This is a genomic window from Streptomyces sp. NPDC050997 (assembly GCF_040660135.1).
In the GTDB taxonomy this organism is placed as follows: Bacteria; Actinomycetota; Actinomycetes; order Streptomycetales; family Streptomycetaceae; genus Streptomyces.
This window is the reverse complement of sequence record NZ_JBFAGK010000027.1, coordinates 1-54,957: the sequence shown is the minus strand read 5'-3', so window position 1 is coordinate 54,957 and position 54,957 is coordinate 1. Positions and strand designations below refer to the sequence as shown.

The following is a 54,957-nucleotide window of genomic DNA, read 5'->3' as shown; positions in this document are numbered from 1 at the left end:
CAGGTCAGCAGGTTCCAGAGGATCGCGCCGACCAGGGCGGCGAAGATGACCTCGGGACGTATGCCGCTCTCGTCGACGAGACCCTTGGAGATCGTGTTGGCGACCTCCACGGAGAGGAAGGCACCCACAAGGTTCAGCACGGCGGACATGGCCACCGCGACCTTGGGCTTGAGCGCGCCGGTCGAGATGGTCGTGGCCATCGCGTTGGCTGTGTCGTGGAAACCGTTCGTGAAATCGAACGCGAGCGCGGTTACGACCACAATCGCGAGGATCAGCGAGAAGTTTTCCATTTACCCAGGCAATCGTTCGAAGTCATTGGCCGGACGAACGTAGGTAACCTGGATGAACGGAAGATGAACTGAAGCAGGCCGCACGGTGTCCGGGAGCGATGGTTATCGCACCGCCCGGCCCGGCCGGGCCCCACCGGACCCACGCGGCCCAAGTGCCCCTTGGCTACGTGCCCTTGGCGAACTCTCTCAGCTGGTTCAGGGATCCGTTGAAGAGATTCTGGTCGCCCGGCAGGCTACCGCTGTTGTCGTACTGCCAGAGGGTCCAGAACGACCATCCCGCGGGCAGCGTTCCCGCGTCCGCCGAGTTGTAGCGGGCCACCCACAGCGAGTGGTTCGAGGCGAAGGCGCGGCTGCCGCCGGTGCAGGTGTTCCACCAGTGGGTGGTGGTGTAGATCACCGGACGGCGGCCTGTGAGCCGCTTCACCTCGTCGCTGAACGACTTGATCCAGCTGACCATCGCGGGCTTGCTCAGGCCGTAGCACTTGTGCCGCTTGTCGTACGGGTTGTACTCGATGTCGAGCGCGGGCGGCAGCGTCCAGCCGTCGGCGCTCCAGGTGCCGCCGTTGCGTACGAAGTACGCCGCCTGTGTCCTGCCCGACGACTTGTCAGGCAGCGCGAAATGGTACGCCCCGCGGATGATGCCGGCGTCACGCGCCCCGTTGTACTGCCGGCCGAAGTGTGGGCTGCGATAGGTGTGGGACTCGGTCGCCTTGACGTAGACGAACCTGGCGCCCTTCGTCCTGGCCTTCGGCCAGTCGATGTCCTTCTGGTGGGAAGAGACGTCGTGTCCCTTCGGTGGGCCCGCCGCCGAGGCCGGTGCCGCGGCGAGTGCGGTACCCCCTACGGTGAGCGCCGCCACGGACGCCGCGAGGGCGCTCCCGCGGCGGCGGAACGGTGTGCGATCACGGGCCATATGTCCCCCCGGAATGGCGACGTGCACGACAAATCACCCAGAGGTTACTGGAAGATCATCGAATCCTCGGCGATCTCCGGCCAAGCGGTTGAAAGGGGCCGTGTACGCCCATATGCGCCCTGTCGGAGTGGCGGATTCCGGCCTAAAGTGCCCTCGCCCGGCGGCGAGTTGACGCCGGGGCTGGCAGGATCGGCTCATGGTCGAGGATCAGCGGGACCCGCGGGGCGTACGAGACGCGCGTGAGGGCGCACGGGATGTGCGGGAGCCACAGGGGAGGAGCGTGCGCCCCGAGGAGGCACACGCCTGGGAGGCGCTCGTCGCGACCGCCCGCCGGACGGTGTCCGACGGACTGGTCGTCGGCACCTCCGGCAACGTCTCCGTGCGCGTCGAGGACACCGTGCTGGTCACGCCCTCGGGCGTGCCCTACGACCGGCTCACGCCGACGGACGTCACCGGCGTCGACCTCGACGGCCGCCAGGAACTCGGCACGCTCGTCCCCACCAGCGAGTTGCCCATGCATCTCGCCGTCTACCGCTCCACCGACGCCCGCGCTGTGGTCCACACCCACGCCGTGCACGCCACGGCCGTCTCGACGCTCGTCCCCGAGCTCCCGGCGGTCCACTACATGACCGTCGCGCTCGGCGGCCCCGTCCGGGTTGCCCCGTATGCCACGTACGGCACCGACGAGTTGGCCGAGAACATGCTCCACGCCCTCGTCGACCGTTCCGGCTGCCTCCTTCAGAACCACGGCACCCTCACCCACGGCGCCACCCTCGACCAGGCCTACGACCGCACGGCCCAGCTGGAGTGGATGTGCAGGCTGTGGCTGACGGCGTCCTCGGTGCCGGGGCTGTCGCCGACGCTGCTGACCGAGGCGCAGGTGACGGAGGCGGGGGAGCGGCTGCGGGGGTACGGGCAGCGGGGCTGAGGTTCGGGGCAGCGGGGCTGAGGTTCGGGGCGCGGGGCTGAGGCTCCGAGCGACGCGGGCGCCCGGACGTCCGGATGTCCGGCGTGAAGCGGGCATTCCGAGCCGTCCTCCCGCTGGCCCGTAACGGGGTCCGCCTGGACACTGGACGGGTGCGTACAGTCAAAGCGACGGCCGCTGCCGTCACCGCAGTCCTCGCCGCCGGCGCGGCGAGCGTCGTCGTCGGCCGACTCGCCGGCGACGCCGCGCTCAAGGCGCCTCCCGGCCGCCCCCTGCCCACGGAACCCCGGCTCACCGTGCACGCGACGGCCGCCGGCCGGATCGTCGTCACCCGCGACCTGGCCGCCCTGCGCCCGGGAACCTACGGCCTCGGCGGCGACGCATCGCACGCGGTCGTCGGCCCCGTCCTCGGCGCCGAGTCCCACTCCGCGGACACCGTCGTACGCCGCCTGGAGCGCGTCACGTACGGCACGCTGAAGCCCGGCGACAAGGTCTGGCTCACCCCGAACCTCCACGTCGGCGACCCGGCCGAAGCCCTCGGCCTGGACCACACCGACGTCGACATCCCCGGCGAACTCGGCACCCTGCCCGCCTGGTTCGTGCCCGGGATCCGGGACACCTGGGTGATCGCCGTGCACGGCCTGGGCACCACCCGCGAACACCCCATGAACATCATGGAGTTCCTGCACCACCACCGCTTCCCGGTGCTCACCCTCGCCTACCGCGGCGACCTCGGCGCCCCCCGCCCGCCGGACGGGCTGAACCACTTCGGCGAGACCGAGTGGCGCGACCTGGACGCGGCCATCCGGTACGCCGTGGCGGGTGGCGCCCGCCGGGTCGTCCTGTACGGCTGGTCCACCGGCGCCACCATGGCGCTGCGTGCCGCCGCGCGTTCGGAACTGAGCGACCGCATCGCGGGGCTCGTCCTGGACTCCCCGGTGCTCAGCTGGGAGACGACGGTGCGCGCCCTCGCCGCCGCCCGCCGCACCCCGGGCGCTCTGTTGCCGCTCGCGGTGCGCGCCGCGCAGGGCCGCACCGGCATGTCCGCCGACCGCCTCGCCGGCCTCGACGTCGCCGCGCCCGGCCGCCCCATGGCACCGACCCTGATCATCCACGGCCCGGACGACCAGGTGGCCCCCTGGGGCCCCTCCCGCCGCCTCGCCGCCGCCCACCCCGACCGCGTCGCCCTCCACACCGTCCGCCAGGCCCCGCACGCGGCCATGTGGAACGCCGACCCGGAGGCCTACGAAGAGGCACTGCGCCGCTTCCTGACCCCGCTGATGTGACACGTCCGCCGCGATCACCGCAACCTCGGCCGCCCCTTCACCGCCGGCTCGCGCTGCCGCCCCCTTGTCGCCCCGCCCCCGCCAACCCCGGTGCCACAGGTTCCGTTTAACGCCGTACCACTGGCCTGATCTCGGCTTCCGTCCGCACACCAGGCCCCTTCATCGGCCCTCCCCGTAGCCCACCGCGGCATTCCGTTTGGGTTTTCGGACCGTCAACCGGAAGACTGCACCCGTGACGTCCCGTATCCCGCGCGACTCCAGGCTTCGACTCGTCCGCCCGCGACCCCTGGCCGCCGCCCCCCGAGCTGTGAACCAGCGGCGCCCGAGCCGCCCCGCACCCCGCCCGCCGGAGGGCACCCCGGCCCCCGCGGAACTGGCCAGAATGGCGCGCTCAGGTCTGGCCGCCGCGGCCCGCGTCGCGCGCTGGGCCGATGCCGCACTCCGCCCAGGCCGCGACGGAGCCAGCCCCGACGGCAAGGGCACCCTCGCCGGCGACACCGCCGAACGGGCGGCGGCCGACCTGGGCCTGACACCGAATCAGATCCGCGCCGACTGGGACACCGCCCGCCTGGCCGGCCTCATCGAGGTGCACGGCGACAGCGCCCGCCCCGGCTGGCGGCTGCGCGCCTGGAACCGCGACGACAGCGCCGTACTGCGCGGCTGGGTCGCCCTCTTCGACGCCTGGTCGCTCGCCTGCCCGGAGCCCTCCGGCCACGAGCCGGCCGCCGTCGCCGAGGTCGTCTCGGCCATGCCTCAGGTGCTCTCCTTCCTCCAGCTGTCCGCCGGCCCCGTCCCCGTGGAACAGCTCCTCGACCTCCTGGAGCAGCGGGTCACCGAGCTGCGCACGGAGCGCTGCGAGATCCCCTTCGGGCCCCAGCCCGAAGCGGCTCGCCCCGAACCGCCCCAGCCGGACCCGGTCGCCGACGCCCCCCTCGCCCCTCTCCTCGAATGGGCGCTGCGAGCCCTGGCCTCCGTCGGCGCGCTCACCTACGGCGACGGACAGGCGACGCTCACCCCGCTCGGCAACTGGGCGGTCTGGGTCAAGCTGGAGCAGATCTGCGTGGCCGCGCAGAGCCCCGCCGGGAACATCGAGCAGGCAGCCGAGGGCATGCTCCGCGGCTGCGCCCAACTGCGCCCCAACGCGGCCCGCGCCGAGTACAGAGCCTGGCTCGCTGCCCGCCCCGTCGGCATCGCTGTCACCGAGCTGCTCGGCGCCGCCCGCGGCGAGGACGCCCTGCTGCGCGGCCTCGCCTTCGAGGCCCTGCGCGTCGTCGGCGCCCCCGCCGAGCCCGACGTCCGCTCCGTGGCCGACGAGCCCACGCTGCGCCCGTACGCCCTGCTGTGGCTCGCCGAGCACGACGGGATCGACCCGGAGGACGCCCACGAGGTCCTCACCCGGGACGAGGCCACCTGGCTGTGGGTCGACACCGCCGCCGCCGTCGCCGACCACGGCGAGGCCCCGATGCTGGTACGGCACCTGGAGTCCGCGCTGCAAGCGACCGTCCCCGCGCTCCTCGACGAGGTGCGTGCCGTCGGTCACCCCCGCACCGTGCAGGTCCTGGTCGCGCTCGCCGCCGCGCACCCCGACCCGGCCCTGGCCAAGGCAGTGCGCCGCGCCGCCTTCCAGGTGCACACCGGAGGCAGCTGAACCGCCGGGCCGTCAGCCCCCTGTCTCGGGGGCGTACGTGCCGAAGCTCCACACATTGCCCTCGATGTCCCGGGCCATGTAGTCCCGTGAGCCGTAGTCCTGGTCCGTCGGAGGCATGAGGATCTCCGCGCCGTGGTCCACGGCTCGCCGGTGGTGTGCGTCGACGTCGTCCACGACGACGTACACCCCTGTGCTGCCCGAGTCCGCCATGGCCGCGTCGAAGAGGCCGCCGCGGCCCTTCGAGCCGACCATGATCGCACCGTTGCCCTGCACCAGCTCGGCGTGCATCACCGAGCCGTCCTCGCCCTCGTACACCGACAGCTCTGTGAAGCCCAGGGCTTCCGTCAGCTGCCGGATCGCCGCTTTCGCGTCCGCGTAGAGCAGGGTCGGGTAGATGCTCGGACGTCCTGAGCTCGTGCCTGCCATCCCGATCACTCCTTTGTGGCCAATTGCCGGAAATCCCATCCGTTGCCCAGTCTGGCAGCGACCACTGACAACGCCTCACCGGAGGCGACGACGTCCCACCGTCCGGGACGCGACGACCCCCGAGCGCGCCACTCGAACACCTGAACGCAGAAAAAGTGGTTGCACGACCCCGTTAGACTGGCCTCATGGCCATTCTCCTCGCGCAATAGACGGCGGGAACGTCCGCAGCCGCCCATCCCGCCCCCATCCGCCCTGGAGCCTGTCCGTGATCTCCGCCTCCGGTATCGAGTTGCGCGCCGGTGCGCGCGTCCTCATCGAGTCCGCCACCTTCCGTGTCGCCAAGGGTGACCGCATCGGCCTTGTCGGCCGCAACGGCGCCGGCAAGACCACCCTCACCAAGTGCCTGGCCGGCGAGGGCACCCCCGCCGGCGGCACCATCACCCGCTCCGGCGAGGTCGGTTACCTCCCCCAGGACCCCCGCACCGGCGACCTCGACATCCTCGCCCGTGACCGCGTCCTGTCCGCGCGCGGCCTCGACGTACTGATCCGCAAGATGCGCGACAACGAACAGCGCATCGCGGTCGGCCAGGGCGCCACCCGGGAGAAGGCGATGCGGCAGTACGAGCGCCAGGAGACGGAGTTCCTCACCAAGGGCGGGTACGCCGCCGAGGCCGAGGCCGCCACCATCGCCGCCGCGCTCAACCTGCCCGACCGGGTGCTCGGCCAGCCGCTGCACACGCTCTCCGGCGGTCAGCGCCGTCGTATCGAACTGGCCCGGATCCTCTTCTCCGACGCGGACACGCTGCTGCTCGACGAGCCGACGAACCACCTGGACGCCGACTCGATCATCTGGCTGCGCGACTACCTCAAGACGTACCGCGGCGGTTTCATCGTGATCTCCCACGACGTGGACCTGGTGGAGACGGTCGTCAACAAGGTCTTCTACCTGGACGCCAACCGCTCCCAGATCGACGTCTACAACATGGGCTGGAAGCTCTACCAGCAGCAGCGCGAGTCCGACGAGAAGCGCCGCAAGCGGGAGCGGCAGAACGCCGAGAAGAAGGCCTCCGCGCTCCATACGCAGGCCGACAAGATGCGCGCCAAGGCCACCAAGACCGTCGCCGCGCAGAACATGGCCCGCCGCGCCGACAAGCTCCTTGCCGGTCTTGAGGCCGAGCGGAAGTCCGACAAGGTCGCCAAGCTGCGCTTCCCGGAGCCTTCCCCGTGCGGCAAGACCCCGCTGATGGCCGAGGGGCTGTCCAAGTCGTACGGCTCCCTGGAGATCTTCACCGATGTCGACCTGGCCATCGACAAGGGCTCCCGCGTCGTCATCCTGGGCCTGAACGGCGCGGGCAAGACAACCCTGCTCCGGCTTCTCGGCGGCGCCGAGAAGCCCGACACCGGCCAGGTCATCGAGGGCCACGGCCTCAAGCTCGGCTACTACGCCCAGGAGCACGAGACCCTGGACCCCGAGCGCACGGTCCTGGAGAACATGCGCTCGGCCGCCCCCGACCTGGACCTCGTCGCGGTCCGCAAGACGCTCGGCTCGTTCCTGTTCTCCGGCGACGACGTCGACAAGCCGGCCGGGGTCCTCTCCGGTGGTGAGAAGACCCGTCTGGCGCTGGCGACCCTCGTGGTGTCGTCGGCGAACGTCCTGCTGCTGGACGAGCCGACGAACAACCTCGACCCGGCCAGCCGCGAGGAGATCCTCGGCGCGCTGCGCACCTACAAGGGCGCGGTCGTGCTGGTCACCCACGACGAGGGCGCCGTCGAGGCGCTCCAGCCGGAGCGGATCATCCTGCTGCCCGACGGTGTCGAGGACCTCTGGGGTGCCGACTACGCGGATCTCGTCGCCCTCGCCTGACGGTCGGCACGCTTGATCGAAGGGGTGATCCACTGCGTATGGATCATTCGGCCGATCCGTGATCCATCATCTGTGTGAGATCTCCTCGTACCGAAGTGTGTCCTACATCAATTTCCCGGCCGAGCCCTTTATCGACAAGGGCTCGGCCGTCGCACGTCTGTGACCTGGCACTTCGCGAAAGAACCCGTTCGGCGGTACGAATGCCAAGTCCTGGAATCACAGGTTCCGTATGTGGGGACGTGCTCCTGTCGTCAAAACCTTGTGGCACGGACCTTGCCGAATGGGTGGCCATGAAGGCCCGGAGGGGTGATCATGAGGAGACCAGAGCGCACTTCCCATGAGGAGGCACGGGTGGCCGAGACTCTGAAGAAGGGCAGCCGGGTAACCGGCGCCGCGCGCGACAAGCTCGCGGCAGACCTGAAGAAGAAGTACGACTCCGGTGCGAGCATTCGGGCACTGGCCGAGGAAACCGGCCGCTCGTATGGCTTCGTACACCGGATGCTCAGCGAATCCGGCGTCACGCTTCGTGGGCGTGGCGGGGCGACGCGGGGCAAGAAGGCCGCGTCGTCCTGAACCCGGGAGGCCCATCGGCTTCGATGGTGACCACCCGGTCGGTCGATTGATCGTCCGGGTGGTTACTGTGCAGTCACTTAGCATCGCTCTGTTGACCGCACTCACCGGAGGCGCCCCATGGCTTCGTCCGACCAGGACGTTGTTCCCGAAGTTCCCGCATTCGACAAGGACGGCGTACGGCTCACCGTCGACGACGCGATCGCGACGGTGTCGCTGACCAACCCGGCCAAGCGCAACGCCCAAAATCCCGCTCTGTGGCGGGCGTTGGCCGAAGCCGGGCGGCTCCTGCCGGGGTCGGTCCGTGTCGTTGTGCTGCGTGCTGAGGGCAAGTCCTTCTCCGCCGGACTGGACCGGCAGGCGTTCACGCCCGAGGGCTTCGACGGCGAACCGTCGTTCGTCGACCTCGCACGGAGCGGTGACGCCGAGCTGGACGCGACCATCGCCGAGTACCAGGAGGGTTTCACCTGGTGGCGACGGAGCGACCTTGTGTCCATCGCCGCGGTGCAGGGGCATGCCATCGGGGCGGGCTTCCAGCTCGCGCTCGCCTGCGACCTGCGCGTCGTCGCCGACGACGTGCAGTTCGCCATGCGCGAGACCAGCCTCGGAATCGTGCCGGACCTGACCGGTACGCATCCGCTGGTGGGACTGGTCGGCTATGCCCGCGCGCTGGAGATCTGCGCGACCGGGCGGTTCGTGCACGCCGAGGAAGCCGTGAGCACGGGCCTGGCGAATGTCGCCGTGCCCGCGGACCAGCTGGACGGAGCGGTAGGGGACCTCGCCTCGGCGATCCTTGCCGCGCCCCGGGACGCGGTGATCGAGACGAAGGCCCTGCTGCGCGGGGCGTCGGGCCGCACCTACGAGGAGCAGCGCACCGCGGAGCGGGCCGCGCAGGCCCGACGGCTGCGGGACCTGGCCGGCGTGGGCGAATAAGACTTCGACAGTAGCCAACGTTCGGCAGCCGCCGATCTCCCACCCGCGTCGCCGAGGACGCCCTCGATCGCCCGGTCCTCATCGGACCGGGAGGACGTCCTCGACCGCCGGTCCTCACCGGACCGTGGTCACCAGCACCGCAACCGTCGGGTGATCCGGCAACGCCTGCTTCACCCTCGCGCGGACCTCCCGGGCCACGACCAGTGCCCGGTGGTGGTCCGCGCGCACCGCCAGTTCCACGCGGACATGGCGGCGAGGCAGAGCGGCGGCCGGTTCCATCCGACGTTCCTCGATGTGCACCGGGCGCCCCAGCGTGCCGGTCAGATGGGCCACGCCCGGAACGGACAGGGCCACGTCGGCCGCGCGGCCCTCGTCGGTGCCCCCGCTCGACAGGGCGGGGGCCGGCTCCGGCGGTCGTACGGGAAGAGGCTCCGGTCCCTCGTCCGCCGCATCGATCAGAGCCGTCACCCGCAGGTCCACCTCCGCCACCGCCAGACCGAGGCCCTCCGCCGCGGCCATCAGCACCGCGCGCAGCCGCGCCCCGGCGGCCGGCAGTGGTTCGTTCGCCGTGGCGGCGAACTCAGCCGTCACCCGCAGCGGGCCCGGCGGCAGGGCACTCGGCGGCGGCGGTACGACGGACTCGTGGCTGTCCTCGGGGTCCGCGAGCCCGATCCGTACCGGGCCCAGCCGCACGTCCCGCATGCTCGCGGCCGCGCGCCGCAGCACCGCGTCGGCCGCCGACTCCGAGATCCACGCGCCGTCCCCCGCGCCCCCCAGGGGCAGCAACCTGCCCAGCCCCAGCTGATGCCGTACGGTCTGCGTCCACCGGTCCACTGTCATTGCCCCAGCCTGCCGCATCCCCGGCGCGCGATCGCGCAACCCCACTTACGGTGGTCAAAGGACGATCGGAAGGGACGTACGGCGATGAGTGACATGACGGAGCAGAACCGGAATCAGAACTCCGAGGGTGACACGCACGTACAGACCCGCAAGACCGTACGGCGGGGCGGCGGGAACCCGGCCGACCGGGGCCGGACGAGCATCGCCGACGGCGTCGTGGAGAAGATCGCCGGACTCGCCGCCCGGGACGTCCTCGGCGTGCACGCGATGGGCAGCGGGCTGAGCCGCACCTTCGGTGCCGTACGGGACCGAGTGCCCGGCGGGTCCAAGGCCGCGACACGCGGGGTGAAGGTCGAGGTCGGCGAGGTGCAGACCGCGCTCGACCTGGAGATCGTCGTCGACTACGGCGTATCGATCGCGGACGTGGCCAAGGCGGTACGGGAGAACGTCATCGCGGCGGTGGAACGGATGACCGGCCTTGAGGTCGTCGAGGTCAATATCGCGGTGAGCGACGTGAAGCTGCCCGAGGAAGAGGACGAGGAGCCGGAAACCCGGATCCAGTGACGCACTGAGGACCGACAACTGACGACCGACAACTGACGACTGACGACTGACAATCGAACGGAGTGGCCATGAGTATGGCCGTGGTCGGCCTGATCGCCGGCATGGCGCTGGGCTTCGCCGGGTACTTCGGCGGGTTCGGTGCCTTCCTGCTGGTCGCCGCCCTGGGCGCCATCGGGTTCGTCGTCGGCCGGTTCCTCGAGGGGGACCTGGACCTCGGCGACCTCTTCCGTACCCGTGACGACCGACGCGACCGGCCGAGATGACCTCCGTGAGCGGTGGGGCCGGTGGGGCCGGTGGGGCCGGTGGGGCCGGTGAGACCGGTGGGGCCGGTGAGCTCCGCAGACCCCTCACCGTCGTTCCGCCGGGCGAGCGGGGTGCGACCAGGATCGCCGACCGGGTTGTCGCGAAGGTAGCCGGACAGGCGGCGCGCGAGGCACTCGGCGAACTGCCCGCCGCCGCCGCGCCCCCGCATGCCTCCGTCGTCGTCCACCACGGAGCCGCCCGTGTCCGCGTGCACCTGGAACTCGACTATCCCTGCGACATCGGCGCCCGATGCGGTGGGGTGCGTCGACATGTCGTCGAGCGGGTAGGCGCGTTGGTGGGCATGGAAGTGCCGGAGGTCGCCGTGCAAGTGGAGCGGCTGCACCCGGCGACGGCGTACGGCACGGCACAGGGGAGGACGCGATGAGCGAGCCCCAGGGCTCCGAGGGCACCACACGACGACTGCCGGTCATCGAGAAGGCGGCGGGCACAGGCGGGGAGTACGAGGCTCCACCGGCGCCGGCCACCGAGACGGACGAGGCGCGGGGCAGCGGCCGCTTCTGGTCGGCGCGCCGCGTCCCCGCGGGGATCGTGGCGCTGCTGCTCCTGGTCGTCTCGGGCGCGTTCCTGTACGACGTCGCCGCCGTACGGGCCAACTGGGACGCCATGGCCTGGCGCCGGGGCCTCGCCAACCAGCTCGCCGAGCGTCCCCTGGACGACATCTGGGTGCTCGTCGGCGCGGGCGTCGCCGCCGCCCTCGGCCTGTGGCTGATCGTGCTGGCGGTCACCCCCGGCCTGCGCGCCGTGCTCCCGATGCGGCGCCCCCACACCGACGTCCGCGCGGGACTGCACCGGACCGCGGCGGCCATGGCGCTGCGGGACCGGGCCATGGAGGTGGCCGGCGTGCAGTCGGCACGGGTGCGGGTGCGCCGCGCCCGGGCCGATGTCCGCGCGGTCTCCCACTTCCGCGAGCTGGACGACGTACGCGCCGACCTGGACGACGCGCTCGCCGAAGCGATCCGCGGACTGGGAGTGGCCCGCCCGCCCAAGCTGTCGGTGCATGTGGCACGACCCGGACGGAAGGGGTGAGGACGGTGCTCAGGACCGTCAACCGCGTACTGCTCGGAGTCGTCGGCCTTGTCCTGGTGCTCCTCGGCGGCTCCGTGCTCGCCGTGGGACTGGGAGCCTCGCCCCCCTCCTGGTGGATCCACGACAGCCGGCATGACGTGCTGCTCAGCGACGCCGAGCGGACGCGCTGGCGGGACTCCGGCTGGTGGTGGCCGACCGTCCTGGCGGTGCTCGCCGTCCTCGTCCTGCTCGCCCTGTGGTGGCTGACGGCGGTACTGCGCCGACGCCGTCTCACCGAGGTACTCGTGGACACCGGCGACGGTGAGGGCGCGCTGCTGCGGGGCCGCGCCCTGGAGGGCGTACTGGCAGGCCAGGCAGGTGAGTTGGAGGGTGTGGCGCGCGCTCAGGCGCACCTCACCGGCCGCTCGACCGCCCCCGAGGCCCGCGTACGTCTCCAGTTGGAACCGCACGTGGATCCCGGGACGGCCCTGCACGACCTCACCGAGGGCGCACTCGAACGCGCCCGGAATTCGGCGGGCCTGGCGTCACTGCCGGCGGAGGTCCGACTGAACGCGGTCAAGCACCGTGCGGAGAGGGTCGGTTGACCCACGTTCTCCGTCGCCCCGCGGCCTCGGCACACAGGTGCGGCACGCGGCCTCAGAACCCGTGCCGCATCCCGCCGTCCACCGGCACCATGATTCCCGTCAGGTAGGAGGCCGCCGGCGACAGCAGGAACGCGGCCGTCCGCCCGAACTCCTCGGGCCTGCCGTACCGCCGCAACGGAATCCGCGACTCGTTGGCCGCCCGAGTGGCCTCCGGATCCGCGGACAACCCGTCCAGCTCACGCACCCGATCCGTGTCGATCCGCGCCGGCAGCACGCCCACCACCCGGATGTCCCGCGGCCCCAGCTCGTCGGCCAGCGACTTCGCGAACCCGGCCAGCCCCGGCCGCAGCCCGTTGGAGATCGTCAGCCCGGGAATCGGCTCGTGCACCGACCCGGACAACACGAACCCGATGACACCACCGGCCTCCAGTTCGGCCGCCGCCGCCCGCGCGAGCCGCACCGCCCCCAGGAACACCGACTCGAACGCCGTCTGCCACTGCTCGTCCGTGGTGTCGGCGACGAACCCCGCCGCCGGGCCTCCGACGCTGATGAGGACACCGTCGAACCCACCGAAGTGCTCCCGCGCCGCCGCTATCAGCCGCTGAGCCGCCTCCGGCTCGGCGTTGTCCGCGACGAGCCCCACCGCGTTCGGCCCGAGCCGGGCGGCCGCCTCGGCGACGCTCTTCTCCTCCCGCCCCGTGACGACCACCTTCGCCCCGTCCGCGACGAGCTCGCGCGCGGCGGCGTTGCCGAGGCCGCGGGTGGCCCCGGTGACGACGTACACCCGGTCCTTCAGTCCAAGATCCATGGCCCCTATCCTGCCTCTTCGCCCCCGAACAGGGCGAGCGCGGTGTTGACCAGGCCGATGTGGCTGAACGCCTGCGGTACGTTGCCGAGCTGGACGCCCGCCACGGGGTCGTACTCCTCGGACAGCAGGCCCACGTCGTTGCCGAGCCCGACCAGTCGTTCGAACAGCTCCCGGGCCTCCTTCGTGCGGCCCGTCATGTGCAGGGCGTCCGCCAGCCAGAACGAGCACGCCAGGAACGTGCCCTCGCCTCCCGGCAGTCCGTCGACATTGCTCTCCTCGACGCCGTAACGGCGCAGGAGGCCGCCGTGGCCCAGTTCCTCGCGGATCGCGTCGATGGTGCCGATCACGCGCGGGTCGTCGGGAGGCAGGAAGCCGACGCGCGGGATCAGCAGCAGCGCCGCGTCGAGTTCGCGTGAGCCGTAGGACTGGGTGAAGGTGTTGCGCTCCGGGTCGTAGCCCTTCTCGCACACCTCCCGGTGCACCTCGTCGCGCATCGCCCGCCAGTCGTCGAGATCGCCGTGCAGCTCCGGGCTCGCCTCCAGGGTGCGCACGGCACGGTCGGCGGCCACCCACACCATCACCTTCGAGTGGACGAAGTGGCGGCGGCCCCCGCGCACCTCCCACAGCCCCTCGTCCGGTTGCCGCCAGGCCGACACCAGGAACGTCATCAGGGCGCGCTGCAGTGCCCACATGTCCCCCGTGGCGGACAGACCACCCGCCCGCGCCAGCGACAGCGAGTCCATGACCTCGCCGTACACGTCCAGCTGGAGCTGGTCGACGGCTCCGTTCCCGATCCGGACGGGCCTGGAGCCGGCGAAGCCGCACAGATACGCCAGCTCGAACTCGGGCAGTCGCCGCTCACCCGCCAGGCCGTACATGATCTGCAGGTCCGCCGGGTCGCCGGCGACCGCGCGCAGCAGCCAGTTCCGCCAGGCCTCGGCCTCCTCGTGGTAGCCGCAGGACAGCAGGGCGCCCAGGGTGAGGGTGGAGTCCCGCAGCCAGCAGTAGCGGTAGTCCCAGTTGCGCACCCCGCCGGCCTCCTCGGGCAGCGAGGTGGTCGCGGCGGCCACGATGCCGCCGGTCGGCGCGTAGGTGAGGGCCTTGAGGGTGATCAGCGAGCGCACCACGGCGTCCCGGTACGGGCCGTCGTAGCGGCAGCGGGACGCCCACGACCTCCAGTCGGCGACGCTGGTCTCCAGGGCCTCGTACGGATCGACCAGCGGCGGGCGCGGCTCGTGCGAGGGATGCCAGGTGAGCACGAACGCGACCTTCTCGCCCTCGGCGACCGTGAACTCCGAGTGCGTGCCGAAGTCCTCGCCCCAGGTGCGCACCGCGGGTTCGCTGCGCAGCCACGCCGAGTCGGGTCCCGCGACGGCCACCCGATGGCCGTCCGACCGGCGCATCCACGGCACGACCGCGCCGTAGTCGAAGCGCAGCCGTAGTGTGCTGCGCACGGTGACCCGGCCGCTGAGGCCCTCCACGACGCGTACGAGGTCGGGGGCGCGCTCACGCTGCGGCATCAGGTCGGTGACCCGCACGCTGCCCTCGTCGGTCTCCCACTCGGTGTCGAGGACAAGGGTGTCGGGGCGGTAGGCGCGCCGGGCGCAGTGGCCTGTGACGCCCTTGGGGGCGATCCGCCAGTGGCCGTTCTCCGCGTCGCCGAGGAGCTTGGCGAAGCAGGCGGCCGAGTCGAAGCGGGGCAGGCAGAGCCAGTCGACAGAGCCGTCCAGGCCGACCAGGGCGGCGGTCTGTTCGTCGCCGATGACGGCGTAGTCCTCGATACGGGGGTGCACGCAGTGCGGGTTCCCGCGCTTCGGGCGCGGCAATCCGGGGCGGGGCCGGGCGAGTGATGCGCCCTGCGAGGCCGTGTGACGGCGGGCTTCGAGAGATGGTGGGGTGGGGCGGGCGGGCGTCTACACCGCCGCCGGTTCCGTCTCCTCGGTGGCCTGCGGTTCGGCCTCCGCCTCGCGCCGGTCGCGCAGCTCGCGCCGGACCAGGACCAGCCAGCCGACCGGGACGCCCGCGGCGAACAGCCACCACTGGATGGCGTACGCGTAGTTCAGCGCCGCGTCCTCGTTGCCGGGCCTGCCGACCAGCTCCGGGGTGTCGCCCTTCGGCTGCGGCGCAGTCTGCGCGATGTAGCCGCCGAGCACCTCCGCGCCGAGGCGGCGCGCCTCCTGCTCGCTGTTGATCAGCATGATCTGCCGGTCGGGCAGTCCCTCGATGTTCTTGATGCCGCTCGCCGCGGTCGTCTCGTCGGGCATCAGCCGCCCGGTGACGGTGGTCTCCCCGCCGGCCGGTGCGGGGATCTTGGGGAACGCGGTCTGGGTCGGGCCGTCGGCGGGGATCCAGCCCCGGTTGACCAGCAGGACCTTGCCGTCGTCGAGGACGAACGGGGTCAGGACGTGGTAGCCGACCTCGTCGTCGGAGTTGGTGCGGCGGCGCACGACGACCTCGTCATCGGTGTCGAAACGGCCCTTCGCGATCACGTTGTGGTAGCGCTCGGCGGTGGTGATGACGTGTCCGGGGGACGTCAGCTTCTCCACCGGCACCGGCTCGGCGGACAGCGCGTTCGAGACCAGCCGGTTGCGGGCGCTGCGCTCGTCGTAGCGGTGCATCTGCCAGATGCCCAGCCTGATCATCGTGGGGATGAGGAGGAGGGCGACCAGCGTGAGGATCACCCACTGCCGGGACAGAAGGAAGCGGTACACCCCACGACCGTACAACTCGGTCGTGGGGTGCCTGGCGGTGGGGGCCGCTTCGTACCGTTCGGTGTCAGACCTTGTCGACGATGCCCGCCTTTCCCTCCGCGCGGGCGCAGTGGGCGCCGCAGTACCAGTGGCCCTCTACCTCGACGCCCTGGCCGATGATCTGCACACGACAGTGCTCGCAGAGGGGGGCCATGCGGTGGATCGCGCAGGCGAAGCAGTCGAAGACGTGCACCGAGCCCTGCGCGTGCACCTCGAAGCTCATTCCGTAGTTGTTGCCGCAGACTTCACATGTCGCCATGCGCCACAGGGTGGGCCGTCCGTGCCGCGGGGGCGAGACGACACCGGGCGAGTCGCCCGGCAATCACCCGTCCGTACGGTCACGACTCGGTGGCCGGCTCGACATCCCTGAGCAGCTGACCGAACGCCGCCTCGTCGACGACCGGGGTGCCGTACTGCCGGGCCTTGACCACCTTCGAGGTGCCCGAGTCCGGGTCGTTGGTGACGAGCAGGCTGGTCAGCCGGGAGATGCTGGTGGCGACATGCAGTCCGGCCTCGGTCGCGCGGTCCTCCAGGAGATCGCGCTCGATGGACGTGTCTCCGGAGAAGGCGATCCGCATGCCCTGCTTGAGCGGTTTGCTCTCTTCGTAGCGGCCCGGGTTGGGATAGGGGCATGCGGGCCTTTTGCGGGCGGGGCGCCAACTGGTCGGCCGGTAGCTGCCGTAGCCGCTCGCGCCCGCCTGCTGTCCGATCCGGGGCGTGGCCAGGTCCGACCACTCGGTCAGCGGCCGGCACTCGTGCAGGGGCAGTCGTACACCGCCGGTGGCCGCGGCCTTGAGGCTCGGCCGGAACGCCTCCGCCAGCACGCGCGCGTCGTCCAGCGCGTGGTGCGCACGCTGCTGTACGACGCCGAAGTGCGCCGCGAGGGTCTCCAGCTTGTGGTTGGGCAGGGGCAGGCCCAGCTCCTTGGACAGCGCGATGGTGCACAGTCGCTGCCGCACCGGAGCCTCGCGCTCCGCGCGCGCGTACTCCCGGGCGATCATCTGCCAGTCGAAGACCGCGTTGTGCGCGACGAGCACCCGGCCGTCGAGGCGGGTCGAGAACTCCTCGGCGATGTCCGTGAAGAGGGGCGCGCCTTCCAGCACGTCGTTCGTCAGGCCGTGGATCCATACGGGGCCCGGTTCGCGCTCCGGGTTGACCAGCGTGTACCAGTGGTCCTCGACCTCGCCGCGCGCGTCCAGGCGGTAGACGGCCGCGGAGATTATCCGGTCGTGGCGGGCGAGACCGGTGGTCTCCACGTCAACGACCGCGTATCCCTTCGGATACGCGGCCGGCCACCCCGTGGCGGAGGACGCTGCGGTCGTGAGGTCTTCGAGCATGGTCCCTGAGGATACGGGCCACGACTGACAGCGCCGTCCCGTACCCGTCCGTCAGGTACCGGGCCGCGCCCGTCTGTTCGAGTCTCGACGGAGCGGTCGGGCCGTCGCGCGCCGAAGTTCCCCTGTGCGGCGGCAGGTTCGGCCCGGCCGCCGGCCCCGGAGCCTCCCCGCTACGGTCCCGTGCGCGGCCCGCCGCTCGGACCCCCGACGCCGATCCGCGTAGGTGCGGGGCGGCCGAGCACCGGAGTGCGATCCTTTGGGTGTGACCGAACCCACTCATGACGAGGCCCACGGCGGAGCGCTCGGCGCGCGCCTCAACTGGCTGCGGGCGGCGGTCCTGGGCGCGAACGACGGCATCGTCTCCACCGCCGGTCTCGTGGTCGGCGTGGCCGGCGCCACGGCGGACCGCGCCACGCTGTTCACGGCCGGCCTCGCGGGTCTGCTGGCCGGTTCCATGTCGATGGCGGCGGGGGAGTACGTGTCCGTCTCCACCCAGCGCGACTCGGAGAAGGCGGCCCTGGCGCTGGAGAGGCGCGAGTTGCGCGAGCAGCCCGAGGCCGAGCTGCAGGAGCTGACCCAGCTGTTGGCGGAACGGGGGCTCACCCGGGAGGTGGCCCGGGAAGCCGCCGTCCAGTTGACGGAACGCGACGCGCTGCGGGCGCACGCGCGCGTGGAGCTCGGCATCGACCCGGACGAGCTCACCAATCCGTGGCACGCGGCGTGGGCGAGCTTCCTCGCGTTCACGGTCGGGGCGTTGCTGCCGCTGCTGGCGATCGTGCTGCCGCCCGCGGACTGGCGGGTGCCGGTCACGGTGGTGTCCGTCCTCGCGGCGCTCACCCTGACCGGCTGGAGCAGCGCCCGGCTGGGAGCGGCGAGACCGGGCTGGGCGATGCTGCGCAACGTCGCGGGCGGCGCGCTGGCGATGGGGGTGACCTACGCGGCGGGCGCGTTGCTGGGAGCGGCGGGGGTATGACTGGGCCGCCGCGCACGCGCCCACGCAGGCCCGCGCCAACTCCCGTGCGGGAAGGCGCCCTTGCGGAGCGCCTTCCCGCTCGACTACCGACGCACGGCCGCGGTGGGCGGGGTCGCCGCCCACCGCGGACCATGCGGACTTGATCGCAGTCATGACTGCACCAGCAGTATTGACTCAATCAATATGTGGACCTACCTGGTCACCGCGTCCAGTGCGTCCACCACACCCCGGCCGTAGAAGCTGTTGCGGTTCTTCGAGCCCTCGCACACCGCGTCGACCTTGCCGTCGCCGTCGATGTCGTACGGCTTCGTGCACGGCGTCGCGTCGGCCTCGGCGTACAGCAGGGCCTTCACCAGGGCAGGCGAGGCGTGCGGATGCGTCGACTTGATCAACGCGGCGACGGCCGCCACATGCGGGCTCGCCATCGACGTGCCGGCCATGTAGCCCCACTTGCCGCCGGGCAGCGTGCCCAGGATCAGTCCGCTCGTCGCGGGCGGCGCCGGCGCCTGGTAGCTCGTGGAGTCGCCGCCGGGAGCGGCGACGTCGATGATCCCCAGTCCGTGGTTGGAGAAGGACGACTTGATGCCCTTCGCACCGGTCGCCGCGACCGTCACGACACCCGGCAACTGGGTCGGAATGTCAAGGCACTTCGACGGGTCGACCACCCGGTCCGAAGGTGTGCCGTCGTTCGGTGAGGACGGGTCGGTGATCTCGTCGGCCGCGAGGTCGTAGTTCTCGTTTCCGGCCGCGGCGACGTTGACCGTGCCCTTCTTCTCCGCGTACCGCGAGGCCCGCGAGACGGCGTCCACGAGCGCCTTCTGATCCGGGTCGTTCGTGCAGTTGAAGTACCAGGGGTCGGTGTAATAGCTGTTGTTGGTGACGTCGACACCGTGCGTGGCCGCCCACACGAAGCCGCACACCACGGCCTCCGTGTAGAAGTAGCCGGCGGTGGTCGACACCTTGATGCCGGCGACCTTCACCCCGGGCGCCACGCCCGTCATGCCGACGTCGTTCTTCGAGGCCGCGATCTCACCGGCCACGTGCGTGCCGTGCGGGCTCTCCGCCGAGCTGGGCCGCCACGCCCCGTCGGCCGTGTCCGGCTTGCCCGTCACACAGTTGACGGACGCGGCACGGTCGAAGTTCGGTGCGATGTCGGGGTGCGTGTCGTCGACACCGGTGTCGATCACCGCGACCGTCACCTTGCTGCTGCCCAGCGACTTCTCGTGCGCCTTGTCCGCCTTGATGGCCGGCAGGTCCCACTGCAGGGACTCCAGCGGGTCCTGCCCGGCGGCGGACTTGGCCTCGGCGGCGGCGACCTCCGTGGCGCTGAGCGCCTTCGGCGCGCCCAGGTCGGTCGTCGACTGCGCGGGCAGCGGCGCGTTGCGCGTGTTGCCGGCCGAGTCGACCCCCCGTACCTTGCGGACCGCCTTGGCGAAGTCCGGGTTCGACGAGTGGACGACGATCACGCCTATCTGGTCGTACGACGTCACGATCGTGCCGCCGGCCTCGGCGATGGCCTTCTTCACGTGCGCCGAAGGCCCGTGCCCGGGGCGGACGTTGACGACATAGCTGAGCGCGGACGCGTCCGCCCCCGTGGCCGAGGCGAGGACGTCGTTCACGGCACCGGTGACGCCGGCGACGGTGCCGGGCGCGTCCGCCGCGGCCGCGGTGTTGGGCAGGAACGCCACCGCCGTGGCCATGGCCATTCCGAGCGGAACGGTGAGCGCGCGGCGGTAACGCGGGTGAGGCGCGGTCATGGTGTCAGGATCTCCAGTTCGTTGGGGGTACGAGCAGGCCGTGCGGGAAGTCCGAAGCGGCGGGGATGTCCAGGGAAAAGGGATGCCACGGGAAGGGGTCTACTTCACCGCGCGCAGCGCGTTGACGATGCCGTACCCGTAGAAGCCGTTGACGCGCTTGCCGCCCTCGCACACCGCGTCCTGCGTTCCGTCGCCGTTCTGGTCGTACGACGCCGGGCAACCGGGGTTGTCCGCCTGCGCCTTGAGCAGCGCCTGCAGCACCGCCGGGGTGGCGTGCGGGTACTTCGACTTCAGCAGCGCGGCGACACCGGCGGCGTGCGGCGAGGCCATCGACGTGCCCTGCAGGAAGGCGTACGCGCCGTTCGGCATCGTCGACAGGATGCGGCCGTCCTTGGAGGGCGTGTCCGGGAGCTGGTAGAGCCGGTCGCCGCCCGGCGCCGCGATGTCCACGACACCCTTGCCGTACGAGGAGTAGTACGACTTGAGGTTCTGTACGCCCGTCGCGCTGACCGTGACGACACCGGGCAACTGCGTCGGCACGTCGAAGCACTCGTGCGGGTCGATGGTCCGCTCGACCGGCGTGGAGTCGTCGGGGCTGCTGTCGTCGACGATCGCGTCGGAGTTTAGGTCGTCGTTCGAGTTGCCCGCCGAGGCCAGGTTGAGCGTGCCCTTCTTCTGGGCGTACGTCTGCGCCCTGTTGACCGCGTCGACGATCGCCTTCTGATCCGGATCGTCCATGCAGTTGTACAGCCACGGATCAACGTAGTAGCTGTTGTTCGTGATCTCCACGCCGTGGTCGGCGGCGAACACGAAGGCACACACGACACTCTCGGGATAGAAGAGCCCGTTGTCCGGGTCGCTCACCTTGATACCGGAGACCTTGACTCCGGGGGCGACTCCGGCGACGCCTATGCCGTTGCGGGCCGCGGCTATCTCACCGGCCACATGCGTGCCGTGGTAGTCCTCCGCGGTGTACGGGCGCCAGGCGCCCGCGCTGGTGTCCGCGACGCCGCCGACGCAGTTGGCCGACTGGTCGGCGGAGAAGTTCGGGGCGAGGTCGGGGTGGGTGTCGTCGACGCCGGTGTCGATCACGGCGACGGTCACCTTGCGGCTGCCCGGGTTGATCTGCGCGGCCCTGTCGGCGCCGATCGCGCGGAGGTCCCACTGATCGGCCTCCAGGGGCTCACTGCCCGGAGTGTCGGCGGAGACGCTCGCCACCTTCGCGGCCTGCTCCTTCGACAGGAACCGGGCCGCGCCCTCGTCCGTCGTCCCCGCCGCGGTCAGCGGCGTGGTACGGGTGGCACCCGCCGACCGCACCCCGCGAACGGCCCTTATCTCCTTGCCGAATTCGGGGTTCGACGAGTGGACGACGATCACGCCGATCTTCTCGTACGTGGTCACGACGGTGCCGCCGGCCGCCGGGACGGCCTTCTTCACCGACGCGATCGTGCGGGGGTCCAGCTTGGTGTTGACGACATACGCCAGGTCGGGCGCGTCCGTCGCCCGAGCGGCACTTTCCACACTCGGCGCGGCCGACGCCGCCGCGGGCAGGAAGCCGAGCGAGGCCGTAAGCGAGAGCACGACGGGGACGGCGAGGGCGAGTCGGCGTCTGGAACGCAGATGAGGCATGGGGTCTCCACATCATCCGGAAACGAAACCGGCCCGAGACGCGGGTGCTGCTCGGGCAGGTACATGACGGGTGGTGCAGCCCGAAGCTATCTTCCGAAGTCGCTGGCCAGCAATGACTTACCCGAGGTGACTTCGGAAAGACGACCTCGTTGTTGAACCGGTCCTCGTGCGCCGCCGTGACCTTGGGCAGGGAACGCGAGGACACTCGCCCCCGATCCCCGTCACAACCGCATCCGCAACGCGAGGAGACTCCGTGGCCACCGACGCACCGCCACCCTCGAAAGAGACACACAAACTCCCCTCACCCGAGGAGTTCACCGAGGTGCAGGAGAGCGCGGAGTTCGGTGAACTGCGCCACTCCCACCGCTCCTTCGCCTTCCCGCTGACCATCGGCTTCATCGCCTGGTATCTGCTGTACGTCCTGCTGTCGAACTACGCGGGCGACTTCATGGGCACCAAGGTCTTCGGCAACATCAACGTGGCCCTCCTCCTCGGCCTCGCCCAGTTCCTCACCACGTTCCTCATCGCCTGGTGGTACTCGCGGCACGCCGCCACGAAGCTCGACCCCAAGGCCGAGGCCATCAAGTCCCGAATGGAGGGCGGCGCATGAGCCCCGCGATCACCCTGGCGGCCGGCGAGGCAAGCGAGCACCGGCCGCTGATCATCTCCCTGTTCGCCGTGTTCGTCCTCGCGACGCTCGTCATCACCGTCTGGGCGGGCCGCCAGACCAAGGACGCCGCCGACTTCTACGCCGGCGGCCGACAGTTCAGCGCCTTCCAGAACGGCCTCGCGGTGTCCGGCGACTACATGTCGGCCGCGTCCTTCCTCGGCATCGCGGGCGCCATCGCCCTCTTCGGATACGACGGGTTCCTCTACTCCATCGGCTTCCTGGTCGCCTGGCTGGTGGCCCTGCTCCTGGTCGCGGAACCACTGCGCAACTCCGGCCGCTACACCATGGGCGACGTGCTCGCGTACCGCATGCGCCAGCGCCCGGTGCGCACCGCCGCCGGCACCTCCACGATCGTCGTCTCGATCTTCTACCTGCTGGCCCAGATGGCGGGCGCGGGCGTCCTCGTCTCGCTGCTGCTCGGCATCACCTCCGACGCGGGCAAGATCGGCATCGTCGCCCTGGTCGGCGTCCTGATGATCGTGTACGTCTCCATCGGCGGCATGAAGGGCACCACCTGGGTCCAGATGGTCAAGGCCGTGCTGCTCATCAGCGGCACCATCCTGATCACCTTCCTGGTGCTGCTGAAGTTCAACTTCAACATCTCCGACCTGCTGGGCACGGCCGCCGAGAACAGCGGCAAGGGCTCGGCCTTCCTGGAGCCCGGTCTCCAGTACGGCGCGACCGGCACCACCAAGCTGGACTTCATCTCCCTCGGCATCGCCCTGGTGCTCGGCACCGCCGGCCTGCCGCACATCCTGATCCGCTTCTACACGGTGCCCAACGCCAAGGCCGCCCGGAAGTCCGTGAACTGGGCCATCGGCATCATCGGCGGCTTCTACCTGATGACCATCGCCCTCGGCTTCGGCGCCGCGGCGCTGATCTCCCAGGACGAGATCATCGCGTCCAACCCGTCCGGCAACACGGCGGCACCCCTGCTCGCCCTCCACCTCGGTGGCGTCGACTCGACCTGGGGCGCGATCCTGCTCGCCACGATCTCGGCGGTGGCCTTCGCGACGATCCTGGCCGTGGTCGCCGGCCTCACCCTGGCCTCGTCCTCGTCGTTCGCCCACGACATCTACGCGAACGTCATCAAGAAGGGACAGGCCACCGAGAAGGAGGAGATGAGGGCGGCCCGGCTGGCGACCATCGGCATCGGTGCGGTCTCCATCCTCCTGGGCGCCCTCGCCCGAGACCTGAACGTCGCCGGCCTGGTCGCACTGGCCTTCGCGGTCGCGGCCTCCGCCAACCTGCCGACGATCCTCTACAGCCTGTTCTGGAAGCGGTTCACCACCCAGGGCGCCCTGTGGTCGATCTACGGCGGCCTGGTCGTGGCCGTCACCCTGGTGCTGTTCTCGCCCGTAGTCTCCGGTGACCCCAAGGCGATGTTCCCCGACGTCGACTTCGCCTGGTTCCCGCTGAAGAACCCGGGCATCATCTCGATCCCGTTCGGCTTCCTGATGGGCTGGCTCGGCACGATCCTGTCCAAGGAGGAGCCGGACGCCGCCAAGTACGCGGAGCTGGAGGTCCGGTCCCTCACCGGCACCGGCGCCCACTGACCCAGCCCCGGTACGCCCCCTGAGCGGCCGCGTCGTAGCTCCCTACGACGCGGCCGTTTCGTACCTCGTGGGATCGGGCTCTTTGGATGTCAGTACTGTCGCGTAGGCTCGCAGGTGTCGGAAAATCTGTGATCCGCGGAGGGAGGGGCCCACGTGCTCATCGACACCTACGGCCGAGTGGCCACCGATCTGAGGGTCTCGCTGACGGACCGGTGCAACCTGCGCTGCTCCTACTGCATGCCCGAGGAGGGCCTGCAGTGGCTGGCGAAGCCGGACCTGCTCACGGACGACGAGATCGTCCGTCTGATCGACATCGCCGTCACTTCCCTCGGTATCGAGGAGGTCCGCTTCACCGGCGGTGAACCGCTGCTGCGTCCCGGACTGGTCGGCATCGTCGAGCGGGTGGCCGCCCTGGAGCCGCGCCCCCAGATGTCCCTCACCACCAACGGCATCGGCCTCAGGCGCACGGCGCCGGCCCTGAAGGCGGCCGGCCTGGACCGGGTCAACGTCTCCCTGGACACACTCCGGCCGGACGTCTTCAAGACCCTCACCCGCAGGGACCGCCACCAGGACGTCATCGCGGGCCTGGAAGCCGCCCGTGACGCGGGCCTGACCCCGGTCAAGGTCAACTCGGTCCTGATGCCGGGACTCAACGACGACGAGGCCCCCGACCTTCTGGCCTGGGCGGTGGAGCACGACTACGAACTGCGCTTCATAGAGCAGATGCCCCTGGACGCCCAGCACGGCTGGAAGCGCGACGGCATGATCACCGCGGGGGACATCCTCGCCTCCCTGCGCACCCGCTTCGACCTGACCGCGGAGGGCTCCGACGAGCGCGGTTCGGCCCCCGCCGAGCGCTGGATCGTGGACGGCGGTCCGCACCGCGTCGGTGTCATCGCGTCCGTCACCCGCCCGTTCTGCGCGGCCTGCGACCGCACCCGCCTGACGGCCGACGGCCAGATACGCACCTGTCTGTTCGCCCGTGAGGAGACCGACCTGCGCGCGGCCCTGCGCTCCGACGCCCCCGACGAGGAGATCGCCCGCATCTGGCGCCTCGCGATGTGGGGCAAGAAGGCGGGCGCGGGCCTGGACGACCCGACGTTCGTCCAGCCGGACCGGCCGATGTCCGCGATCGGCGGCTAGTGCCGGGGCGAACATTGCCCGCCACGGCACTGGTGCCACGACACCGGTGCCACGGCGGCGAAAACCTAGGAGCTCTCCCGCGCTTCCCAGTCCTCGAACGTCACCACGTCCTTGAGGAACCCCCGCACCCCGAGGAACTGCGACAGATGCTCCCGGTGCTCCTCGCACGCCAGCCACGTCTTGCGGCGCTCCGGCGGGTGGATCTTGGGGTTGTTCCAGGCGAGCACCCACAGGGCGGCGGCACGGCAGCCCTTGGCGGAACAGATCGGCGTTTCGGGATCAGGGACCATCACAGCCCGACCCTAACCCGATCAGCAGACAGAAAAGGCGACGCCGAGCAGCCACGGGGGGAGCTGCCCGGCGTCGGTCTGTCGCTCCGACGGGGGATGCGGAGCGCCTACGAAGTATGTCACGGGTCACCCGTCGCCCGGCACCGGAACAACATGATTGATCTGAGCTTTTCTTGAGCTTGGTGGGGGGCTGACTTCCGGTTGTTAGGCACCCGACGGGGATGCGCCATGATCACGCCCGGTCGCGCGGCTCGTTCCGCACACCCTGCCCGGAGTCGGCCTTGACGTCTTCCGCGCGGGGTTCCACACCGGGTTCCGCGAACCCCTCATCGGCCCCCGGCGGTGTGATCATCGGCCGCGTCGGCACGGCCACGAACGTCGACGGAAGCGACGGCGCCTTCTCCCGCCCCGCGTTGGCGACGACCACGGCGATGTACGGCAGGACCGCGCCCAGCACCAGCGCGACAATCGCGACGTGCCGTTCCACGTTCCAGAGAACAACCGCGAGGATCACCGACAACGTACGGATCGCCATCGAGATGACGTACCGGCGCTGCCGTCCCCGTACGTCCTCCTCCAGCCCCGTCCGGGCTCCGGTGATCCGGAACACCTGGGCGTTGCCGCCGCCATGCTGCTTCTGCATCACATTCCACCATCCGCCCGCATCGGCGCTCCCCGCCCTCCCCAGGTCCGCCCCCGGTCGCGGAGCAGAACCCGGACAACACCCACGCTACGCCGTGGCTGCGCCGCCTACGAGACCGGGGCACATCCATTCGGGACGAGCGGCTTCGGTCGTGCCGCGTAAGGCGGTACCCGACATGCGGCGTACCGCAGGCGCCCCGACACTGGGCCTAATGCTCACGTCGAGCCGTACGAGGAGGCAGCCATGGGCTGGTTGTGGGCGATCATCGTGGGATTCGTGCTGGGTCTGATCGCGAAGGCGATCATCCCCGGCAAGCAGCACAGCCCTATCTGGCTGACCACCATCTGCGGCATTCTCGGAGCGATCGTCGGCAACGCGATCGCGCGCGCGGCGGGCGTCGAAGCCACCTCAGGCATCGACTGGTGGCGGCACCTCTTCCAGCTCGTCGCCGCGATCGTCATCGTCGCCCTGGGCGACATGGCGTACATGGCGACGCTCGGCCGCAACAAGGAGCGGACCTGACAGCCGGCGGTACGACAACGCCGGCGGTACGACAACGGGGGCGGCCCTCCCTCAGGAAGGCCACCCCCGTCGTGCTGCCTAGACTCCCGTGACCTCGACCGCCGCCAGGTTCTTCTTGCCCCGGCGCAGCACCAGCCAGCGCTCGTGCAGCAGGTCCTCCTTGGCGGGGACGGCGTCCTCGGCGGCCACCTTCGCGTTGTTCACGTAGGCACCGCCCTCCTTGACCGTCCGCCGCGCGGCCGACTTGCTGGCGACCAGGCCGACCTCGGCGAACAGGTCGACCACCGGAGCGAGCTCGGCGACCTGGATGTGCGGCACCTCGGAGAGGGCCGCGGCCAGCGTCTTCTCGTCGAGCTCCGCCAGCTCGCCCTGACCGAAAAGGGCCTTGGACGCGGCGATCACGGCGGCCGTCTGGTCGGCGCCGTGCACCAGCGTCGTCAGCTCCTCGGCCAGCGCGCGCTGGCCGGCACGGGCCTGCGGACGCTCCTCGGTCTGCTTCTCCAACTCCTCCAGCTCCTCGCGGGACCTGAAGGACAGGATGCGCAGGTACGTCGAGATGTCCCGGTCGTCCACGTTCAGCCAGAACTGGTAGAACGCGTACGGCGTCGTCATCTCCGGGTCCAGCCAGACGGCGCCGCCCTCGGTCTTGCCGAACTTGGTGCCGTCTGCCTTGACCATCAGGGGCGTCGCCAGGCAGTGCGCCTCGGCCTCGGGCTCCAGCCTGTGGATCAGGTCGAGACCCGCCGTGAGGTTGCCCCACTGGTCACTGCCGCCCTGCTGGAGCGTGCAGCCGTAGCGGCGGTACAGCTCCAGGAAGTCCATGCCCTGGAGCAGCTGGTAGCTGAACTCCGTGTAGCTGATGCCCTCCTGGGACTCCAGGCGCCGGGCGACGGAGTCCTTGGTGAGCATCTTGTTGACGCGGAAGTGCTTGCCGATGTCACGGAGGAACTCGATGGCGGACAGACCGGCCGTCCAGTCCAGGTTGTTCACCATCACCGCGGCGTTCTCGCCCTCGAAGGACAGGTACGGCTCGATCTGTCCGCGCAGCCGGGTCACCCAGTTCGCGACCGTCTCCGGGTCGTTCAGCGTGCGCTCGGCCGTGGGACGCGGATCACCGATCTGGCCGGTCGCCCCGCCCACCAGGGCCAGCGGACGCAGGCCGGCCTGCTGGAGCCGGCGCATGGTGAGGACCTGCACCAGGTGGCCGACGTGGAGACTGGCCGCGGTCGGGTCGAAACCGCAATAGAACGTGACGGGACCGTCCGCGAGCGCCTTGCGCAAAGCGTCCTCGTCAGTGGACAGGGCCCACAGCCCACGCCACTTCAGCTCGTCGACGATGTCCGTCACGGTTCTCGTATCTCCTTGGAGGATCTTCGTGCAGTCGAAATGATCTCGGGGCAGTCGGGTGACAGCCGCCTACGAGGTTATACGCCCTGACTGACAGAGCTCATATTGAAATCGGGGATCCGCAGCGCGGGCATCGCGGCCCTGGTGAAGTAGTCGCTCCATTCCCTCGGCAGGGTCTTCTCGGTGCGCCCGGCCTCGGCGGCCCGGCCCAGCAGACCGATCGGGGACTCGTTGAACCGGAAGTTGTTGACCTCGCCGCTCACCTCGCCGTTCTCCACGAGATACACGCCGTCCCGGGTCAGGCCGGTGAGCAGCAGCGTCGCCGGGTCGACCTCGCGGATGTACCAGAGGCAGGTCAGCAGCAGTCCGCGCTCGGTGTTCGCGACCATCTCCTCCAGGGAGCGGTCCGCACCCCCGTCGAGGATCAGGTTGTCGATCGCCGGTGCGACCGGCAGCCCGGTCAGCTCCGCGCTGTGCCGGCTGGTCAGCAGGTTGCCCAGCTCTCCCTGGCGCACCCAGTCGGTGGGGGCGAGCGGCAGACCGTTGTCGAACACCGACTGGTCGCCCCCGGAGGAGTGCGCAAGCACGAAGGGCGCGGACTCCAGACCCGGCTCGTTCGGATCGCTGCGCAGCGTCAGCGGCAGCTCGCTCAGCTTCTCGCCCACGCGTGTGCCGCCGCCCGGCTGCGAGAACACCGTGCGCCCCTCGACCGCGTCCCGGCCCGACGACGACCACATCTGGTAGATCAGCAGGTCCGCCACGGCGGTCGGCGGCAGCAGCGTCTCGTACCGTCCGGCGGGCAGCGCGATCCGCCGCTCGGCCCAGCCCAGGCGTACGGCGAGTTCGGCGTCCAGCGCCGCCGGGTCGACGTCCTTGAAGTCCCGTGTGGACCGTCCCGCCCACGCCGAACGCGTACGGTCCGGCGACTTGGCGTTCAGCTCCAGCGTCCCGTTGGGCTGGTCGTGCCGCAGCCGCAGTCCCGTGGACGTGCCGAGGTAGCTGGAGACCAGCTCGTGGTTGGCGAAGCCGTACAACTCGCGGTCACCCGCACGCGCGCGTGCGAACGCCTCACCGAGCGCCGACGCGAAGTCGGCGAACACGGCGGACGAGGTCTCGCCGGGCGCGTCCTGGAAGTCGGGGGAGCTCGGTACGCCGGTCACGAGCGGCCGTGCGTCCTCGGCGGGCCCGGCACCGCGCGCGGCGGCCTCGGCGGCCCGCACCAGGGGCTCCAGTTCCGCCGCGGTCACGGCGGACCGCGACACGACCCCGGAGGCGGTGCCCTCCTGGCCGTCGACGGTCGCGATGACGGTGAGGGTGCGCCCGCGCGTGACACCGTTGGTGGTGAGCGCGTTGCCCGCCCAGCGCAGGTTCGCCGTCGACCGCTCGTCGGCGATCACCACACAGCCGTCGGCCCGGGACAGCGCGAGGGCCTGCTCGACGATCTCGTGCGGCTTGTTCGTACGAGGGCTCATCGACCGGCCTCCTGCGTGGTGTTGAGACTGTGCTTTCCCAAGGGGTAACCCCCGGACCCCCAGCCGATCTCGGACTTGACGCTCATCGACCGGCCTCCTGCGTGGTGTTGAGAATGTTGACGCCCCTGAAGAGAGCCGACGGGCAGCCGTGCGAGACCGCCGCGACCTGCCCCGGCTGGGCCTTGCCGCAGTTGAAGGCGCCGCCCAGCACATACGTCTGCGGACCGCCCACCGCGGCCATCGAGCCCCAGAAGTCGGTGGTCGTCGCCTGGTACGCGACGTCCCGCAGCTGCCCGGTGATCCGCCCGTTCTCGATCCTGAAGAACCGTTGCCCGGTGAACTGGAAGTTGTAGCGCTGCATGTCGATCGACCAGGACCGGTCACCGACGACGTAGATCCCGCGGTCCACGCTCCCGATGAGATCCTCCGTGGACATCCCGGCCGGGTCCGGCTGGAGCGACACGTTGGCCATCCGCTGCACGGGCACATGCCCGGGGGAGTCCGCGAACGCGCACCCGTTGGACCGCTCGAACCCGGTCAGCCTCGCGATCCGCCGGTCCAGCTGGTAGCCGACGAGCGTGCCGTCCTTCACCAGGTCCCAGGACTGGCCCTCGACACCCTCGTCGTCGTACCCGACGGTCGCCAGGCCGTGCTCGGCGGTGCGGTCGCCGGTCACGTTCATCAGCTCGGAGCCGTAGCGCAGCTTGCCCAGCTGGTCGAAGGTCGCGAAGGAGGTGCCGGCGTAGGCGGCCTCGTAGCCCAGCGCCCGGTCCAGTTCCGTCGCGTGTCCGATGGACTCGTGGATGGTCAGCCACAGGTTGGACGGGTCGACGACCAGGTCGTACAGCCCCGCCTCGATGCTCGGCGCGCGCATCTTCTCGGCGAGCAGCTCGGGGATCTGCTCGAGTTCGCTGTCCCAGTCCCAGCCGCTGCCCGTGAGGTACTCCCAGCCACGCCCCACGGGCGGCGCGACGGTGCGCATGGAGTCGAACTCGCCGCTCGACTCGTCCACCGACACGGCGGTCAGCTGCGGGTGCAGCCGTACCCGCTGCTGGGTGGTGACGGTCCCGGCGGTGTCGGCATAGAACTTGTTCTCGTGCACGGTGAGCAGCGAGGCGTCGACATGGTTGACCCCGTTCGCCGCCAGCAGCCGCGCGCTCCACTCGGCCAGCAGCGCCGACTTCTCCTCGTCGGGCACGCTGAATGGATCGATCTCGTACGACGAGACCCACGTCTTCTCGGCGTGCACGGGCTCGTCGGCCAGCTCGACCCGCTCGTCCGAACCTGCCGCCTTGATCACCTGCGCGGACAGCTTGGCCATCTGGACGGCCTGCGACGCGACCTTGGCGGCGGCGTCGAGGCTCAGATCCACCCCGGACGCGAATCCCCACGTCCCGCCGTGCACCACCCGCACCGCGTACCCGAGGTCGGTGGTGTCCGACGAGCCCGAGGGTTTGGCGTCCCGCAACCGCCAGGACGCGCTGCGCACCCGCTCGAACCGGAAGTCCGCGTGCTGCGCGCCCAGCGCGCGGGCGCGGGCGAGCGCGGCGTCGGCGAGGGCGCGTAGAGGGAGTGCCGTGAAGGCTTCGTCGATGCTATGAGGCACCTGCGTCTCTTTCTGTCGACGTGATGGTCGTGGTCAGTGGTCCGTGGTCCGTGGTCGTGATCCGTGGTCCGTGGTCGCTCCGATCATGTCGTGCCGTCCCGCCCGCGGACCATACGTTTCCGACCGGCGCCCGCATGTTTCTGTAGGGATCCGACAGCGCGGCCCCTGAGCCACTGTGGGCGCCCGATTGTCCGCGCGCGGGCCGCGACCGATAGGTTTTCGGGGAGAAGCCGCCTGTCATCCAGGTGTCCGGGCGGGTGTGTCAGACCGCTATCGAAAGGGTGATCCGTTGAGCCGCTCGGTTCTCGTCACCGGAGGCAACCGGGGCATCGGCCTCGCCATCGCCCGCGCGTTCGCCGACGCCGGCGACAAGGTCGCCATCACCTACCGTTCGGGCGAGCCGCCGGCCGCCCTGACGGAGCTGGGCTGCCTCGCAGTCAAGTGCGACATCACCGACCCCGAGCAGGTGGAGCAGGCCTACAAGGAGATCGAGGCCGAGCACGGCTCGGTCGAGGTGCTGATCGCCAACGCCGGCATCACCAAGGACCAGCTCCTGATGCGGATGTCCGAGGAGGATTTCACCTCGGTCATCGACACCAACCTCACCGGCACCTTCCGGGTCGTCAAGCGTGCCAACCGCGGCATGCTGCGCGCCAAGAAGGGCCGTGTCGTACTGATCTCCTCGGTGGTCGGGCTGTACGGCTCCCCGGGGCAGGCGAACTACGCCGCCTCCAAGGCCGCCCTGGTCGGCTTCGCCCGCTCCCTCGCCCGTGAGCTGGGCTCCCGCAACATCACCTTCAACGTCGTCGCACCCGGCTTCGTCGACACCGACATGACGAAGATCCTCACCGACGAGCAGCGCGCCGGCATCGTGGCGCAGGTGCCGCTCGGCCGGTACGCGCGGCCGGAGGAAGTCGCCGCGACGGTGCGGTTCCTCGCCTCGGACGACGCCTCGTACATCACTGGAGCCGTCATCCCCGTTGACGGCGGACTGGGAATGGGTCACTGATCACCATGAGTGGAATCCTCGAGGGCAAGCGCGTCCTGATCACCGGTGTGCTGATGGAGTCCTCCATCGCCTTCCACACCGCCAAGCTGGCTCAGGAGCAGGGCGCCGAGATCATCCTGACCGCGTTCCCGCGGCCCACCCTGACCGAGCGCATCGCCAGGAAGCTGCCGAAGCCCACCAAGGTCATCGAGCTCGACGTCACCAACGACGAGCACCTCGGCCGGCTCGCCGACATCGTCGGTGAGGAGCTCGGCGGGCTCGACGGCGTCGTCCACTCCATCGGCTTCGCGCCGCAGGACGCGCTCGGCGGCAACTTCCTCAACACGCCCTTCGAGTCGGTCGCCACGGCCATGCACGTCTCGGCGTACTCCCTGAAGTCGCTGACCATGGCCTGTCTGCCGCTGATGCAGAACGGCGGCTCCGTCGTCGGCCTCACCTTCGACGCCCAGTACGCCTGGCCGCAGTACGACTGGATGGGCCCCGCCAAGGCCGCCCTTGAGGCCACCAGCCGCTACATGGCGCGCGACCTGGGCAAGCAGAACATCCGCTGCAACCTCATCTCCGCGGGCCCGATCGGCTCGATGGCCGCCAAGTCCATCCCGGGCTTCGCTGAGCTGGCCTCCGTGTGGGACAACCGCGCCCCGCTGGAGTGGGACCTCAAGGACCCGGAGCCGGCCGGCAAGGGCGTCGTCGCGCTGCTGAGCGACTGGTTCCCGAAGACCACGGGCGAGATCGTCCACGTGGACGGCGGACTGCACGCGGTCGGCGCCTGACAACGCCACCACGACACGGCTGAGGGGTGCGGGCCCGCGTCCGAAAGGACAGCGGGCCGCACCCCTCAGCCGTTCGGCTCATTCGACCGGGCGGGCAGCGGCCACAACCGCGCACTCTGGAGTAGGCGTTCCTCATACGCTCCCCTCCCCAGCCCGGCCGAGGAGGTCCCCTTGTGCGCCTGTCCCGCAGCCTGGCCTCAGTGACTGTCGCCGTCTGTCTCGTGCTGTCCCTGCCGTACGACGCGACGCCGCACGCGCGCGTGCACGCACGCACGGCCGTCGCCCCGGAACCGTTCGGCGCCACCTGCCGCAGCCGGATCACCGGCTCCCGCGTGACCGCCTACTGCCACAACCCGTATGTGCCGGTCGACCACGTCAGCCTGCACATCGAGTGCGACCGCTGGTGGGACCTCGACAGTGACGGTGCCGCGGTCGCGGCCGGGCCCGCGCAGACCGTGCGCCTGACCGGCCGCTGCTGGAAGGAGGTCCGCTCGGTGTGGGTCAGCCACCGTCAGCGGCCGCAGGACCGGAAGGAACGGCCGGCTCGCTGAACCGGCCCGGACGGCACAGGAACGGATAGCTCGCGGCCTCCGCTGCCGCCGCCGGGGCGTCACCCGCGCGGATCGCGTCGACGAGCCGTGCGTGGTCCATGTGCGCCTCCGGCGTCAGCTCCGCGCCGACATCCTCACGCAGCCAGTCCCGCAGCACCTCGCCCAGGTCGGCGTACATCGCGGACATCACGTCGTTGTGGGAGGCGGCCACCACCGCCAGGTGGAAGGTCGCGTCCGCGGTCACGAAGGCCTCCGCGTCGCCCGAGTCCCAGGCCACCTCGCGTCGCACCAGGAGCGCGTCGAGCTGCTTGAGGTCCTTCTCCGTGCGCCGCTCGGCGGCCAGCCGCGCGGCCGACGACTCCAGCGTGGACCGCAGTTCGGCGATGTGCCGGGGGTCCGCGTCCGCGAAGCGGCGCTGCATCACACCCGCCAGCTCACTGGTCGCCACGACAAAGGTGCCCGAACCCTGACGGATGTCCAGCAGACCGTTGTGCGCGAGCGCTCGGACGGCCTCGCGGACGGTGTTGCGCGCGACACCGAGCTGCTCGACCAGTTCGGGCTCCGTCGGGATCCGGGAGCCGACCGGCCACTCGCCCGAGGTGATCTCGTGCCGCAGCGCGGCGATGACCTGCTCGGACAGTGCCGACCGGCGGGGATGGCTCAGAGGCATGGCACACCTTCGCACGGGCGGGGCCGATGCGGGCGACCCGGAAGTGGACAACCAATCATCCCATGATTCTATGATGGTCGGCATGCCACGCGAGGAAACCCGGACGACGAACGCCCCGAACGTACGCGATGCGCCGAACGCACCCGGTTCACGCGGATCGGCCACGAGCGACTTCCAGGGAGCCGCCGTGCCCGCAGGTGGCACCACGCGCGCGTGGGCGACCCGTCTGGTCGTCGTCGGCATCGTGCTCTCCGCCCTGAACCTGCGCCCCACCATCACCAGTCTCGGCGCGCTCCTCGAAGAGGTCCGCGACGGACTCGGCATGAGCGGCGGCGTGGCCGGACTCCTCACCTCCGTACCCCCGCTCTGTTTCGGCGTCTTCGGCGTCATGGCCCCGCGACTGGCCCGCCGCTTCGGAGCGGGCGCGGTGGTGTGCGCGGGCATGGTCGCCATCAGCGCGGGCCTGCTCATACGGCCGTACGCGGGCGGCGCGGCCGGATTCCTGGCCGCCAGCGCCCTCGCCCTCATGGGCATCGCCGTCAGCAACGTCCTGATGCCCGTCATCGTCAAGCGCTGGTTCCCGGACCGGGTCGGCTCCATGACCGGCCTCTACTCGATGGCCCTCGCGCTCGGCACGGCGTCCGCGGCGGCCGTGACCGTGCCGATGACCGAGGCGCTCGGCGGCAGCTGGCGTTCCGGGCTCGCCGTGTGGGCCGTCCTGGCGGCGACCGCCGTCCTGCCGTGGATTCCGCTCGTACGGGACCGGAGCACCGGCTCGCCCGCTTCCGCGACGGCCGAACCCAAGCGGGAGGAGGCACCGGCCGCGATACGGATCACCCGGAGCCGTACCGCCTGGGCGCTCGCCGTCTTCTTCGGCCTCCAGGCCACCTCCGCCTACATCACCATGGGCTGGATGGCGCAGATCTTCCGGGACGCGGGCGTGCCCGCGAGCACGGCCGGACTGCTGCTCGCCGTCACGATGGCCATGGGCGTGCCGCTGGCCTTCGTCATCCCGCGCGTCGCCACCCGGCTGCCGCACCAGGGGCCGGTCGTCCTGGTGCTCGGCGTCTGTGGCCTGGCGGGGTACGCGGGCCTGTACTTCGCGCCGGCCGCCGGCTCCTGGGCCTGGGCCGTGCTGCTCGGCATCGCCAACTGCGCCTTCCCGCTCGCCCTCACGATGGTCGGGATGCGGGCCCGGACCGGTGCCGGCGTCGCCCAGCTGTCGGCCTTCGCGCAGAGCACCGGCTACCTGATCTCCATCCCGGGCCCGCTCCTGGTGGGCGTGCTCTACCAGAGCAGCGGCGGCTGGGACCTGCCGATCGCCCTGATGGCGGCCCTGATGCTGCCGCAGATGGTGGTGGGCGTCCTCGCGGGACGCAACCGCACGGTGGAGGACGAGGCGGCCCGCTGATCCGGTGCGGGAACCCCTGACCTCACCCCGGGGGAGCCGTCGCGGGGGACCGGTGCGAGACTTGCCGTATGCCAGTGCTCGACCCGAACCCCCAGAACGGCCAGAAGAAGATGCTGCTGGTCTTCGGCTCGTTCTTCGCCATCTTCGTGATCATCGCCATCATCGCGACGATCGCCTCGCCGTGAACTGATCGTTGTGCCCAGGGGTGGGGCTAGCCCCACCATCCCCTAGGGGGTGAGTGTCAGGGTCAACTGGGTGGATCACCGGATGGGTTGACAGGCGCGGATTCCGTAGCTTCGAGATGTGGCCGCGAAAGGCGGACCACGGACCACTCGAAGAGCAGCGGAGGCACCCATGTCGGCCCCTATGCACACCCGGCCCCACTCGGCCCCTCGGGACGGTCTCGACATCCGGCTGCCCTGGTGGGCGCTTGCCCTGCCGACGCTCGCCTTCGTCGTGCTGCTGGCGCTGATCCTGAACCCCACGGACGCCCAGGCGGCGACCGGGGACCCCGCCGTCACCCGGCTCTTCGAGCACGTCCAGCAGCTGATATCGCGCTGAGCACGGCCGGAGCCGCCCGTCAACTCCTCGCGCCCCATGGCCTGTTTCATGCGAAGCTGGATCCCATGAGCGTCGCAGAATCCCGCAGGATCGTCCTCTTCCGGCATGCGAAGGCCGACTGGCCACAGGTCGCCGATCATGAGCGGCCGCTCGCCGATCGTGGCCGAAAGGACGCGGCCGAAGCCGGACGGAGGCTGGCCGACACCGGCCTCTCCTTCGATGTGGCCCTGTGCTCCACCGCGATCCGGACCCGTGAGACCTGGAAGCTCGCCGTCCAGGAATTCGCGCAGCGACCGAAGACGGTCTACGAGGAGCGGATCTACGAGGCCTCGCCCGGTGAGCTGATCGCCCTGCTGAACGAAACCCCCGACGACGCGCAGCGCGTCCTCCTGGTCGGCCACAACCCGGGTGTGCAGGGCCTCGCGGACATCCTCGCCGGCTCGGCCGAGGGCGATGCCCGTGACCGGATGAGCCTGCGCGGCTTCCCTGCCGCCGCCTTCGCCGTCCTGTCCTTCAGCGGCTCCTGGAAGGCCCTGGAGCCGGGCGTGGCGACCCTCCTCGACTACTGGGCACCGTCCGACTGACCGACCCCCGCGAGACATGCGAAGAGGGGCCCGGCAGTGCCGGGCCCCTCTTCGCATGCGGTCCTGCTCAGTTCCCGCACGACGTCCTGCTCAGTCCTCCACGTGCGCGTCCGCCGCCTCGACCTCTTCGCGGGTGACGCCCAGCAGATACAGGACCGTGTCCAGGAACGGGAAGTTCACCGCGGTGTGCGCGGCCTCCCGCACCACCGGCTTGGCGTTGAAGGCGACCCCGAGTCCGGCCGCGTTCAGCATGTCCAGATCGTTGGCACCGTCACCGATCGCCACCGTCTGGGACAGCGGTACGCCCGCCTCGGCGGCGAACCGGCTCAGCAGCCGCGCCTTGCCCGCGCGGTCCACGATCTCGCCGGTGACCTTGCCGGTCAGCCTCCCGTCGATGATCTCCAGCGTGTTGGCCTGGGCGAAGTCGAGCCCCAGCCGCTCCTTCAGATCATCGGTGACCTGGGTGAACCCACCCGACACCACGCCGACTTGGAAGCCGAGCCGTTTCAGCGTACGGATCAGAGTGCGCGCCCCGGGCGTCAGCCGCACCTCGGCGCGGACCTTGTCCACCACCGAGGCGTCCAGCCCTTCCAGCAGCGCCACGCGTGCGTGCAGCGACTGCTCGAAGTCCAGTTCACCGCGCATCGCCGCCGCGGTCACCTCGGCGACCTTGTCCTCACAGCCGGCGTGCGCGGCGAAGAGCTCGATCACCTCGTCCTGGATGAGCGTCGAGTCGACGTCCATCACGACCAGGCGCTGCGCCCGCCGGTGCAGACCGGCCGCGACCACCGCGACATCGACGCCGAGCGCCGCCGCCTCGGTCATCAGGGCGGTGCGCAGGACTTCGGTCTCCACCCCGGACACCGCGAACTCCACGGCCGTCACGGGATACTTGGCCAGTCGGAAGATACGGTCGATGTTGCCGCCGGCCCGGGTGATACGAGCGGCGATCGCCGCCGTCGCCTCCGCGGTCAGCGGATGTCCGAGCACGGTGACCAGGGAACGCCCAAGCCCACGCGGCCGGTTGTCGCCGTGGCCGGAGATGATCTCCGCCTGCATCTTCATCGACTCCGCCCAGCTGTGGACGGTGGCGCGCAGATCGCCGTCGAGACCGCGGTCCGGCGCGGTCACGAGGGCGCACAGCACTATCCGACCACGGGTGACGACCTGCTCGATGTCGACCACGTCGACGGAGTAGGCGGCGAGGGTGTCGAAGAGTCCGGCCGTGATGCCTGGCCTGTCCTTCCCGAAGATCTTGACGAGAAGGGTGGGGGCGTCAGAGGACTCATAGGACGAGGTCTGCGAAGCGCTCATGGTGGTTCCACCGTAACCGGCACCCAGTGCCTCCCGCTCCCGAGGTCCGTCTGACGGACACGGAACACTCGATGGCGGCCTGGTGGACCTGACCTTACGACTCGACCATCGTTGCGCGGCGCGGACCACCGCGGCGACGGTCACGGGGCGACTCCGTTGTCGAAGACGGTGCGACCACGGCATCGCATGGGGCCCTAGGAGCCGGGGCCGCTCGGGCGCGCGGGTCAGTCTCGTCCCCGCTTCGGCCTCCTCGGCGGCGGGGGAGGAGGCGGGGGCGGCGGTGGCGGTGGCGGTGGCCCGTCGTCCGGCGTGGACGGCGGGCGCTCTTCGGACCTCGGCTCGGGAGGCCTGCGGGGTGCCCGTGGAGGCGGCCCGAGCGGCCGGGCCACCGTGGGCGCGCCGTACATGTCGGCACCGGGCGGGCGCCCCGCCCCGGGCACCGCCCCAGCCCCAGGTGCCGGCCTTGTCTGCGGCGGTCGCGCGTCCTGCGGTTCCCGCATCTCCTCCGGCACCCGCAGATACGGATTGGTGGCCGGGTTCGGCGGCCGGTGCGGCTCGCTGGGGGAGTAGGGCCCGGACTCACCCGCGTGCGGACCTCGGGGCTCCGCCGGGTACGGCTTCGATCCCGCGCCGGGCTCACCTGGGTGCGGCGGCATCCCGGGCTCACCTGGGTACGGCGGCACCCCGGGCGCACCTGGGGGCGGCGGCACCCCGGGCCCGCCCGCGTAGGGCCCTCCACGCTCAGCCGCGTACGGATCCGCCGGACCACCCTCGTGGGATCGCCCAGGCTCACCCCCGTACGCCTGCCCGGCCCCACCGGCGTACGGCCCTCCGGCCCCGGTCCCGGCCACATACCGACCCTCCGGCCTCCCCGGCTCACCCCCGTACGGCCCGCCGCCCTCACCCCCGTACCGAACACGCCCCCCGTCCTCCGTCCCCGGAGCCCCCACACTCCGCACCCCCGCCACGTCCCCCCGTGCCAGCGGCGCCGCCCGCTGCCCCGCCGCTCCCGTCGCACGGGCGAGCAGCGCGCCGAGGGCTCCGGCGACCGCACCCCACAGCGCGCCGAGAAGCAACGCCATACCGAGATGCCCGTGCAGGTCGATTCCGGCGCCGAACGCGTCGAAGCCCAGCACGGACAGCGAGGCGTCCACCGACACCTCCGTCAGCCAGGCGAGCAGGGGGAGCGTCAACGCGGTCGCGATCCCCAGCCGTAGGGCACACCGCCCCGCGAAACCGAGGGCCCCGGGGCCCCGTACAGCGAACCCCGCCCCCACCGGAGTCCGCACAGCCATCAGGACCCCCGCCAACAGCATCATCAGCGCCGTCGCGATGCCCAACAGCCACACCCGACCGTCCAGTTCGGCCAGGCGGCCCAGTGTGATGGACTGGTTCGAGCCGTTGCCCAAGAGGTCGTCCAGGGGGGCCGGAAGGACCCTGGTCAGTTCGCCCGTCGCCCTGCCGTCCCACGGCACGAACAGGCCGATCGGCACGCCCAGCCACACCCCGTTCGGCGCGCCCAGCAGCGCCGCTCCCGCGATCCGCTTCGGATGGTCGTCCCCGATCGCCGCGTACGCCGCCGCGGCGAACCCCGCGGCCACCGCCACCAGCAGCACCGTGACGAGGGCGGACGCGGCCGGCCGGACCACCCGGTGCACGACCTCCCAGCCGCGTGGCAGCGGGGTCCGGCGCGAGGCCAGCAGCGCGATCAGCAGGATCCCGGCCGACCAGCCGAGCCCGCCGAGCAGGGTCGCCGCGGTGTCCACCGTGAAGCCGACCGCCGCCTTCGCGTCGATGAGGCCGCCGATCCGGTCCGGCAGCAGCCCCCCGATGTCCCCGATGTCGCCCACCCCGGGAATCTCGATGCCGCCGCCCCCGCCACCGCCACCGCCGGTCAGGTCGTCCAGACCCAGCGAACTCCCGTCGATCGTGATGACGTCGTGCCCCGCCCAGGCCAGCCCGCCCAGCGTGGCCACGAACACCGCGATCACCGCGCCCGCGCGCGCGAGGAGTTCGGACGGGGCGATCACAACTCCGGCCGTGCGCAGGGACCGTAGGAAGAACCACGACAACAGCAGCCCGCCCACCAGGCTCACTCCCAGTGGCGTGATCTCTATGGCAGTCGCCGCTTCCGCGCCCGTCAGGCCGAACGCGGACACATCGCCGGACGGAGTGACAGAACCACCCGCACCGAGAGCCACAACCGCCGCGGTCATCGGGCCGAGCGAGCTCGCCGTATCGGCCTCGAGCAGATGCAGACCGAGCGCCGCCGTACCCGCCATCCCGATCAACGCCCAGCTCACGGAGGCGATCGCGGAGAGCAGGATGTCGACCCACGGCAGCCTCGTGCCCGGCTTCGTGGTCTCGACGCTCATGGACGCACTCATGGCAGACCCCCCGATCCGCTGCGCGGCCGAGTCGCCGCGCATGTCCCCCTCGCGTGGATTACCACTCTCCGGGCCGGTTTCAACCCCGTCAACGGAAACAGTCGAAGCCGGCGTACTCCGCCTTCCCAAGGCCCGACTTTCGGTCAGGGGGCCGAGCCTGAAATAGTTCCCGACGATGTTCGACATCCCTAGACTCCCTGTGATGGGGGTAACTCGGGGGACTACTCAGTGGGGCATGGAGTGCCGGAACTCGTACTGGAATTGAACGGACGGACCTGGACGCTCGATGCGTCCAGGCCATACACCCTCGGACGTGATCCGCAGGGGGACGTGATACTCGAAGACGCCAGGGTGTCGTGGCGGCACGCCACGATCAGCTGGAGTGGCCGCAGTTGGGTCATCGAGGACCACGGCAGCACCAACGGCACGTTCGTGCGGGGGCAGCGGATCCACCAGATGGAGATCGGCCCCGGCTCGTCCGTGCACCTCGGCAACGCGACCGACGGACCGCGCCTGAACCTCTCCGGTGCCGCGGCCGCGGCCGCCGTCGACTCGCCGCAGGCCCAGCCCCAGCAGCAGCCGTACGCGGCCCAGGGCGCCGGTCCCGGCTGGGCGGCGGCCCCGCCCCAGCAGGCCCCGCCTCAGCAGGTGCCGCCCCAGCAGGCCGCGCAGCCCGGCTGGCAGCAGCCGCAGCAGGGCGTGCCGCAGGTCCCGCAGCAGCAGGGCCAGGGCGCGCCGTACGCGCAGCAGGTTCCCGGTGGTGGCGCGGGGGCGCCGCCGGTGTACGGCGACCGCAGCCCCACCACGTTCCACCAGTTCTCGCTGGGCCGCGTGATGCGGATCGGCCGCGCGCTGGAGAACGAGCTGGTCGTCTCCGACCTCCAGGTCTCCCGGCACCACGCGGAGTTCCACGCCACGCCCGACAGCCGTTTCGAGATCCGTGACCTGGGCTCGCACAACGGCACGTACGTCAACGGCCAGCCGATCGCCAAGGGCGGCACGCAACTGCTCGGCCCGAACGACATCGTCGGTGTCGGCCACTCCACGTTCCGCCTGGTCGGGGACCGTCTCGAGGAGTTCGTCGACACCGGTGAGGTGTCCTTCTCGGCCCGCCATCTGACCGTCACGGTCGACGGTGGCAAGCAGATCCTCAAGGACGTCTCCTTCGGCGTCCCGGAGAAGTCGCTGATCGCGGTCATCGGTCCGTCCGGTTCCGGCAAGTCGACGCTCCTGAAGGCGCTCACCGGGTACCGGCCCGCCAACCAGGGCGACGTCCTCTACGACAACCGGAACCTCTACAAGCAGTTCGCCGAGCTGCGCCAGCGCATCGGTCTGGTCCCGCAGGACGACATCCTGCACAAGGAACTGACCGTCAAGAAGGCCCTCAAGTACGCGGCCAAGCTGCGCTTCCCCGCCGACACCACGGGCGCCGAGCGCCAGGCCCGTATCGACGAGGTACTGCGCGAACTGAAGCTGGACATCCACAAGGAGAAGAAGGTCACCTCCCTCTCCGGCGGCCAGCGCAAGCGCGTCTCGGTGGCTCTGGAGCTGCTCACCAAGCCATCGCTGATCTTCCTGGACGAGCCGACCTCCGGCCTCGACCCGGGCATGGACCGCGACGTCATGCAGCTGCTGCGCGGCCTCGCCGACGACGGCCGTACGGTCCTCGTCGTCACGCACTCCGTCGCCGAGCTGGCGATCTGCGACAAGCTCCTCGTGATGGCGCCCGGCGGCTCGGTCGCCTACTTCGGTCCGCCGGAGGAGGCCCTGAACTTCTTCGGCTACGACACCTGGGCCGACGTCTTCTCCGCCTTCGAGAACTACCGCGACTACGACTGGGCGGGCCGCTGGAAGGGCTCGCAGCACTACCAGATGTACGCCGCGGACATCGACGCCGTCGCACCACAGTCCGTACAGATGCCGCCGATGCAGGCGATGAAGCCGCCGAAGCCGCAGGGCTGGATGTCCCAGTTCGTCACCCTGGTGCGTCGCTACACCTCGGTGATCGCCTCCGACAAGGGCTTCCTGGCCCTGATGGTGATCCTGCCGGCGGTCCTCGGCGCGGTGAGCCTGCTCATCGACTCGGGCAACAGCCTGCTGCCCAACCCGGCGAACCCGAAGACCGGCCGGATCGTCCCGAACGGCACGGCCACCACCGTCCTGCTGATCCTCGCGGTCGGCGCCTGCTTCGCGGGCGCCGCGAACTCCGTCCGTGAGCTGATCAAGGAACGGGTCATCTACGAGCGGGAACGCGCCACCGGCCTGTCCCGCTCCGCGTACCTGATGTCCAAGGTGTTCGTGCTCGGCCTGATCACCGTGTTCCAGGGCCTGCTGGTCGGTGTCATCGGGTTCGCCAGCCGGGAGATCCCGACACAGGGCCTGGTCCTCGGCAGCGCCACCATGGTCGAGCTCTCCATCCCGATCATGGCGCTGGGCTTCACCTCGATGATGTTCGGCCTGATCATCTCCTCGCTGGTGAAGACGGCCGAGAAGACCATGCCGCTGTTGGTCATGTTCGCGATCATCCAGGTCGTGTTCACCGGCTGCCTGTTCACCCTGAATGGCGCGGTCGGCGTCAACGAGTTCTCGTATCTGATGCCGTCCCGCTGGGCGGTCGCCGCCGCGGGCGCCACGCTGGACTTCAACAAGATCAGTCCGCCCAAGGACGGCGGCGACAGCGACCCGCTGTGGGAGCACACGGTCGGCGCCTGGGGCATGGACATGGCCGCCCTGATCGTCCTCGGTGTGATCTGCGGCTTCTTCGTGGCCCGCTTCCTGCGCCGCCACGAGCCCGAGGTCATGCGCAAGTGAGTGTCTTTTTACGACGGTGAAGGGCGGCACCCGGTGAGGGTGCCGCCCTTCGGCGTGAAGAGGTCCGCGCGGCCTCAGTACGCGCTGTTGACGTTGTCCATCGAGCCGTACTTGTCGGCCGCGTAGTTCGCGGCGGCGGTGATGTTGGCGACCGGGTTGTAGATGTTCCAGGACGTGCCCGAGACGTGGTACGTCTGGAATGTCGGCGGGATGACCTGGAGCAGCCCCTTCGACGGGATGCCGTTGATGGCGTTGATGTCCCAGTTGTTGATCGCGTTCGGGTTGCCCGAGGACTCCCGGATGATGTTGCGGTACAGACCGTTGTACGAACCCGGGATGCCCTTGGACTTCATGATGTCCAGGGATTCCCTGATCCAGCCGTCGAGGTTGTTGGTGTAGGTCTTCGCGGCGACGGCCTTGACGTGCGGACGCTTGGCGGCCCGGCTCGCGGCCTTCTTCTCGCGCGCCTGCTCGGCCTTCTTGGCGGCGGCCTCGGCGGCCTTCTTCTTCGCGGCGGCCTTGGCCTTGGCCTCTGCCTTCGCCTTGGCTTCCGCCTTGGCCTTGGCTACCGCCTTCACCTTGGCTTGCGCCTTCGCCTCGGCCTCTGCCTTGGCCTTGGCCTCCGTCTTCGCCTCGACGGCCTTGCCCGAGCCGGCACCGGTGAGCTGCTCGGTGGCGCCCGACTGGAGGCCCTTGAGCTGCTCGGAGCTGTAGGCCACGTGTGCGGGGGCGGAGGCCGCCTCGGACGTGGTCGTCTGTCCGCCCGGAACCGCGGTGAACGCGATCGCGGCGGCGCTGAGCGTGGCGGCACCGGCGATCCCGATCTTGTGCGTGCGGGTCAGGGCGCGACTTCGGGACTTGATGTTCTGGAGCATGCGAATGGACCTCTTCGAATAGCGCGGAGGTCGCTCGTCGTCCGGTGAGGGACGGGTGCTTCTGGCACAAACGCCGCGGACGAACCCACGGCGCTGAGCGACGGCAGCCATTCTTAGCGGCCGCAAAATGCCCAGGCAAAGGTGTGACGTACGACCCCGAGTAGTGGATCGGGGAAGGGCAAAACGGGACAGACTAGAACGTCTGCCCCGTTCAGGTAGGAACCCTTTGTCTCCTATCTCTCCTCGTACGTGATGTGCGCCCTATGTCCGGGCTCACATCGAGCGCATAGAAGTCTCACCAACCGTTGCTGGCGCAATGCTGTGTGTGAGGGTTCTCCCCCGGGAGGACGAGGTGCACATCCCCGAACTCGTGCCACAGGTAGAGCCCGCGCAGCGCCTCCTCGTAACCGCGCTCGACCGCGGCCCGTCCGGCGATCGCCTCCAGCATCAGCAGATGCGAGGCCTCCGGCTCGTGGAGGCCGGTCAGCAGCCCGTCCACCACCCGCACCCCGCGCTCCGGGGTGACCACGAGATCGGTCCACCCCGCACGGGCGCGGACGACCCCGTCGGGCCCGGCCGCCGACTCCACGGCCCGTACGGCCGTCGTACCGACCGCCACCACCCGCCCGGCCCCCGCCCTCACCGCGTTGATCAACTCCGCCGAGGCCTCCGACACCGCGAACCGCTCCGGATACGGCGGCTCGTGCGCCTCCGCCGAGGCCACCCCGGCGTGCAGCGCGACCGGCGCGAACCGGACACCCCGGCTCACCAGCTCCGCCACCAGCCGTGCGGTGAACGGCCGCGCCGCGCTCGGCATCTCCGCACTGCCCGACCCGTCCGGCGAAGGCAGCGCGAACACCGTCTGGTACACGGACAACGGCTGGTCCCGCTCCGTGTAGGAGTAACGAATGGGCCGTCCGTACTCCCGCATCAGCCCGAGGACCCCCGAGCCCTTCGCCGCCGACACCCGAGCCCACCACAGCCGCTCGCTCCCCGCGCCCACCGGCTCCTCCAGCACCAACCGCACCCCCGCGGGCAGCCGCACCTCCGTCCCCGTGGGCCCACCCGCACGCGCGCGCGTGGTGCCCGTTCCGTCGGGATCCCGCAGCTCCACCGCCCACCGCCCGTCGTCCCCGAACGTGGAGAAGTGCACCACCACGCGCGCGTCCCCGATCCGCCCGTCCACGGCCGCCGCCAGCGTGGGGGACGTATTGACGATCAACAGATCCCCCGCCCGCAGCAGCCGTGGCAACTCCACGAACACGCGGTGCGACACCTCCGTGCCCCGCGACACCAGCAGTCGTACGGCGTCCCGGTCCCGCCCGCGCCCCCGCTGCTCGGCCGGCACCCGCGCCGACAACTTCTCCGGCACTCGCACGGCAAGCGTCATCGTGACTCCAGCAGCGCGACAGCCCCGTACCGCCCGCTCGCGGGTCGCTCGTCCAGCAGCCGCAGGAACGCCGGCACCACGGTCACCGGCTCCGGCCGCGGGTCCTCGTCCTCCGGTACGGCCGCCGCGTACAGGTCCGTCGCCATGTCCCCGGGGTCGACCGCCCAGACCCGCAACCCGGGCTCCTCCTCGCTCAGCACCGCCGCGAGATGGTCCAGGGCCGCCTTCGACGCCCCGTAGCCGCCCCACGTCTCGTACGCCTCCGTGGCCGCGTCCGAGCTGACCGTGATCACCGTGCCCGCCGCGGAGGCCCGCAGCAGAGGCAGTGCCTCCTGGACCAGGCCGAGCGCGGCCACCACGTTCACCTCCAGCGCCCGCCGCAGTCCCTCCAGCGGCAGCTCCGCCAGCCGGACCAGCGGTTCGGCACCCAGCGCGCTCGCGTTGCCGACCAGCAGGTCGACCCCGCCGAGCTTGGAGGCCGCCGCCACCAGCTCGCCGCGATGGGCGGCGTCCGTCACGTCCCCTGGCAGGGCCGTCACGCGCGTCCCGTGCGCGGACACGGCCTCGGCCGCCTCCGCGAGGGCCTCGGCGCCCCTGGCGTCGAGCACCAGATCCCAGCCCCGGCCGGCCAGGGCGTCGGCCAGCGCCCGTCCCAGCCCCTTCGAGGCCCCCGTGATGATCGCTACCGGCATGACACACGTCCCCTCGTCCTCGACGTCTCCTGATCGACGTGCCCCCAACGTAGGAACCGGGTCACCCCCGCCGCCTCGGACGCGGGCCGCAGACAGGTGAGGCCCTTCGCCCTAGGTCCCCCGCCCTAGGCGACGGCCGCCACAGGTCCGATACGGACTGTCACACCCCGCCGGTACCGTGAGGGCATGAGTCAAGGACCCCGGTCCGGCCTCGCAGCGGTGAGCTCCGCGCTGCTGGCCATGAGCAGGCACCTGGAGGTGCGCGACGTCCTCAAGACGATCGTCGCCTCCGCGCGTGAACTGCTCGACGCGCAGTACGCCGCGCTCGGCGTCCCCGACGATCACGGCGGCTTCGCCCAGTTCGTGGTGGACGGCGTCAGCGACGCCCAGTGGAAGGCCATCGGCCCGCTCCCGCGCCAGCACGGCATCCTCGCGGCCATGCTGCAGGAGGCCCGCCTGGAGCGCCTCGCCGACGTGCGCAAGGACCCCCGCTTCGAGGGCTGGCCCTCCGCCCACCCCGAGATGTCGGACTTCCTGGGCCTGCCGATCCGCGACGGCGACGAGGTCATCGGCGCCCTGTTCCTCGCGAACAAACTGCGTCCCGGGGAGGGGGACCTCCGGGGCCCCGAGCCGGAGAGCCGGTGCGGCTTCACCGAGGAGGACGCGGAACTCCTGGGGATCCTCGCCCAGCACGCGGCGATCGCCCTCACCAACGCCCGCCTGTACGAACGCAGCCGCGAGCTGACCATCGCCGAGGAACGCTCCCGGCTCGCCCATGAGCTGCACGACGCGGTCAGCCAGAAGCTGTTCTCCCTGCGCCTGACGGCCCAGGCCGCCGCAGCCCTGATCGACCGAGACCCGTCCCGCGCCAAGGGCGAACTCCAGCAGGTGGCCGTGCTCGCCGCCGAGGCCGCCGACGAACTGCGCGCCGCGGTCGTGGAGTTGCGCCCGGCGGCACTGGATGAGGATGGCCTGGTCGCGACCCTCCGCACCCACGTCCAGGTCCTCGACCGGGCGCACACCGCGCGCGTGACCTTCGTCAGCCACGGCGTCCGCGCGCTGCCCGCCGCCCAGGAGGAAGCCGCGCTCCGCGTCGCTCAGGAGGCACTGCACAACGCCCTGCGTCACTCGGGTGCCGAACACGTCCAGGTGGCCGTCGACCGACGCGACGGCGGTGCCGTGCTCCGGGTGACGGACGACGGCAGCGGCTTCGATCCGAAGACCGTACGCCGCGCGGGGCGCCACCTCGGCCTGGTCTCCATGCGGGACCGGGCGAGCGGGGTCGGCGGCACACTGACCGTGGAATCGGCGCCCGGCAAGGGCACCACGATCGAGCTGGAGGTCCCCGGTGGCTGACCCAATCAAGGTGCTGCTCGTCGACGACCACCAGGTGGTCCGCCGGGGGCTGCGCACGTTCCTGGAGGTCCAGGACGACATCGAGGTCGTGGGCGAGGCGGCCGACGGCGCCGAGGGCGTCGCCCGTGCCGAGGAACTGAAACCCGACGTGGTCCTCATGGACGTCAAGATGCCGGTCATGGACGGCGTCGAGGCGCTGCGCAAACTCCGCGAACTGAACAACCCCGCGCGCGTCCTCGTCGTCACCAGCTTCACCGAGCAGCGCACGGTCGTCCCGGCCCTACGAGCCGGCGCCGCCGGGTACGTCTACAAGGACGTCGACCCCGACGCCCTGGCCGGCGCCATCCGCTCCGTCCACGCGGGCCACATCCTCCTCCAACCGGAGGTCGCGGGCGCCCTGTTGTCACAGGAGGTCAGCAACTCGGGCCAGGGCAGGGGCGGTTCGCTCACGGAGCGGGAGCGGGAGGTGCTCGGGCTGATAGCGGACGGCCGCTCCAACCGAGAGATCGCCCGCGCCCTGGTCCTGTCCGAGAAGACCGTCAAGACGCACGTCTCGAACATCCTGATGAAACTCGACCTGGCCGACCGCACCCAGGCGGCCCTGTGGGCCGTACGCCATGGTGTGACCGGCTGAAACGCGCCCGGCGGGCACTCCCCGCGGCAATACGGAGCGTTCCACTCCGGTCTGAGATTCATACCGTCGTGGGAATGTCCCCCGGATGGCGCATCCTTCGCCGATCTCCGCCGTTCTCCAGTGCGTGCTGCGGCGACTGCCGCGGCAATCGCTAGGGAGGGCTCAGAAGTGAAGAACCTGAAGAAGGCAGCGGCCGTGACGATGGTGGCCGGCGGACTGATCGCCGCCGGTGCCGGAATGGCTTCCGCCACCGACGCGCACGCCGACGGCAAGGCCGTGGGCTCCCCGGGCGTCGCCTCGGGCAACCTCGTCCAGGCCCCGGTGCACATCCCCGTGAACGCGGTCGGCAACAGCGTGAACGTCATCGGCGTGCTGAACCCCGCCTTCGGCAACCTCGGCATCAACCGCTGACACCCGTCGCCGACGGGCAATGACCTCCGGCCTCCCGGGCCCACCCGGGAGGCCGGTCCTTTTGTCGTGCGAACGATCCGAACGGGCAGCGGCGGTCGAATCCCCGTATCGACCTTCGGATCAGCTATGAACGCCCACACCAACGACCGATCACCGCACGCCCCTCTCCCGCTCCTCCACAAACGCGTTGTACGCGGCGACAACCGCCCGCCGAGCCGTCCGCTCCACCGGCCGCAGAGCCTCGGAACGCGCCCCCATCTCAGCGGAGCTGACCGCGCCCCCATGCCCGTTCTCGTACGCCAGGGAAACGAGCAGCCCCACCCGCTGCGCCAACTCCAGCACCCGCACCGCCCGCGGCGGATACCCCGGCGCCAGCACCTCCCGACCCCTCCCGCCCGTCGCCCGACCACCGCCCCTCAACGAGGCGCTGCGCGCCGCCCCCTCGACTCGCGCCCGGTACGCCTCGACCGCGGCCTCCGCCACCGGCCCCGACCCGGCCACGTCCAGTCGCGTGAGCACCGCGGTCGCATCCCGCAGCGCCTCCGCCAGCTCCCGCTCGGCCTCCCCGAGCGACGGCACGTCCGCGGGCGGCGCCTCCCGTACGGGAAGCACATGCCACACCACCTCGGCATGCACATCACCCTCGGGCCCGACCTCGTACACCTCCGGCACCAGCCCGAGCGCGGCCCCATGACAGACCACGGCCTCCTCCGCGTCCAACGCCCGCGCGTTGAACTCCGGCGGTCCGCTCAGCCCCAGCGGATGCCCGGACGCGGGCAGCGCGACCCGCAGCCCCGCCACCCCGAGCGACCGCAGCCGCCCCAGCGCGAGCGTGAGACCGACGGGCACCGACTCACCCGGCAGCCCCTCCACCCGGTGCACGGCGTCCTCGCCCACGATGGCGAGTACGGCGTCGTCCGGCGAGACAAGTCCGGCCAACAGGGCATTTCCCCAGGCGGCAAGGCGTCCTGAACGTGGTTCCGAAAGCATGCCTCCACCCTAAGGACCGGACCGATGGAATGGAGCTGCCGACCGGTGGCGTAGATTTCTTCGAGGGCTGCGCCCACCGGCGCGGCGGATCGAGCCACAGCCGAACGCGACAGCCGAGACCGGCCACACAGCAAGGGGAGACAACGCGCTCATGAGCGATGTTCTGGAGCTTCAGGACGTATCCGTGGTCCGCGAGGGCCGGGCTCTGGTGGACCAGGTCTCCTGGTCGGTGAAGGAGGGCGAGCGCTGGGTCATCCTCGGCCCGAACGGCGCCGGCAAGACCACCCTCCTGAACGTCGCGTCCAGCTACCTCTACCCCAGCAAGGGCACCGCCACCATCCTCGGCGAGACCCTCGGCACCCCCGGCACCGACGTGTTCGAACTGCGCCCGCGCATCGGCATGGCCGGCATCGCCATGGCGGACAAGCTCCCCAAGCGCCAGACCGTCCTGCAGACCGTACTCACCGCCGCCTACGGCATGACCGCCGGCTGGCAGGAGGAGTACGAGGACGTGGACGAGCGGCGCGCCCGCGCCTTCCTCGACCGCCTGGGCATGACCGAGTACGTGGACCGCAGGTTCGGGACGCTCTCCGAGGGCGAGCGCAAGCGCACCCTCATCGCCCGCGCGCTCATGACCGACCCCGAGCTGCTGCTCCTCGACGAGCCCGCCGCCGGCCTCGACCTGGGCGGCCGCGAGGACCTGGTACGCCGCCTCGGCCGTCTCGCCCGCGACCCGATCGCGCCCTCGATGGTCATGGTCACCCACCACGTCGAGGAGATCGCCCCCGGCTTCACCCACGTCCTGATGATCCGTCAGGGCAGGGTGCTCGCGGCCGGCCCGCTGGAGCTCGAACTCAGCTCCCGCAACCTCTCCCTCTGCTTCGGTCTCCCGCTCGTCGTCGAGCAACTCGGCGACCGCTGGACCGCACAGGGCCTCCCGCTGTCCTGAAACCCCGTCCGGACCATGTGAAAACCCGGGTAAGAAGCTGTTCCAAGGCGCCATGCGCCCTGTCGGCGGCAGGACTTGCAGCCCTACCATGACCACGTGAACGACATCGACGCGTGGGTGTGGTGGCTCGTCGGCGCGGCAGCGCTCGGAATCCCGCTCGTGGTGACCGCGATGCCGGAGTTCGGCATGTTCGCGGTGGGTGCGGTGGCCGCCGCCGTCGCGGCCGGATTGGGCGCGGGCGTGGTCGTCCAGGTGCTCACCTTCGTGATCGTCTCGATCGCCCTCATCGCCGTCGTACGGCCCATCGCCAGCCGGCACCGCTCACAGCGACCCCAACTCGCCACCGGCGTGGACGCGTTGAAAGGCAGACAAGCCGTCGTCCTGGAACGCGTCGACGGCTCCGGCGGCCGGATCAAGCTCGCCGGCGAAGTCTGGTCGGCCCGCTCCCTCGACACCGGCATCGCCTTCGAAGTAGGCCAGGAAGTGGATGTCGTGGAGATCGAGGGCGCGACTGCGATCGTCATGTGACTTTGCCAGTTGGGGCATGACGTAACCGCATGACGTAACTGGACGGAACGGCCACGAGGCACGCGACGGTCTGTCAGACTCGACCAGCAAGATCTTCAACAACCATAAGATCTTCCAAAAACGCCGAGGCGGAGAAGGGTTCGGGGAACACGATGGAACCGGTCATCATCGTTTTGATCATCCTGGTGGTGTTGGTCTTCATCGCCTTGATCAAGACGATCCAGGTCATCCCGCAAGCGAGCGCGGCCATTGTCGAACGTTTCGGCCGCTACACCCGGACACTCAACGCGGGCCTCAACATCGTCGTCCCGTTCATAGACACCATCCGCAACCGCATCGACCTGCGTGAACAGGTCGTGCCGTTCCCGCCGCAGCCGGTGATCACCCAGGACAACCTGGTCGTCAACATCGACACCGTCATCTACTACCAGGTGACCGACGCCCGGGCCGCGACCTACGAGGTCGCCAGCTACATCCAGGCGATCGAGCAACTCACCGTCACCACGCTCCGCAACATCATCGGCGGTATGGACCTGGAGCGGACACTGACCTCCCGCGAGGAGATCAACGCGGCCCTGCGCGGTGTCCTCGACGAGGCCACCGGCAAGTGGGGCATCCGCGTCAACCGCGTGGAACTGAAGGCCATCGAACCGCCCACCTCCATCCAGGACTCGATGGAGAAGCAGATGCGCGCCGACCGTGACAAGCGCGCCGCGATCCTCACCGCGGAAGGCACCCGCCAGGCCGCCATCCTCACCGCCGAAGGCGAGAAGCAGTCCCAGATCCTGCGCGCCGAAGGTGAGGCCAAGGCCGCCGCCCTGCGCGCAGAGGGCGAGGCCCAGGCCGTCCGTACGGTCTTCGAGGCGATCCACGCCGGCGACCCGGACCAGAAGCTCCTCTCCTACCAGTACCTCCAGATGCTCCCGAAGATCGCCGAGGGCAACGCCAACAAGCTCTGGATCGTGCCCAGCGAGATCGGCGACGCCCTCAAGGGCCTGTCCGGCGCCATGGGCAACTTCGGTGGCATGGGCGGCGGTTCGGGCGGAGGCAACTCCGGTAACGGCGCCACGGAACGCCGAGAGAATCCGCCGATCGACTGACGTCGCCTCAAAACAAAGGTTCCCCGCACCCCCCAAGGGGCGCGGGGAACTGTGCGACCAGCCACAACGGACCCGCAGCCGCAACACAACCGATCCCGGCAGACGCTACGCGGCCTCCCGCGCCAGCCACTCCGGCAACGCACCGAAGTTCTCGTTGCCCAGCGCCAACAGCATCGCGTCAGCCGGCGTCGGCTCGAACGGCAGTCGCAGCAGCGGCATGTCCGCCTCCTCCGGAGTCCGGTTCGCCTTGCGGTGGTTGTCCTGCGCGCACGAGGCCACCGTGTTCAACCAGGTGTCCTGACCACCCTGCGACCGCGGCACCACGTGGTCCACGGTCGTCGCCCGCCTGCCGCAGTACGCGCACCTGTGCCTGTCCCGCACCAGAACACCCCGCCTGGACCACGGGGCTTGTCTTCGGAAAGGCACCCTCACGTACCTGCACAGCCTGATCACCCGGGGCGCCGGTATGTCGACCGCGGCTCCCCGCATACGCAGTTCGGGGTGGGACTGCTCGACGACGGCCTTGTCCTGCAGCACCAGAACGACGGCTCGGTTCAACGTCACTGTCGACAGCGGCTCGAAGCTCGCGTTCAGTACCAGCGTGTCCCGCATGACCAGCCCACCTCCCGTGTGCACCCGCCCGCCCCTCGACGGACTGGGATCAACTCTGGCCGGGCACGCCGAGATGGACAACGAAATAAAAAGTGCCCGCCCCTGATCACTTCCAAGACCAGGGACGGGCAAACGTTCTACGAACGTCAGGCTTCTTGGGCGGGCACCTCGTACTCACCGACCAGTTGGGCACGCGCGATCGTGTGGAACCGCAGGTTGAAGCCCACAACAGCGGGAGAGGCGTCCGAGTCGGGACCGAGCTTCTCCTGGTCCACCGCGTACACCGTGAACACGTACCGGTGCGGTCCGTCCCCTGGCGGTGGCGCGGCACCACCGAACTCCTTCGTCCCGTAGTCGTTCCGCGCCTGTACGGCACCCTTCGGCAGGCCCTCGAACTTGCCGCTGCCGGCACCCGACGGCAACTCGGTCACCGAGGCCGGGATGTCGAAAAGGACCCAGTGCCAGAACCCGCTGCCGGTCGGAGCGTCGGGGTCGTAGCAGGTCACGGCGAAGCTCTTGGTCTCGGGCGGGAAGCCCTCCCACCGCAGCTGCGGCGAGGTGTTGCCGGCCGCGTGGACCTGAGCGTCCTTGAGTGTCACGCCCTCCGTGACGTCCTCGCTCGCCACCGTGAACGACGGCACGGGCGGATGGAAGTCGTGGGGGAGCGGCCGCCTCTTGAGCTCGGTCACCTCGGTACCTCCTGATCGGTTCTGGAGTCTGTGATTCCGAGCCTAGAGCCAGTTGCGCTTGCTGCCGACCTCGGACAGCCACTGATTGAGGTAAGCCGCCCAGTCGGTGCCCTGGTAGTCGTGCAGACCCACCTGGAACGACCGGAAGGTGTCGCTGCTCTCGCTGAACAGACCCGGCTTCTTGTCCATCTCCAGGATGACGTCCATCGCGCTCGCGTCGGCGACGAAGCTCAGCTCGACCTGGTTCAGCCCCCGGTACTGCTGCGGCGGCAGGAACTCGATCTCCTGGTAGAACGGCAGCCTCTGTCGCGTACCCCGGATGTGGCCGCGCTCCATGTCCGCGTTCTTGAACCGGAAGCCCAGCTGGATGAAGGCGTCCAGGATCGCCTTCTGCGCGGGCAGCGGGTGCACGTTGACCGGGTCGAGGTCACCGGAGTCCACCGCCCGGGCGATCTCCAGTTCCGTGCTCACTCCGATGTGCATCCCCGGCAGCGAGTGCCCGTCGATCGTCGTGATCGGCGTCTCCCACGGGATCTCCAGCCCGAACGGGACCGTATGAACGGCGCCCGCCTTCAGCTCGAAGGCGCCGCCGAGCCGCTCCTTGGTGAACTCGATGTCCTGCTTGTACTCCTGGTCACCGCTCTCGACCTCGACCTTGGCCTGCAGACCGACCGACAGCGCCTCGATCTGCTGGTCGACGGACCCACCCTGGATCCGCACCTCACCCTGGACGACACCACCCGGAACGACGTTGACCTCGGTCAGCACCGTCTCCACCGAAGCCCCGCCGGCCCCCAGGCTCGCGAGCAGCTTCTTGAACGCCATGTCTCTCCCTCTCGTGTGGATCCTTGATCCTTAGAAACGCGTTCCGGTCGCGGCCGGTTCCGTGTCCTCACCCTGGCAAGGCGAACGCCCCCGCACCACCCCGTTGCGCCCACCCGTCTGCACTACCCTCGGACGGCATGATCGCGACCCCCGACCGTACGCCCCTCTCCAGGGAGTTCTTCGACCGACCTGTCCTGGAAGTCGCCCCCGACCTCCTGGGCCGCACCCTCGTACGCACCACGCCGGACGGTCCGATCGCCCTCCGCCTGACGGAGGTCGAGGCCTACGACGGTCCGAGCGACCCCGGCTCCCACGCCTATCGGGGCCGCACGGCCCGCAACGATGTGATGTTCGGTCCCCCCGGACACGTGTACGTCTACTTCACCTACGGCATGTGGTTCTGCATGAACCTGGTGTGCGGTCCCGAGGACAGGGCGAGTGCTGTTCTGCTCCGCGCCGGCGAGATCGTCGAGGGCGCCGAACTGGCGCGCAAACGTCGACTATCGGCCCGAAATGACAAGGAACTGGCCAAAGGGCCCGCCCGCCTCGCCACGGCCCTGGGCGTGGACCGCGCCCTGGACGGCACGGACGCCTGCACCCCGCAGGACACCCCGCTACGGATGCTGACCGGTACGCCCGTCACTTCCGACCAGGTACTGAACGGCCCCCGCACCGGGGTGGCCGGCGACGGAGGTGTCCACCCCTGGCGCTTCTGGATCGCCAACGACCCGACCGTGAGCCCCTATCGGGCCCACGTGCCCAAGCGTCGCCGAAGTTGACGCACCTTCCCAAGGTGCGTAAGGTAGCCCGAGCCGCTTGACCCGGGTACGGCGTTCGCCTGCAGCCGGAAGCGGCCAACCCACTACCTATGACTCCCTTCAGCGGGGGCGAGTTCGGCGTGTCCGCACGTCTGAATTCGGAACCTGCGGAACTCGATTATGAGTTGGCTGGGGAGTCGGCTAACGTAGTGAATGTCGAAAGGCCGACAGGCGAAAGCCAAAGCCTAACGGCAAATCCCCTCCGACAGGGAATCGGGCCCGAAAGGATCTGATAGAGTCGGAAACGCAAGACCGAAGGGAAGCGCCCGGAGGAAAGCCGCGAGAGAGTCTCTCGGGTGAGTACAAAGGAAGCGTCCGTTC

57 protein-coding genes (1 of these 57 only partly in view) are annotated in these 54,957 nt (G+C 70.4%); 31 read left to right on the top strand and 26 right to left on the bottom strand.

The genetic code is table 11. The features are described from left to right. Together AB0H86_RS38785 and AB0H86_RS38780 are read right to left on the bottom strand one after the other, a co-directional pair. Nucleotides 1–290, bottom strand: the beginning of a protein-coding gene (locus AB0H86_RS38785; protein ID WP_362449880.1) for an inorganic phosphate transporter. Its footprint begins 967 nt before the window's first position; only the first 290 of its 1,257 coding nucleotides appear in the window; the start codon lies at nucleotides 288–290; the stop codon falls past the left edge of the window. Nucleotides 291–453: 163 nt separating this feature from the next. Next, the gene (locus tag AB0H86_RS38780; RefSeq protein WP_362449879.1) at nucleotides 454–1,203 is read right to left on the bottom strand and encodes a lysozyme; all 750 of its coding nucleotides are present in this window, start codon (nucleotides 1,201–1,203) and stop codon (nucleotides 454–456) included. Nucleotides 1,204–1,399: 196 nt separating this feature from the next. On the opposite strand from AB0H86_RS38780, the gene AB0H86_RS38775 reads away from it, so the two are divergent. From AB0H86_RS38775 to AB0H86_RS38765, 3 genes are all read left to right on the top strand, one after another. Then, a complete protein-coding gene (locus AB0H86_RS38775) occupies nucleotides 1,400–2,131 on the top strand; it encodes a class II aldolase/adducin family protein (RefSeq protein ID WP_362449877.1) in 732 nt (243 codons plus the stop codon). A gap of 149 nt (nucleotides 2,132–2,280) precedes the next feature. Next, nucleotides 2,281–3,414, top strand: a complete 1,134-nt coding sequence (locus tag AB0H86_RS38770) for an alpha/beta fold hydrolase (protein ID WP_362449875.1) — start codon at nucleotides 2,281–2,283, stop codon at nucleotides 3,412–3,414. A gap of 382 nt (nucleotides 3,415–3,796) precedes the next feature. After that, nucleotides 3,797–5,062 carry a hypothetical protein gene (locus tag AB0H86_RS38765; protein WP_362449873.1) on the top strand — a complete coding sequence of 422 codons (1,266 nt, stop codon included), beginning with the start codon at nucleotides 3,797–3,799 and terminating at the stop codon, nucleotides 5,060–5,062. 12 nt (nucleotides 5,063–5,074) lie between these two features. On the opposite strand, the gene AB0H86_RS38760 is transcribed toward AB0H86_RS38765, so the two are convergent. Continuing rightward, nucleotides 5,075–5,488, bottom strand: a complete 414-nt coding sequence (locus AB0H86_RS38760) for a VOC family protein (RefSeq protein WP_362449872.1) — start codon at nucleotides 5,486–5,488, stop codon at nucleotides 5,075–5,077. Between the two features lie 265 nt (nucleotides 5,489–5,753). Between AB0H86_RS38760 and abc-f the strand changes: the two genes are divergently transcribed. The 3 genes from abc-f (at nucleotide 5,754) to AB0H86_RS38745 (ending at nucleotide 8,855) form a co-directional block, all read left to right on the top strand. Then, nucleotides 5,754–7,352 (top strand): ribosomal protection-like ABC-F family protein, encoded by a 1,599-nt coding sequence (gene abc-f, locus AB0H86_RS38755; RefSeq protein WP_362449871.1) that lies wholly within the window; start codon nucleotides 5,754–5,756, stop codon nucleotides 7,350–7,352. A gap of 351 nt (nucleotides 7,353–7,703) precedes the next feature. Then, complete coding sequence (locus AB0H86_RS38750; protein ID WP_004002281.1) at nucleotides 7,704–7,925, top strand: helix-turn-helix domain-containing protein; 222 nt, start codon at nucleotides 7,704–7,706, stop codon at nucleotides 7,923–7,925. A gap of 117 nt (nucleotides 7,926–8,042) precedes the next feature. After that, nucleotides 8,043–8,855 carry an enoyl-CoA hydratase/isomerase family protein gene (locus tag AB0H86_RS38745; protein ID WP_362449869.1) on the top strand — a complete coding sequence of 271 codons (813 nt, stop codon included), beginning with the start codon at nucleotides 8,043–8,045 and terminating at the stop codon, nucleotides 8,853–8,855. Between the two features lie 114 nt (nucleotides 8,856–8,969). Here the strand turns inward: AB0H86_RS38745 and AB0H86_RS38740 are convergent, their stop codons facing one another. Beyond that, on the bottom strand, nucleotides 8,970–9,695 hold the full coding sequence (locus AB0H86_RS38740) for a nucleopolyhedrovirus P10 family protein (protein ID WP_362449867.1): 726 nt from the start codon (nucleotides 9,693–9,695) through the stop codon (nucleotides 8,970–8,972). 84 nt (nucleotides 9,696–9,779) lie between these two features. On the opposite strand from AB0H86_RS38740, the gene AB0H86_RS38735 reads away from it, so the two are divergent. The 5 genes from AB0H86_RS38735 (at nucleotide 9,780) to amaP (ending at nucleotide 12,193) form a co-directional block, all read left to right on the top strand. Next, entirely contained in the window at nucleotides 9,780–10,259 is a 480-nt protein-coding gene (locus tag AB0H86_RS38735; protein WP_362449865.1) for an Asp23/Gls24 family envelope stress response protein, read from the top strand. Between the two features lie 68 nt (nucleotides 10,260–10,327). Further along, complete coding sequence (locus AB0H86_RS38730; RefSeq protein ID WP_362449863.1) at nucleotides 10,328–10,522, top strand: hypothetical protein; 195 nt, start codon at nucleotides 10,328–10,330, stop codon at nucleotides 10,520–10,522. Continuing rightward, nucleotides 10,519–10,947: a hypothetical protein gene (locus tag AB0H86_RS38725; protein WP_362449861.1), complete on the top strand. Its 429-nt coding sequence runs from the start codon at nucleotides 10,519–10,521 to the stop codon at nucleotides 10,945–10,947. The genes AB0H86_RS38730 and AB0H86_RS38725 overlap by 4 nt, the downstream gene beginning before the upstream one ends. Continuing rightward, nucleotides 10,944–11,609, top strand: coding sequence for a DUF6286 domain-containing protein (locus AB0H86_RS38720; RefSeq protein ID WP_362449859.1), 666 nt, complete (start codon nucleotides 10,944–10,946; stop codon nucleotides 11,607–11,609). The genes AB0H86_RS38725 and AB0H86_RS38720 overlap by 4 nt, the downstream gene beginning before the upstream one ends. Beyond that, nucleotides 11,606–12,193 (top strand): alkaline shock response membrane anchor protein AmaP, encoded by a 588-nt coding sequence (gene amaP, locus AB0H86_RS38715; RefSeq protein WP_362449857.1) that lies wholly within the window; start codon nucleotides 11,606–11,608, stop codon nucleotides 12,191–12,193. The genes AB0H86_RS38720 and amaP overlap by 4 nt, the downstream gene beginning before the upstream one ends. Before the next feature lie 52 nt (nucleotides 12,194–12,245). On the opposite strand, the gene AB0H86_RS38710 is transcribed toward amaP, so the two are convergent. The 5 genes from AB0H86_RS38710 to AB0H86_RS38690 form a co-directional block, all read right to left on the bottom strand. Further along, nucleotides 12,246–13,001, bottom strand: a complete 756-nt coding sequence (locus tag AB0H86_RS38710; RefSeq protein WP_362449855.1) for an SDR family oxidoreductase — start codon at nucleotides 12,999–13,001, stop codon at nucleotides 12,246–12,248. Between the two features lie 5 nt (nucleotides 13,002–13,006). Then, nucleotides 13,007–14,794, bottom strand: coding sequence for a glycoside hydrolase family 15 protein (locus AB0H86_RS38705; protein ID WP_362449853.1), 1,788 nt, complete (start codon nucleotides 14,792–14,794; stop codon nucleotides 13,007–13,009). A gap of 120 nt (nucleotides 14,795–14,914) precedes the next feature. Beyond that, nucleotides 14,915–15,712, bottom strand: coding sequence for an SURF1 family protein (locus AB0H86_RS38700; RefSeq protein ID WP_362449851.1), 798 nt, complete (start codon nucleotides 15,710–15,712; stop codon nucleotides 14,915–14,917). Nucleotides 15,713–15,776: 64 nt separating this feature from the next. Further along, nucleotides 15,777–16,010, bottom strand: a complete 234-nt coding sequence (locus tag AB0H86_RS38695; RefSeq protein WP_362449849.1) for a hypothetical protein — start codon at nucleotides 16,008–16,010, stop codon at nucleotides 15,777–15,779. 79 nt (nucleotides 16,011–16,089) lie between these two features. Next, the gene (locus AB0H86_RS38690; protein WP_362449847.1) at nucleotides 16,090–17,088 is read right to left on the bottom strand and encodes a DEDDh family exonuclease; all 999 of its coding nucleotides are present in this window, start codon (nucleotides 17,086–17,088) and stop codon (nucleotides 16,090–16,092) included. A 262-nt stretch (nucleotides 17,089–17,350) separates the two neighbouring features. Here AB0H86_RS38690 and AB0H86_RS38685 point away from each other — a divergent pair, with 262 nt between their 5' ends. Further along, nucleotides 17,351–18,061, top strand: a complete 711-nt coding sequence (locus AB0H86_RS38685; RefSeq protein ID WP_362449845.1) for a VIT family protein — start codon at nucleotides 17,351–17,353, stop codon at nucleotides 18,059–18,061. A gap of 191 nt (nucleotides 18,062–18,252) precedes the next feature. Here the strand turns inward: AB0H86_RS38685 and AB0H86_RS38680 are convergent, their stop codons facing one another. Then, nucleotides 18,253–19,818 carry a S8 family serine peptidase gene (locus AB0H86_RS38680; RefSeq protein ID WP_362449843.1) on the bottom strand — a complete coding sequence of 522 codons (1,566 nt, stop codon included), beginning with the start codon at nucleotides 19,816–19,818 and terminating at the stop codon, nucleotides 18,253–18,255. 99 nt (nucleotides 19,819–19,917) lie between these two features. Continuing rightward, the gene (locus AB0H86_RS38675; protein ID WP_362449841.1) at nucleotides 19,918–21,447 is read right to left on the bottom strand and encodes a S8 family serine peptidase; all 1,530 of its coding nucleotides are present in this window, start codon (nucleotides 21,445–21,447) and stop codon (nucleotides 19,918–19,920) included. Nucleotides 21,448–21,700: 253 nt separating this feature from the next. Between AB0H86_RS38675 and AB0H86_RS38670 the strand changes: the two genes are divergently transcribed. From AB0H86_RS38670 to moaA, 3 genes are all read left to right on the top strand, one after another. After that, nucleotides 21,701–22,057 (top strand): DUF485 domain-containing protein, encoded by a 357-nt coding sequence (locus tag AB0H86_RS38670; RefSeq protein WP_362449839.1) that lies wholly within the window; start codon nucleotides 21,701–21,703, stop codon nucleotides 22,055–22,057. Beyond that, nucleotides 22,054–23,673 (top strand): cation acetate symporter, encoded by a 1,620-nt coding sequence (locus tag AB0H86_RS38665; protein ID WP_362449837.1) that lies wholly within the window; start codon nucleotides 22,054–22,056, stop codon nucleotides 23,671–23,673. The genes AB0H86_RS38670 and AB0H86_RS38665 overlap by 4 nt, the downstream gene beginning before the upstream one ends. Nucleotides 23,674–23,826: 153 nt before the next feature. Next, the gene (moaA, locus tag AB0H86_RS38660) at nucleotides 23,827–24,816 is read left to right on the top strand and encodes a GTP 3',8-cyclase MoaA (RefSeq protein WP_362449835.1); all 990 of its coding nucleotides are present in this window, start codon (nucleotides 23,827–23,829) and stop codon (nucleotides 24,814–24,816) included. A gap of 65 nt (nucleotides 24,817–24,881) precedes the next feature. Here the strand turns inward: moaA and AB0H86_RS38655 are convergent, their stop codons facing one another. Beyond that, on the bottom strand, nucleotides 24,882–25,106 hold the full coding sequence (locus AB0H86_RS38655) for a hypothetical protein (RefSeq protein WP_362449980.1): 225 nt from the start codon (nucleotides 25,104–25,106) through the stop codon (nucleotides 24,882–24,884). Nucleotides 25,107–25,338: 232 nt separating this feature from the next. Beyond that, nucleotides 25,339–25,749, bottom strand: coding sequence for a DUF3099 domain-containing protein (locus AB0H86_RS38650; protein WP_362449833.1), 411 nt, complete (start codon nucleotides 25,747–25,749; stop codon nucleotides 25,339–25,341). Nucleotides 25,750–25,992: 243 nt separating this feature from the next. Here AB0H86_RS38650 and AB0H86_RS38645 point away from each other — a divergent pair, with 243 nt between their 5' ends. Next, a complete protein-coding gene (locus AB0H86_RS38645; RefSeq protein ID WP_362449831.1) occupies nucleotides 25,993–26,271 on the top strand; it encodes a GlsB/YeaQ/YmgE family stress response membrane protein in 279 nt (92 codons plus the stop codon). Nucleotides 26,272–26,349: 78 nt separating this feature from the next. Here AB0H86_RS38645 and tyrS read toward each other — a convergent pair whose 3' ends face one another. The 3 genes from tyrS to AB0H86_RS38630 form a co-directional block, all read right to left on the bottom strand. Beyond that, nucleotides 26,350–27,618 (bottom strand): tyrosine--tRNA ligase, encoded by a 1,269-nt coding sequence (gene tyrS, locus AB0H86_RS38640; RefSeq protein WP_362449829.1) that lies wholly within the window; start codon nucleotides 27,616–27,618, stop codon nucleotides 26,350–26,352. A 77-nt stretch (nucleotides 27,619–27,695) separates the two neighbouring features. Further along, nucleotides 27,696–29,090 carry a metallopeptidase TldD-related protein gene (locus AB0H86_RS38635; protein ID WP_362449827.1) on the bottom strand — a complete coding sequence of 465 codons (1,395 nt, stop codon included), beginning with the start codon at nucleotides 29,088–29,090 and terminating at the stop codon, nucleotides 27,696–27,698. Between the two features lie 82 nt (nucleotides 29,091–29,172). After that, complete coding sequence (locus AB0H86_RS38630; protein ID WP_362449825.1) at nucleotides 29,173–30,696, bottom strand: TldD/PmbA family protein; 1,524 nt, start codon at nucleotides 30,694–30,696, stop codon at nucleotides 29,173–29,175. Nucleotides 30,697–30,985: 289 nt separating this feature from the next. Here AB0H86_RS38630 and fabG point away from each other — a divergent pair, with 289 nt between their 5' ends. From fabG to AB0H86_RS38615, 3 genes are all read left to right on the top strand, one after another. Next, on the top strand, nucleotides 30,986–31,705 hold the full coding sequence (gene fabG / locus AB0H86_RS38625; protein WP_362449823.1) for a 3-oxoacyl-[acyl-carrier-protein] reductase: 720 nt from the start codon (nucleotides 30,986–30,988) through the stop codon (nucleotides 31,703–31,705). A gap of 5 nt (nucleotides 31,706–31,710) precedes the next feature. Continuing rightward, complete coding sequence (gene fabI / locus AB0H86_RS38620) at nucleotides 31,711–32,478, top strand: enoyl-ACP reductase FabI (RefSeq protein ID WP_362449821.1); 768 nt, start codon at nucleotides 31,711–31,713, stop codon at nucleotides 32,476–32,478. Nucleotides 32,479–32,651: 173 nt separating this feature from the next. Further along, nucleotides 32,652–33,029, top strand: a complete 378-nt coding sequence (locus tag AB0H86_RS38615; RefSeq protein ID WP_362449819.1) for a hypothetical protein — start codon at nucleotides 32,652–32,654, stop codon at nucleotides 33,027–33,029. Here the strand turns inward: AB0H86_RS38615 and AB0H86_RS38610 are convergent. After that, nucleotides 32,980–33,699, bottom strand: coding sequence for a FadR/GntR family transcriptional regulator (locus AB0H86_RS38610; protein ID WP_362449817.1), 720 nt, complete (start codon nucleotides 33,697–33,699; stop codon nucleotides 32,980–32,982). The genes AB0H86_RS38615 and AB0H86_RS38610 overlap by 50 nt on opposite strands. A gap of 70 nt (nucleotides 33,700–33,769) precedes the next feature. Between AB0H86_RS38610 and AB0H86_RS38605 the strand changes: the two genes are divergently transcribed. The 4 genes from AB0H86_RS38605 (at nucleotide 33,770) to AB0H86_RS38590 (ending at nucleotide 36,255) form a co-directional block, all read left to right on the top strand. Further along, nucleotides 33,770–35,110: an MFS transporter gene (locus AB0H86_RS38605; protein WP_362449815.1), complete on the top strand. Its 1,341-nt coding sequence runs from the start codon at nucleotides 33,770–33,772 to the stop codon at nucleotides 35,108–35,110. Nucleotides 35,111–35,178: 68 nt separating this feature from the next. Continuing rightward, the gene (locus AB0H86_RS38600) at nucleotides 35,179–35,295 is read left to right on the top strand and encodes an SGM_5486 family transporter-associated protein (protein ID WP_086023195.1); all 117 of its coding nucleotides are present in this window, start codon (nucleotides 35,179–35,181) and stop codon (nucleotides 35,293–35,295) included. A gap of 169 nt (nucleotides 35,296–35,464) precedes the next feature. Next, nucleotides 35,465–35,671 (top strand): hypothetical protein, encoded by a 207-nt coding sequence (locus AB0H86_RS38595; RefSeq protein ID WP_362449813.1) that lies wholly within the window; start codon nucleotides 35,465–35,467, stop codon nucleotides 35,669–35,671. A 65-nt stretch (nucleotides 35,672–35,736) separates the two neighbouring features. Next, nucleotides 35,737–36,255, top strand: coding sequence for a histidine phosphatase family protein (locus AB0H86_RS38590; protein ID WP_362449811.1), 519 nt, complete (start codon nucleotides 35,737–35,739; stop codon nucleotides 36,253–36,255). Between the two features lie 90 nt (nucleotides 36,256–36,345). On the opposite strand, the gene serB is transcribed toward AB0H86_RS38590, so the two are convergent. Further along, the gene (gene serB, locus AB0H86_RS38585; RefSeq protein ID WP_362449809.1) at nucleotides 36,346–37,569 is read right to left on the bottom strand and encodes a phosphoserine phosphatase SerB; all 1,224 of its coding nucleotides are present in this window, start codon (nucleotides 37,567–37,569) and stop codon (nucleotides 36,346–36,348) included. A 224-nt stretch (nucleotides 37,570–37,793) separates the two neighbouring features. Then, entirely contained in the window at nucleotides 37,794–39,956 is a 2,163-nt protein-coding gene (locus AB0H86_RS38580) for a streptophobe family protein (RefSeq protein WP_362449807.1), read from the bottom strand. A 240-nt stretch (nucleotides 39,957–40,196) separates the two neighbouring features. Here AB0H86_RS38580 and AB0H86_RS38575 point away from each other — a divergent pair, with 240 nt between their 5' ends. Further along, nucleotides 40,197–42,767 (top strand): FHA domain-containing protein, encoded by a 2,571-nt coding sequence (locus AB0H86_RS38575; protein WP_362449805.1) that lies wholly within the window; start codon nucleotides 40,197–40,199, stop codon nucleotides 42,765–42,767. Nucleotides 42,768–42,841: 74 nt separating this feature from the next. Here the strand turns inward: AB0H86_RS38575 and AB0H86_RS38570 are convergent, their stop codons facing one another. The 3 genes from AB0H86_RS38570 to AB0H86_RS38560 all read right to left on the bottom strand — a co-directional run bounded on the left by AB0H86_RS38570 (nucleotide 42,842) and on the right by AB0H86_RS38560 (nucleotide 45,724). Next, nucleotides 42,842–43,642, bottom strand: coding sequence for a transglycosylase SLT domain-containing protein (locus AB0H86_RS38570; RefSeq protein WP_362449803.1), 801 nt, complete (start codon nucleotides 43,640–43,642; stop codon nucleotides 42,842–42,844). Between the two features lie 295 nt (nucleotides 43,643–43,937). Next, entirely contained in the window at nucleotides 43,938–45,032 is a 1,095-nt protein-coding gene (locus tag AB0H86_RS38565) for an S-adenosylmethionine:tRNA ribosyltransferase-isomerase (RefSeq protein ID WP_362449801.1), read from the bottom strand. Beyond that, nucleotides 45,029–45,724 carry an SDR family NAD(P)-dependent oxidoreductase gene (locus tag AB0H86_RS38560; RefSeq protein ID WP_362449799.1) on the bottom strand — a complete coding sequence of 232 codons (696 nt, stop codon included), beginning with the start codon at nucleotides 45,722–45,724 and terminating at the stop codon, nucleotides 45,029–45,031. Before AB0H86_RS38560 ends, AB0H86_RS38565 begins: the two co-directional genes overlap by 4 nt. Nucleotides 45,725–45,910: 186 nt before the next feature. Between AB0H86_RS38560 and AB0H86_RS38555 the strand changes: the two genes are divergently transcribed. From AB0H86_RS38555 to chpE, 3 genes are all read left to right on the top strand, one after another. After that, nucleotides 45,911–47,080: a GAF domain-containing sensor histidine kinase gene (locus tag AB0H86_RS38555; RefSeq protein ID WP_362449797.1), complete on the top strand. Its 1,170-nt coding sequence runs from the start codon at nucleotides 45,911–45,913 to the stop codon at nucleotides 47,078–47,080. Then, nucleotides 47,073–47,714 carry a response regulator transcription factor gene (locus AB0H86_RS38550; protein WP_362449795.1) on the top strand — a complete coding sequence of 214 codons (642 nt, stop codon included), beginning with the start codon at nucleotides 47,073–47,075 and terminating at the stop codon, nucleotides 47,712–47,714. Before AB0H86_RS38555 ends, AB0H86_RS38550 begins: the two co-directional genes overlap by 8 nt. Nucleotides 47,715–47,882: 168 nt before the next feature. Beyond that, nucleotides 47,883–48,125 carry a chaplin ChpE gene (gene chpE, locus AB0H86_RS38545; RefSeq protein ID WP_362449793.1) on the top strand — a complete coding sequence of 81 codons (243 nt, stop codon included), beginning with the start codon at nucleotides 47,883–47,885 and terminating at the stop codon, nucleotides 48,123–48,125. 150 nt (nucleotides 48,126–48,275) lie between these two features. Here the strand turns inward: chpE and AB0H86_RS38540 are convergent, their stop codons facing one another. Further along, complete coding sequence (locus AB0H86_RS38540; protein ID WP_362449791.1) at nucleotides 48,276–49,115, bottom strand: hypothetical protein; 840 nt, start codon at nucleotides 49,113–49,115, stop codon at nucleotides 48,276–48,278. A gap of 151 nt (nucleotides 49,116–49,266) precedes the next feature. Here AB0H86_RS38540 and AB0H86_RS38535 point away from each other — a divergent pair, with 151 nt between their 5' ends. The 3 genes from AB0H86_RS38535 (at nucleotide 49,267) to AB0H86_RS38525 (ending at nucleotide 51,692) form a co-directional block, all read left to right on the top strand. After that, nucleotides 49,267–50,064 carry an ABC transporter ATP-binding protein gene (locus AB0H86_RS38535; RefSeq protein ID WP_362449789.1) on the top strand — a complete coding sequence of 266 codons (798 nt, stop codon included), beginning with the start codon at nucleotides 49,267–49,269 and terminating at the stop codon, nucleotides 50,062–50,064. A 96-nt stretch (nucleotides 50,065–50,160) separates the two neighbouring features. Then, nucleotides 50,161–50,592: an NfeD family protein gene (locus tag AB0H86_RS38530; protein WP_362449787.1), complete on the top strand. Its 432-nt coding sequence runs from the start codon at nucleotides 50,161–50,163 to the stop codon at nucleotides 50,590–50,592. A 152-nt stretch (nucleotides 50,593–50,744) separates the two neighbouring features. Then, entirely contained in the window at nucleotides 50,745–51,692 is a 948-nt protein-coding gene (locus tag AB0H86_RS38525; RefSeq protein ID WP_362449785.1) for an SPFH domain-containing protein, read from the top strand. A gap of 105 nt (nucleotides 51,693–51,797) precedes the next feature. Here AB0H86_RS38525 and AB0H86_RS38520 read toward each other — a convergent pair whose 3' ends face one another. The 3 genes from AB0H86_RS38520 to AB0H86_RS38510 all read right to left on the bottom strand — a co-directional run bounded on the left by AB0H86_RS38520 (nucleotide 51,798) and on the right by AB0H86_RS38510 (nucleotide 53,818). Further along, nucleotides 51,798–52,304, bottom strand: coding sequence for an HNH endonuclease (locus tag AB0H86_RS38520; RefSeq protein ID WP_362449783.1), 507 nt, complete (start codon nucleotides 52,302–52,304; stop codon nucleotides 51,798–51,800). A 146-nt stretch (nucleotides 52,305–52,450) separates the two neighbouring features. Continuing rightward, on the bottom strand, nucleotides 52,451–52,993 hold the full coding sequence (locus AB0H86_RS38515) for a YbhB/YbcL family Raf kinase inhibitor-like protein (RefSeq protein WP_362449781.1): 543 nt from the start codon (nucleotides 52,991–52,993) through the stop codon (nucleotides 52,451–52,453). Nucleotides 52,994–53,035: 42 nt separating this feature from the next. Further along, on the bottom strand, nucleotides 53,036–53,818 hold the full coding sequence (locus AB0H86_RS38510) for a sporulation protein (protein ID WP_362449779.1): 783 nt from the start codon (nucleotides 53,816–53,818) through the stop codon (nucleotides 53,036–53,038). A gap of 137 nt (nucleotides 53,819–53,955) precedes the next feature. Between AB0H86_RS38510 and AB0H86_RS38505 the strand changes: the two genes are divergently transcribed. Continuing rightward, nucleotides 53,956–54,597, top strand: a complete 642-nt coding sequence (locus tag AB0H86_RS38505) for a DNA-3-methyladenine glycosylase (protein ID WP_362449777.1) — start codon at nucleotides 53,956–53,958, stop codon at nucleotides 54,595–54,597. Nucleotides 54,598–54,957: the final 360 nt, after the last annotated feature.

Coding starts and splice junctions, on each gene's coding strand:
- AB0H86_RS38780 (WP_362449879.1), bottom strand. CDS start 1,203: ATGGCCCGTGATCGCACACCGTTCCGCCGCCGCGGGAGCGCCCTCGCG.
- AB0H86_RS38775 (WP_362449877.1), top strand. CDS start 1,400: ATGGTCGAGGATCAGCGGGACCCGCGGGGCGTACGAGACGCGCGTGAG.
- AB0H86_RS38765 (WP_362449873.1), top strand. CDS start 3,797: ATGGCGCGCTCAGGTCTGGCCGCCGCGGCCCGCGTCGCGCGCTGGGCC.
- AB0H86_RS38760 (WP_362449872.1), bottom strand. CDS start 5,488: ATGGCAGGCACGAGCTCAGGACGTCCGAGCATCTACCCGACCCTGCTC.
- AB0H86_RS38745 (WP_362449869.1), top strand. CDS start 8,043: ATGGCTTCGTCCGACCAGGACGTTGTTCCCGAAGTTCCCGCATTCGAC.
- AB0H86_RS38740 (WP_362449867.1), bottom strand. CDS start 9,695: ATGACAGTGGACCGGTGGACGCAGACCGTACGGCATCAGCTGGGGCTG.
- AB0H86_RS38735 (WP_362449865.1), top strand. CDS start 9,780: ATGAGTGACATGACGGAGCAGAACCGGAATCAGAACTCCGAGGGTGAC.
- AB0H86_RS38730 (WP_362449863.1), top strand. CDS start 10,328: ATGAGTATGGCCGTGGTCGGCCTGATCGCCGGCATGGCGCTGGGCTTC.
- AB0H86_RS38725 (WP_362449861.1), top strand. CDS start 10,519: ATGACCTCCGTGAGCGGTGGGGCCGGTGGGGCCGGTGGGGCCGGTGGG.
- AB0H86_RS38720 (WP_362449859.1), top strand. CDS start 10,944: ATGAGCGAGCCCCAGGGCTCCGAGGGCACCACACGACGACTGCCGGTC.
- AB0H86_RS38710 (WP_362449855.1), bottom strand. CDS start 13,001: ATGGATCTTGGACTGAAGGACCGGGTGTACGTCGTCACCGGGGCCACC.
- AB0H86_RS38695 (WP_362449849.1), bottom strand. CDS start 16,010: ATGGCGACATGTGAAGTCTGCGGCAACAACTACGGAATGAGCTTCGAG.
- AB0H86_RS38690 (WP_362449847.1), bottom strand. CDS start 17,088: ATGCTCGAAGACCTCACGACCGCAGCGTCCTCCGCCACGGGGTGGCCG.
- AB0H86_RS38680 (WP_362449843.1), bottom strand. CDS start 19,818: ATGACCGCGCCTCACCCGCGTTACCGCCGCGCGCTCACCGTTCCGCTC.
- AB0H86_RS38675 (WP_362449841.1), bottom strand. CDS start 21,447: ATGCCTCATCTGCGTTCCAGACGCCGACTCGCCCTCGCCGTCCCCGTC.
- AB0H86_RS38665 (WP_362449837.1), top strand. CDS start 22,054: ATGAGCCCCGCGATCACCCTGGCGGCCGGCGAGGCAAGCGAGCACCGG.
- AB0H86_RS38655 (WP_362449980.1), bottom strand. CDS start 25,106: ATGGTCCCTGATCCCGAAACGCCGATCTGTTCCGCCAAGGGCTGCCGT.
- AB0H86_RS38650 (WP_362449833.1), bottom strand. CDS start 25,749: ATGCAGAAGCAGCATGGCGGCGGCAACGCCCAGGTGTTCCGGATCACC.
- AB0H86_RS38645 (WP_362449831.1), top strand. CDS start 25,993: ATGGGCTGGTTGTGGGCGATCATCGTGGGATTCGTGCTGGGTCTGATC.
- AB0H86_RS38635 (WP_362449827.1), bottom strand. CDS start 29,090: ATGAGCCCTCGTACGAACAAGCCGCACGAGATCGTCGAGCAGGCCCTC.
- fabI (WP_362449821.1), top strand. CDS start 31,711: ATGAGTGGAATCCTCGAGGGCAAGCGCGTCCTGATCACCGGTGTGCTG.
- AB0H86_RS38610 (WP_362449817.1), bottom strand. CDS start 33,699: ATGCCTCTGAGCCATCCCCGCCGGTCGGCACTGTCCGAGCAGGTCATC.
- AB0H86_RS38605 (WP_362449815.1), top strand. CDS start 33,770: ATGATGGTCGGCATGCCACGCGAGGAAACCCGGACGACGAACGCCCCG.
- AB0H86_RS38600 (WP_086023195.1), top strand. CDS start 35,179: ATGCCAGTGCTCGACCCGAACCCCCAGAACGGCCAGAAGAAGATGCTG.
- AB0H86_RS38595 (WP_362449813.1), top strand. CDS start 35,465: ATGTCGGCCCCTATGCACACCCGGCCCCACTCGGCCCCTCGGGACGGT.
- AB0H86_RS38590 (WP_362449811.1), top strand. CDS start 35,737: ATGAGCGTCGCAGAATCCCGCAGGATCGTCCTCTTCCGGCATGCGAAG.
- serB (WP_362449809.1), bottom strand. CDS start 37,569: ATGAGCGCTTCGCAGACCTCGTCCTATGAGTCCTCTGACGCCCCCACC.
- AB0H86_RS38580 (WP_362449807.1), bottom strand. CDS start 39,956: ATGAGTGCGTCCATGAGCGTCGAGACCACGAAGCCGGGCACGAGGCTG.
- AB0H86_RS38570 (WP_362449803.1), bottom strand. CDS start 43,642: ATGCTCCAGAACATCAAGTCCCGAAGTCGCGCCCTGACCCGCACGCAC.
- AB0H86_RS38565 (WP_362449801.1), bottom strand. CDS start 45,032: ATGACGCTTGCCGTGCGAGTGCCGGAGAAGTTGTCGGCGCGGGTGCCG.
- AB0H86_RS38560 (WP_362449799.1), bottom strand. CDS start 45,724: ATGCCGGTAGCGATCATCACGGGGGCCTCGAAGGGGCTGGGACGGGCG.
- AB0H86_RS38555 (WP_362449797.1), top strand. CDS start 45,911: ATGAGTCAAGGACCCCGGTCCGGCCTCGCAGCGGTGAGCTCCGCGCTG.
- AB0H86_RS38540 (WP_362449791.1), bottom strand. CDS start 49,115: ATGCTTTCGGAACCACGTTCAGGACGCCTTGCCGCCTGGGGAAATGCC.
- AB0H86_RS38535 (WP_362449789.1), top strand. CDS start 49,267: ATGAGCGATGTTCTGGAGCTTCAGGACGTATCCGTGGTCCGCGAGGGC.
- AB0H86_RS38525 (WP_362449785.1), top strand. CDS start 50,745: ATGGAACCGGTCATCATCGTTTTGATCATCCTGGTGGTGTTGGTCTTC.
- AB0H86_RS38520 (WP_362449783.1), bottom strand. CDS start 52,304: ATGCGGGACACGCTGGTACTGAACGCGAGCTTCGAGCCGCTGTCGACA.
- AB0H86_RS38510 (WP_362449779.1), bottom strand. CDS start 53,818: ATGGCGTTCAAGAAGCTGCTCGCGAGCCTGGGGGCCGGCGGGGCTTCG.
- AB0H86_RS38505 (WP_362449777.1), top strand. CDS start 53,956: ATGATCGCGACCCCCGACCGTACGCCCCTCTCCAGGGAGTTCTTCGAC.